General features: G+C 36.8%; 57 protein-coding genes and 1 pseudogene (1 of these 58 running past the window's edge). 6 read left to right on the top strand and 52 right to left on the bottom strand.

Annotated elements, in window-relative coordinates:
* A protein-coding gene (locus ACQKIH_RS18315; protein ID WP_057987825.1) for a Glu/Leu/Phe/Val family dehydrogenase crosses the window boundary here: on the bottom strand, positions 1-182 show its 5' portion. The gene continues 913 nt to the left of window position 1, outside the view; 182 of the gene's 1095 nt are visible here — the first part of the coding sequence; its start codon is at positions 180-182; its stop codon lies off the left edge, out of view.
* A gap of 374 nt (positions 183-556) precedes the next feature.
* On the opposite strand from ACQKIH_RS18315, the gene ACQKIH_RS18310 reads away from it, so the two are divergent.
* Positions 557-790 carry a DUF2627 domain-containing protein gene (locus tag ACQKIH_RS18310; RefSeq protein WP_057987823.1) on the top strand — a complete coding sequence of 78 codons (234 nt, stop codon included), beginning with the start codon at positions 557-559 and terminating at the stop codon, positions 788-790.
* A gap of 23 nt (positions 791-813) precedes the next feature.
* Here the strand turns inward: ACQKIH_RS18310 and ACQKIH_RS18305 are convergent, their stop codons facing one another.
* Positions 814-1545 (bottom strand): glycerophosphodiester phosphodiesterase, encoded by a 732-nt coding sequence (locus ACQKIH_RS18305; protein WP_427768159.1) that lies wholly within the window; start codon positions 1543-1545, stop codon positions 814-816.
* Positions 1545-3116, bottom strand: a complete 1572-nt coding sequence (locus ACQKIH_RS18300; protein ID WP_427768158.1) for a flagellar assembly protein A — start codon at positions 3114-3116, stop codon at positions 1545-1547. Before ACQKIH_RS18300 ends, ACQKIH_RS18305 begins: the two co-directional genes overlap by 1 nt.
* 533 nt (positions 3117-3649) lie before the next feature.
* Between ACQKIH_RS18300 and ACQKIH_RS18295 the strand changes: the two genes are divergently transcribed.
* The 4 genes from ACQKIH_RS18295 (at position 3650) to ACQKIH_RS18280 (ending at position 5107) form a co-directional block, all read left to right on the top strand.
* The gene (locus ACQKIH_RS18295) at positions 3650-3781 is read left to right on the top strand and encodes a hypothetical protein (protein WP_269084214.1); all 132 of its coding nucleotides are present in this window, start codon (positions 3650-3652) and stop codon (positions 3779-3781) included.
* A 148-nt stretch (positions 3782-3929) separates the two neighbouring features.
* Positions 3930-4100, top strand: a complete 171-nt coding sequence (locus tag ACQKIH_RS18290) for a hypothetical protein (RefSeq protein WP_169793447.1) — start codon at positions 3930-3932, stop codon at positions 4098-4100.
* Positions 4101-4247: 147 nt separating this feature from the next.
* The gene (locus tag ACQKIH_RS18285) at positions 4248-4472 is read left to right on the top strand and encodes a hypothetical protein (protein ID WP_427768157.1); all 225 of its coding nucleotides are present in this window, start codon (positions 4248-4250) and stop codon (positions 4470-4472) included.
* Between the two features lie 179 nt (positions 4473-4651).
* On the top strand, positions 4652-5107 hold the full coding sequence (locus ACQKIH_RS18280; protein ID WP_427768156.1) for a nucleotidyltransferase family protein: 456 nt from the start codon (positions 4652-4654) through the stop codon (positions 5105-5107).
* Between the two features lie 89 nt (positions 5108-5196).
* Here the strand turns inward: ACQKIH_RS18280 and ACQKIH_RS18275 are convergent, their stop codons facing one another.
* The 49 genes and pseudogenes from ACQKIH_RS18275 to ACQKIH_RS18035 form a co-directional block, all read right to left on the bottom strand.
* On the bottom strand, positions 5197-5418 hold the full coding sequence (locus tag ACQKIH_RS18275; RefSeq protein WP_427768155.1) for a hypothetical protein: 222 nt from the start codon (positions 5416-5418) through the stop codon (positions 5197-5199).
* A 3-nt stretch (positions 5419-5421) separates the two neighbouring features.
* Positions 5422-5544 (bottom strand): hypothetical protein, encoded by a 123-nt coding sequence (locus ACQKIH_RS18270; protein ID WP_269084213.1) that lies wholly within the window; start codon positions 5542-5544, stop codon positions 5422-5424.
* Between the two features lie 44 nt (positions 5545-5588).
* Positions 5589-6044, bottom strand: a complete 456-nt coding sequence (locus ACQKIH_RS18265) for a DUF2975 domain-containing protein (protein WP_427768154.1) — start codon at positions 6042-6044, stop codon at positions 5589-5591.
* Between the two features lie 428 nt (positions 6045-6472).
* Entirely contained in the window at positions 6473-7090 is a 618-nt protein-coding gene (locus ACQKIH_RS18260) for a HutD/Ves family protein (RefSeq protein WP_427768153.1), read from the bottom strand.
* 646 nt (positions 7091-7736) lie between these two features.
* On the bottom strand, positions 7737-8117 hold the full coding sequence (locus ACQKIH_RS18255; RefSeq protein WP_057987809.1) for a PH domain-containing protein: 381 nt from the start codon (positions 8115-8117) through the stop codon (positions 7737-7739).
* A gap of 383 nt (positions 8118-8500) precedes the next feature.
* Complete coding sequence (locus ACQKIH_RS18250) at positions 8501-8716, bottom strand: site-specific integrase (RefSeq protein WP_057987807.1); 216 nt, start codon at positions 8714-8716, stop codon at positions 8501-8503.
* Positions 8717-8853: 137 nt separating this feature from the next.
* On the bottom strand, positions 8854-9645 hold the full coding sequence (gene spo0A / locus ACQKIH_RS18245; RefSeq protein ID WP_057987805.1) for a sporulation transcription factor Spo0A: 792 nt from the start codon (positions 9643-9645) through the stop codon (positions 8854-8856).
* Between the two features lie 378 nt (positions 9646-10023).
* Positions 10024-10953, bottom strand: coding sequence for a SpoIVB peptidase S55 domain-containing protein (locus ACQKIH_RS18240; protein ID WP_427768152.1), 930 nt, complete (start codon positions 10951-10953; stop codon positions 10024-10026).
* Between the two features lie 379 nt (positions 10954-11332).
* Positions 11333-13030 (bottom strand): DNA repair protein RecN, encoded by a 1698-nt coding sequence (recN, locus tag ACQKIH_RS18235; protein WP_427768151.1) that lies wholly within the window; start codon positions 13028-13030, stop codon positions 11333-11335.
* A 16-nt stretch (positions 13031-13046) separates the two neighbouring features.
* Positions 13047-13496 (bottom strand): transcriptional regulator AhrC/ArgR, encoded by a 450-nt coding sequence (gene ahrC, locus ACQKIH_RS18230; protein WP_057987799.1) that lies wholly within the window; start codon positions 13494-13496, stop codon positions 13047-13049.
* 312 nt (positions 13497-13808) lie between these two features.
* Positions 13809-15887 (bottom strand): cellulose biosynthesis cyclic di-GMP-binding regulatory protein BcsB, encoded by a 2079-nt coding sequence (locus tag ACQKIH_RS18225; RefSeq protein WP_427768150.1) that lies wholly within the window; start codon positions 15885-15887, stop codon positions 13809-13811.
* Between the two features lie 2 nt (positions 15888-15889).
* On the bottom strand, positions 15890-17155 hold the full coding sequence (locus ACQKIH_RS18220) for a glycosyltransferase family 2 protein (protein ID WP_427768149.1): 1266 nt from the start codon (positions 17153-17155) through the stop codon (positions 15890-15892).
* Entirely contained in the window at positions 17155-18834 is a 1680-nt protein-coding gene (locus tag ACQKIH_RS18215) for a DUF2334 domain-containing protein (protein ID WP_427768148.1), read from the bottom strand. Before ACQKIH_RS18215 ends, ACQKIH_RS18220 begins: the two co-directional genes overlap by 1 nt.
* Positions 18824-19558, bottom strand: a complete 735-nt coding sequence (locus ACQKIH_RS18210) for a diguanylate cyclase domain-containing protein (RefSeq protein WP_427768147.1) — start codon at positions 19556-19558, stop codon at positions 18824-18826. Before ACQKIH_RS18210 ends, ACQKIH_RS18215 begins: the two co-directional genes overlap by 11 nt.
* Positions 19559-19673: 115 nt before the next feature.
* Positions 19674-20717: a transcriptional regulator gene (locus tag ACQKIH_RS18205; RefSeq protein WP_427768146.1), complete on the bottom strand. Its 1044-nt coding sequence runs from the start codon at positions 20715-20717 to the stop codon at positions 19674-19676.
* 392 nt (positions 20718-21109) lie between these two features.
* Positions 21110-22372, bottom strand: a pseudogene (gene ltrA / locus ACQKIH_RS18200) (group II intron reverse transcriptase/maturase).
* Positions 22373-22958: 586 nt separating this feature from the next.
* A complete protein-coding gene (locus ACQKIH_RS18195) occupies positions 22959-23777 on the bottom strand; it encodes a TlyA family RNA methyltransferase (RefSeq protein ID WP_427768145.1) in 819 nt (272 codons plus the stop codon).
* Entirely contained in the window at positions 23774-25678 is a 1905-nt protein-coding gene (gene dxs / locus ACQKIH_RS18190; protein ID WP_427768144.1) for a 1-deoxy-D-xylulose-5-phosphate synthase, read from the bottom strand. Before dxs ends, ACQKIH_RS18195 begins: the two co-directional genes overlap by 4 nt.
* Positions 25679-25768: 90 nt before the next feature.
* Complete coding sequence (locus ACQKIH_RS18185; RefSeq protein ID WP_057987784.1) at positions 25769-26650, bottom strand: polyprenyl synthetase family protein; 882 nt, start codon at positions 26648-26650, stop codon at positions 25769-25771.
* Positions 26651-26653: 3 nt separating this feature from the next.
* The gene (gene xseB / locus ACQKIH_RS18180) at positions 26654-26881 is read right to left on the bottom strand and encodes an exodeoxyribonuclease VII small subunit (protein WP_057987783.1); all 228 of its coding nucleotides are present in this window, start codon (positions 26879-26881) and stop codon (positions 26654-26656) included.
* A complete protein-coding gene (gene xseA, locus ACQKIH_RS18175) occupies positions 26878-28236 on the bottom strand; it encodes an exodeoxyribonuclease VII large subunit (RefSeq protein ID WP_427768143.1) in 1359 nt (452 codons plus the stop codon). The genes xseB and xseA overlap by 4 nt, the downstream gene beginning before the upstream one ends.
* A 148-nt stretch (positions 28237-28384) precedes the next feature.
* On the bottom strand, positions 28385-29248 hold the full coding sequence (gene folD / locus ACQKIH_RS18170) for a bifunctional methylenetetrahydrofolate dehydrogenase/methenyltetrahydrofolate cyclohydrolase FolD (RefSeq protein WP_427768142.1): 864 nt from the start codon (positions 29246-29248) through the stop codon (positions 28385-28387).
* A 227-nt stretch (positions 29249-29475) separates the two neighbouring features.
* A complete protein-coding gene (gene nusB, locus ACQKIH_RS18165) occupies positions 29476-29862 on the bottom strand; it encodes a transcription antitermination factor NusB (protein ID WP_057987778.1) in 387 nt (128 codons plus the stop codon).
* A gap of 111 nt (positions 29863-29973) precedes the next feature.
* Complete coding sequence (gene glpK / locus ACQKIH_RS18160; protein ID WP_427768141.1) at positions 29974-31464, bottom strand: glycerol kinase GlpK; 1491 nt, start codon at positions 31462-31464, stop codon at positions 29974-29976.
* A 27-nt stretch (positions 31465-31491) separates the two neighbouring features.
* Complete coding sequence (locus ACQKIH_RS18155; protein WP_427768140.1) at positions 31492-33135, bottom strand: glycerol-3-phosphate dehydrogenase/oxidase; 1644 nt, start codon at positions 33133-33135, stop codon at positions 31492-31494.
* 291 nt (positions 33136-33426) lie between these two features.
* The gene (locus ACQKIH_RS18150) at positions 33427-33831 is read right to left on the bottom strand and encodes an Asp23/Gls24 family envelope stress response protein (protein ID WP_057987772.1); all 405 of its coding nucleotides are present in this window, start codon (positions 33829-33831) and stop codon (positions 33427-33429) included.
* Positions 33832-33975: 144 nt separating this feature from the next.
* Positions 33976-35052, bottom strand: a complete 1077-nt coding sequence (locus tag ACQKIH_RS18145; RefSeq protein ID WP_427768139.1) for a mechanosensitive ion channel family protein — start codon at positions 35050-35052, stop codon at positions 33976-33978.
* Between the two features lie 207 nt (positions 35053-35259).
* Positions 35260-35445 carry a hypothetical protein gene (locus ACQKIH_RS18140; RefSeq protein ID WP_427768138.1) on the bottom strand — a complete coding sequence of 62 codons (186 nt, stop codon included), beginning with the start codon at positions 35443-35445 and terminating at the stop codon, positions 35260-35262.
* 130 nt (positions 35446-35575) lie between these two features.
* On the bottom strand, positions 35576-40897 hold the full coding sequence (locus ACQKIH_RS18135; RefSeq protein WP_427768137.1) for a DEAD/DEAH box helicase: 5322 nt from the start codon (positions 40895-40897) through the stop codon (positions 35576-35578).
* A gap of 2 nt (positions 40898-40899) precedes the next feature.
* A complete protein-coding gene (locus ACQKIH_RS18130) occupies positions 40900-41823 on the bottom strand; it encodes a hypothetical protein (protein ID WP_427768136.1) in 924 nt (307 codons plus the stop codon).
* Complete coding sequence (locus tag ACQKIH_RS18125; RefSeq protein ID WP_427768135.1) at positions 41816-43759, bottom strand: hypothetical protein; 1944 nt, start codon at positions 43757-43759, stop codon at positions 41816-41818. Before ACQKIH_RS18125 ends, ACQKIH_RS18130 begins: the two co-directional genes overlap by 8 nt.
* Positions 43756-45210 (bottom strand): hypothetical protein, encoded by a 1455-nt coding sequence (locus ACQKIH_RS18120; RefSeq protein WP_427768134.1) that lies wholly within the window; start codon positions 45208-45210, stop codon positions 43756-43758. Before ACQKIH_RS18120 ends, ACQKIH_RS18125 begins: the two co-directional genes overlap by 4 nt.
* Before the next feature lie 517 nt (positions 45211-45727).
* Positions 45728-46024 carry a helix-turn-helix domain-containing protein gene (locus ACQKIH_RS18115; RefSeq protein WP_427768133.1) on the bottom strand — a complete coding sequence of 99 codons (297 nt, stop codon included), beginning with the start codon at positions 46022-46024 and terminating at the stop codon, positions 45728-45730.
* 35 nt (positions 46025-46059) lie between these two features.
* Positions 46060-46242, bottom strand: coding sequence for a hypothetical protein (locus ACQKIH_RS18110; RefSeq protein WP_427768132.1), 183 nt, complete (start codon positions 46240-46242; stop codon positions 46060-46062).
* The gene (locus ACQKIH_RS18105) at positions 46229-47164 is read right to left on the bottom strand and encodes a hypothetical protein (protein WP_427768131.1); all 936 of its coding nucleotides are present in this window, start codon (positions 47162-47164) and stop codon (positions 46229-46231) included. The genes ACQKIH_RS18110 and ACQKIH_RS18105 overlap by 14 nt, the downstream gene beginning before the upstream one ends.
* Positions 47165-47471: 307 nt before the next feature.
* Positions 47472-47618 (bottom strand): hypothetical protein, encoded by a 147-nt coding sequence (locus ACQKIH_RS18100; RefSeq protein WP_427768130.1) that lies wholly within the window; start codon positions 47616-47618, stop codon positions 47472-47474.
* Between the two features lie 268 nt (positions 47619-47886).
* The gene (gene accC / locus ACQKIH_RS18095; protein ID WP_427768129.1) at positions 47887-49251 is read right to left on the bottom strand and encodes an acetyl-CoA carboxylase biotin carboxylase subunit; all 1365 of its coding nucleotides are present in this window, start codon (positions 49249-49251) and stop codon (positions 47887-47889) included.
* A gap of 15 nt (positions 49252-49266) precedes the next feature.
* Positions 49267-49749, bottom strand: coding sequence for an acetyl-CoA carboxylase biotin carboxyl carrier protein (accB, locus tag ACQKIH_RS18090; protein ID WP_427768128.1), 483 nt, complete (start codon positions 49747-49749; stop codon positions 49267-49269).
* A gap of 196 nt (positions 49750-49945) precedes the next feature.
* Complete coding sequence (locus tag ACQKIH_RS18085; protein WP_057987761.1) at positions 49946-50482, bottom strand: SpoIIIAH-like family protein; 537 nt, start codon at positions 50480-50482, stop codon at positions 49946-49948.
* Positions 50479-50859 (bottom strand): hypothetical protein, encoded by a 381-nt coding sequence (locus tag ACQKIH_RS18080; RefSeq protein WP_427768127.1) that lies wholly within the window; start codon positions 50857-50859, stop codon positions 50479-50481. The genes ACQKIH_RS18085 and ACQKIH_RS18080 overlap by 4 nt, the downstream gene beginning before the upstream one ends.
* A 63-nt stretch (positions 50860-50922) precedes the next feature.
* The gene (locus ACQKIH_RS18075; RefSeq protein ID WP_256376287.1) at positions 50923-51057 is read right to left on the bottom strand and encodes a hypothetical protein; all 135 of its coding nucleotides are present in this window, start codon (positions 51055-51057) and stop codon (positions 50923-50925) included.
* On the bottom strand, positions 51054-51947 hold the full coding sequence (locus tag ACQKIH_RS18070) for a stage III sporulation protein AE (protein ID WP_427768126.1): 894 nt from the start codon (positions 51945-51947) through the stop codon (positions 51054-51056). The genes ACQKIH_RS18075 and ACQKIH_RS18070 overlap by 4 nt, the downstream gene beginning before the upstream one ends.
* Positions 51948-51964: 17 nt before the next feature.
* A complete protein-coding gene (locus ACQKIH_RS18065) occupies positions 51965-52342 on the bottom strand; it encodes a pyruvate formate-lyase (protein ID WP_427768125.1) in 378 nt (125 codons plus the stop codon).
* A complete protein-coding gene (locus ACQKIH_RS18060) occupies positions 52343-52552 on the bottom strand; it encodes a stage III sporulation protein AC (RefSeq protein WP_057987753.1) in 210 nt (69 codons plus the stop codon). It abuts the gene before it with no gap.
* A gap of 221 nt (positions 52553-52773) precedes the next feature.
* Positions 52774-53784: an NAD(P)H-dependent flavin oxidoreductase gene (locus ACQKIH_RS18055; RefSeq protein ID WP_427768124.1), complete on the bottom strand. Its 1011-nt coding sequence runs from the start codon at positions 53782-53784 to the stop codon at positions 52774-52776.
* Positions 53785-53916: 132 nt separating this feature from the next.
* A complete protein-coding gene (gene efp, locus ACQKIH_RS18050) occupies positions 53917-54474 on the bottom strand; it encodes an elongation factor P (protein ID WP_057987749.1) in 558 nt (185 codons plus the stop codon).
* A 17-nt stretch (positions 54475-54491) separates the two neighbouring features.
* Positions 54492-55601 (bottom strand): M24 family metallopeptidase, encoded by a 1110-nt coding sequence (locus ACQKIH_RS18045; RefSeq protein WP_427768123.1) that lies wholly within the window; start codon positions 55599-55601, stop codon positions 54492-54494.
* Positions 55567-55995 (bottom strand): type II 3-dehydroquinate dehydratase, encoded by a 429-nt coding sequence (gene aroQ / locus ACQKIH_RS18040; protein WP_057987747.1) that lies wholly within the window; start codon positions 55993-55995, stop codon positions 55567-55569. Before aroQ ends, ACQKIH_RS18045 begins: the two co-directional genes overlap by 35 nt.
* 29 nt (positions 55996-56024) lie before the next feature.
* Positions 56025-56471: a DNA helicase gene (locus tag ACQKIH_RS18035; protein ID WP_427768122.1), complete on the bottom strand. Its 447-nt coding sequence runs from the start codon at positions 56469-56471 to the stop codon at positions 56025-56027.
* Between the two features lie 189 nt (positions 56472-56660).
* On the opposite strand from ACQKIH_RS18035, the gene ACQKIH_RS18030 reads away from it, so the two are divergent.
* On the top strand, positions 56661-57548 hold the full coding sequence (locus ACQKIH_RS18030; RefSeq protein ID WP_427768168.1) for a DUF1385 domain-containing protein: 888 nt from the start codon (positions 56661-56663) through the stop codon (positions 57546-57548).
* The last annotated feature ends 123 nt before the right edge of the window (positions 57549-57671 follow it).

Below are 57671 nucleotides of genomic sequence, written 5' to 3'. Positions count from 1 at the left end.
AGTCGGAGCGCATCTTCTATTGCAGATTCTTCTGATGCATATGTCCACATGCGTGAACCTCCAAGAGCTGGACCTAACGTCGTATCATGGATGGCAATAATGGCTTTTAGTCCTGATGCTTCATCTTGGCAAAACACCAATTGTTCATAATCATACTTTTGCATATACTTGAAGATTTCCATATTAACATCTCTCCTCTGATAAGTAAGCGCTTACTTCTCGCTTTTATTATTATTTTGTTGTTTATGATAAATATTTGCTTGAACACGCGCAATGTATTTATCTATAAATTTACAATACTTTCAAAATTAAAAACACGCAACCATAAACTTCGAAAATCATTTTAATTGTAATATTCAGATAATTACTTCTATTAGAAAGAGCGCTTGTTTTCGTATTCGTTTGTTTAGATTTGAGGGGGCAAAAATTATAGAAGCATAGTAAAATGTCGTGATTTGTCACATTTCTCTCATCTTTTTGAGGAATGTTTTTCATCTTCTTGACTTTCTATTTTACCATTGTAAAATTAGTTTAGTTATTAGAGGAGGGGTTCCACATGGCTCGTATGGTCGCATTTATCATCTTAGTCATTCCAGCAATCATGATGGCTGCTGGCATTAAATTTATGCGTGATACGTTATTTGGGATATTAATCTCACCATTTCCATGGCTTTGGTTACAATTTATAGTCGGCATCATCTTCTTTGTCGCAGCATTTTCATTCTTTGCGGGCTTCCTACTCCGCCGCGATCGTAAACGCGGAAAAGTTGCCCCGCGCTGGCAGAAATAAAAATACAACCAACACTTGTCAATTCAAGTATTGGTTGTATTTTTTTGTTGAACTTTTCTTATTCTATCGGGATAATCCGTAATCCAGCCAATTACAGCTGGATGTGGGGTAGATAAAAACGATTCTGTCCCGACAATCCCATAAAACCGAATTCCTTTTTTCGCCTCTTCACAAGCTGATAAATAGCGTTGTTTATAATATTTGCGGTGCGCATGCACATGGTCAATGAAATCTAAATCACATAATGTCTGCCAATTAAATTTCTTCGTTACTAAAAGAGCCGTTTCAAAATCAGGGCGTACTTCCTTCACGATTTTTAACAACTCGATATGAAAAGATGAAAAGTGACTATTTGCTGGTAGCTTCAATTCGCTTATTTCATTTTTAAGTGCCTCTGGATTGACTAATACTGATTCTTTCAATTCGATATTCAAGGCAATTTTTTCGCGATTTGCCCAGTTGACTAATTGCGAAAAAGACATGATTCTTTTCGTTGATAGGATTCGTTTAAATCTGGTGCCGATACTATACTTAGATAATTCCTGAAACGTACACTCATTAATATTTTTTCTTACACCGGCTAACCGAGTTAAATCCATATCATGAAACACGACTAAAATCGAATCCTTTGATACTTGAATATCCAGCTCAATACCATCTGCTTTTAATGCTTTCGCTTTCTCAAACGCTTCAATCGTATTTTCAAGCTCATAGGCAGATGCGCCGCGATGTGCATAAATCGGAATAGGTTTCATTAAACGTTCAACTCTCCAAATTCTAGTAAAAATCGCCCATTTGTTGCATTTGATAAAATGGATGATTTCTTGCCAATTTGGATGTATGTACCTGGATAAGCTTCTTTCGTAACGTGAATCTCTTCTCGCCCTACATTGCGTAAATCATGCATTAACTGCTTAATTTCTCGATCTAAATCCGTCGCCATTTCCTTATTGGATGCTAATTTTTGCTTCGTTTGTTCGAAAGTCGCAATTTGTGGACGCGTAAAATTACCCACGACGGGCAACACACGATTCACTTGCGATTCAAGCTGTAAAATATCTTCTTGCATCGTTTTTAATAAAGCAGCTTTACTTTGAATCATCTCTAAGCCATCTTGTTTATTGATGCTATTAATAATAAGTTCCGTGCGTCGTTCTAAACGATTGCCAGAGACAGCTGTCTTGATTACGCTTTTTGCGATGGCCGTTCCACCAATAATCTTGCCTTTGCGCTCATCAACTAAAATCGAATGGCCTTTAATATTGGAGCCCAGTGCATAAAATCCAATGTTCACATCTTGCCCTGCCACGAGGTTTGCTTCATTGACGTGCTTCACAAAAATATTGCCTCCCGCTTCTATCCGTGTTTGCCCAAGCCCAAAAATACCCCCACGAATAAAAATATCGCCATCAATTGATTTGATGAGCTTAGCACCTGACACACCTTCAGCACCCTCAATGGAAATATCACCTTGTGCAATAACCGTGAAGCCTGATTGAACCGTCCCGCGAATCGAGATTGAACCATTAAATTCGAGATTTCCTGTCTCAATACCGACGTCACCGTTGATTGGTAAATGACGATTTACGCCAACCATCCCTTTTAAATCTTCAAGTACACCACTTATTTTTGAACGGATAACGGTTTTATCCTCTTCTTCCACTTCATAAGCCGATTTGCGATCATATTTTAATGCTACATCACGACCCATTTGAGCTTGTATGATTTCACCATGCACGTTATAGCCAGGTATACCCGGCCCAGCATGAATTTTCTCCCCTAACCAAGCACCTTCTTCAATTTCATAAATAAAGTTCATATCATAATAATCTGCCTTGCCATCTTCGCGAATAACAGGTTTTCGTTCTGGAATTTGCAAATAGGTAACAATGGCATCTTCCCCCTTTATCGGTGGGGTACCTTGTGCGATTAAAATTGCTTTTCCACAAGCAACTGATTCTAATTTTATATCCATAATTCCATGTTTAATATTGTACTCTGCTAATAAACCGCTTACATCTCGCTGGAACTTTTCCTTATCTTCACGGATCGTTTCAAGTGTTTCATAAATAAATAGTGAAGCCGACATTTTATCACGCGAAACTTCCACGGTAACTGATGGAAGCCACTTACCTATTTCAGCTGGTGTTTTTGACACGTTTGCTAATACATTTTTTAACACTGCAAAGTTTGTTAATTTTATTCGAGGGTTTAGGCGTACAATGGTATCAAAATCTTTTAATAAAAAACCAGTTTGCAATGTTTCAACAAATATTTTTCCATTCTGTTCTGTCACTTCAATAAATCCATTTTCAAAAATAACCACGTATATCCTCCCTTCCACTTATCTTCTAGTATATACAATTATTAGATTTTTGTTTAGAAAAATATTACGAACATCCGTTTTTTTTAGTACATTCCCTACCTCTCTCCTAGTATTGCGATTTCACATAGGGATAATGGTCTATCCCTATTTATTCGAAGTATTCGTGATAATGAATCTATTTATGATACTTTTTTGATAAACCTTAAGAATATTCATTATTTTAGTCGCTAGTTGCTCTCTCAACACGCCCAATAAGTTGAATTATAAGTCTAATGTATGATTTTTTTGAAATATAAGATATTTCAATTCGATTAATCCATTTTACTTTTACTCCCCCTTCTGAATCCTTAATTATCGGAAAATTTTACAAATAAATTCCTTGTATTGTTAATTTTTGCAACACATTTATACTTTGTTTAGGATATTTATTCGCTTTTCCCATAAAAAAAGAGCGTCCATAATTGCCTTGGACGCTAAAGATAGTTTATACGAAAGATTCATCGTGCAAACTAAAAGAAAGGAGGTAAAAATAAATGAATTATGCTTGGGCGTTGCGTCTAGATTTGATTATTTTGCTGCCACAATTCAAATCCGTGACACCCGCCTGGAACATGACTTTCGTTCAGCGGGAGTTCAAGTATCTACCGAACGAAGAAAAAGTATAACTAAAATTATCTTACCCGCCCACGCCTACAAATAAACATATTTTTCAATATTTGTTTATTTATTTGCAGCTATCTCGAACATTGCTATGCTACAATTTCAGTATAGGAATTATCAATCAAATGAAGAAACATTAGGGGGTGTTCATGTATGAATCAAGTAGGTGTTGGTGGTGTGTTAGTTAGCTTTTTTTCGATTTTCGGATTGTTATTTACCGTCGTTCCCATTATTTTTTTCCTGTGGTTTGCTATAACAACAACGAAGCAATTGAAAATGCAGACAAAATTATTAGAAGAGATTAAGGCTCGGTTAAATTCTTAACTAAAATTTCTTAATTTGAGTTCTACATAGTTTGAACGACAGAAATTCTTCTATTTTGATAAAGAATTTTCGGAATGAATGCGCCTTAATTTTCTAAGCTTTTTCATCGAAAATTAAGGTGAATTTTATCGAGTAGGTGGCCACAAGATGACTAAAATTCAAGTAATTATTTTAATTAGCACAGGTTCTGTATTATTTTTATTTACCCTCGCAATGATGTATATGGATTTTTTTGTTCCAAAAATCGGTCCTATTGGAGATGGAAAAAGACATTGGACAACTTATTCCACCTATACTAGCTCTTTATTAGGTGCAATATGCTTTACTACATACGGAATAATCGGTTGGTATAAATTAAATAAGCAAACATAGATATTTTAGGCTAGCCATAGCCTTCTCGACTATCAACTCAATTGGATAACATATTGATAAAAGGGACGAAAGAAGGTTTGTAATTTGAACTATGAAGATGAACTGATAAAAATCATTAGGAACGATTTATTCCTTATGACCACCCTAAAAACAGTTGAGTTATTAGATTTACCAGATTGTTGGATTTGTGCGGGGTTTTAAGAAATAAATTATGGGATGTTTTACATGGTATCCACACTTCTGCAAATGATATTGACGTCATTTATTTCCAAGAAAATGATGTAACAATTGAAACAGAAAAAAGGTTCGAAGCGCAATTACATCGTTTACTTCCCGATTTACCGTGGTCGGTGAAAAACCAAGCTCGCATGCATCTGAAAAATCATTTACAGCCCTTTAGTTCTTCTTTTGATGGAATAAGTCATTTTCCTGAAACTGCTACAGCAATAGGCGCAAGATTGATAAATAATCATATTGAAATTATTGCCCCTTATGGATTAACTGATTTATTTGAGTTAAAAATTGAGCCAACTCCTAAGTATTTAAAGACTGAAAAATTACATCCCATTTATCAACAAAGAGTCGCAACGAAAAAATGGAAAACTATATGGACAAATTTAATATTGAATAATTAAGGCAAATTTTGTTGTACAATCATCTTTTCAATTGCGGTCGATAATTATTTCTTCCTGTATTTCAATCATTAGCGGTATAAGTGCTAGAACTATCTTCGGTAACGGTAGATTGGATAATTCGTCAAACTAAATTTAGCGTCATCTATTTCTATCCAGGCTAATTGGTCAGCATCTTGTATGTTCCCAACAAAACGGTAATCTACAATATATAAACGAGTGCCATCATAGTACTCAGCAGCTTTCCAAACCTCTCCGTCTTTTCTCGGGTCAATTCCAAATTGCTGAAAAAAACGTTGGATCCCTGGAGTCATACGCTAAATAGCCTCTGCATAATAACAACAATCCACACACCCACAATGTTCTTTATCAGAAATGAGAGGGAATGGTTTATACAGTTCTTTAGTTTTCTCTATATCTACGTTCACAAGATGCCCCATTCGTCCTCCCCCTTTATCAATTATTTCGCGCTATCATAACTCTCTTAGTAAACAACGGCTTTTTTTACTATCACTCGAATTAGCATAATTACCGCTGCTATTATCCATATTGTAACGGTAAGACCTATCATGATTAGAGCTAACAACGGCCCAGGTTCCCCAAAGGTTCTCGTATACTGAAATAAAATGATGATTCCGACCGATGCGACAATACACATTCCAACTAACACTTCGACCCAGCTAATAAATGGTGAACTAAATACCAACCCACGATCAAAAATAATAAGTAAATACATGATGATTCCTAATCCAATTAATAATAACACTAACAATAATTCGCAAGTGACAAGGATAGGTAGTTTAGCATAATCAAGTTCGGGATTTAAAGCGAGCATATCTTCTGCGATACTTGGCAGTACATATCCTCCGAAAAATAGCACACCGATTGCAAACACAACTATTAAGATTTTTAAAATATTTGACGTTATGTTCCCTTTCAACCTAATCCACCTCCAAAGTTTCCAACTAATTACAATATAAAGCTCAACAACATTGCATGTCAATGTATATTTATTGATAAACAATAAACTTTCCGCATTTAATATGCTCCAAAACAAAAATCTCCTATACATATTTTGTCTAAAGAACAAAAAAATTCACCTCGATATAGAGCTATCGGGGTGAATAAATAATAAAAATAGATGTACTTTAGTATGGGGTAAAACTCGCAACCAGGAATAATTCCTTCAAGGTTACAATCGGAATGGGGCCCACTCTTCTTCAATAGCGTTCACTACCCATTTGCCATTCTTTTCTGCAAGCGTATATACAAATTAATTTCACGGATTAAATCGCTATTCTCCAATCCATTTCATGGGCAAATATACGAATATTTAATAAAGTTTAACAAGCTTTTGAATATCTAATCTCAAAAAATCACGCTTGCTCTTATGACGTTGGCTTCTACTTGCGCTCTATTGAATAGTTTTATAGGGATGCTTGTTTCCAATTGCTCACTATGTAATAAGATCAAGTCACCTTCTTCTATAACAATTTCCTCCAGGTCGTCAATCGTTATATGTACTGGTCCGTTGATGCAATAAAAAGCTTCAGCCATTTGACGTACGCCTCGGTTGTTCAGATTGGCTATTTCGTGATAACTACCTCTTTCAACAGTCATCGCTTCAATATTACCGATGCATCCCTCCGACATCATAAGATTAAAATCTCTTACTTTGCCAAAACTTCGAGTAGTCCATCCCCCACTGAATCGGTCTTGTTCATAAGGCTTCAAATGTACATGATGATGCCCTTCATGTTGTAACGTTATTTCTCCATCAATGACCATAATTAATCTGTTTATATCCGGGAGTAGGGTGAAAACAGACTCTTCTATTTCAACTAAAGCTGAACTCATTCTCCACTTAAAATTTCGCTCTATATAATTTGCTTCCTGTGGATAAATGGCTAGCTCCGTCGTGAATCCACCTGACCATTCATTCGTCGTTTGGTCATTCTTTCTAATTAATTGTATTGAATACGGCATATTTTAAATTCTCCTTCTTTAGTGTGAAATATTAGTACATTAAAACATTCCAGCAATGACGTACGCTAACCAACCATTTATACAATAGAGCTTTATGTTATTCATCAAAATAAGATGTTCCGGCTATTTCAAGTGATTCTTGATTCCAAATTGTAGCAGGTGAATTGCTTATTTACAACCGTATTAATTTGAAGAATAGACAAGCCATTTCGTAAGTTTTTGTAAACTCAATAAACAAAAGTGCGTAATAATTCACGCTTATTAGTTTAGTAATTTATAGCCCTCATTAAGTAGTTTATCGCTTAATTATTTTGCGGTTTGACTACTCTACAACTGCTGTAAATCCTTGTCCCACCTAAGCTTAACTCGCACCATCTCAATGCGAATCTTGTCCGCAATCACGGCAATGAATTCACTATTGGTCGGCTTTGATTTCATATGATACGGAATTAACAGTTTAACGTAAAACTGACGCAAGGTCATTCCGTTGCTATAGATATTTAATTATTTCAAATATGTATAAATCCCCCAAACGATTTCACACGTATAAAACTACCCTACTTTGCGAATGTCACTACGTTAGAATTGCGTCTCAAAGCGCAAAAAAGAACGACCACCATAATAAAATGTTGACCGTTCAGTATAATCATTGTTCTAAAACATATTCCGCTAATACGCTTTGAACTTTATAAATATTAGTCGATTTATTAAAGTTTTTCTGTATCGGCAACGTGTTACCCGAAACCCATATTTTTAACTCTGCTTCTAAATCAAATGTCCCCGCAGTTTCAACAGAAAAATGAAGTATGCTTTTGTAAGGAATTGAATGATACTCGGTTTTCTTTCCAGTTACCCCTTGTTTATCAATTAATATGAGCCTCTTATCCGTAAAGATAAACGTATCTCTTATAACTTTGTATGCGTTTTTTATTGTTTCGTTAGGTATCAATAATTCTTTTAATTCATCCTGTAATTTATCTAAATTCACTTCGGTTGCATTTCCTATTAACCCATCGAATAGCCCCATATCAAATACCACCTTCACTTATTTTATACATTATATATAACCCTATTTTTAACATATATTCAAGTAAATAAACAATTCATTGTGTTGAATGAGTTATAAAATTATCAATAACTGTTTATAGTAAATGAGTTCATCTGTATGATCCTTCGTAAATTAGTTCCATTGAAAATCTTTAACTATTGATTTATTATACATTTTTCTCCTTTCCATTTACGTTCTTTAAATCCTTCAACAGATTTTTACGGATAGTTTGCTCGTTGTAAAGCTGCGAATAAAACGCTTTGATATTGCGTACATAGTTTGCTATCGTCGTTTTGCTAACGGGTTTACCATAATCGCCACGACGCTCCGGGTAGTTGACGGGCTTATCAGCAGCGCTTACTTCAAACTTGCCCCCTTTCTTCGATTGAACGGATATAAGCCTTTACGTGCTCCCCTGTGACGCTCTTAACGTCATTAACTTCGAATATATCTTCGAGATAACGCGCAAATAGTTTTAAAGTTTGTTCATACGAACTTAGCGTTTTCTTCGATAGACCTTTCGCTGAACAATCGAGTATGTAACGGGCAATCTCTACTAAAAACGGACTTAACGCCATAAAAAATACGCCTCACCAAACAGCGTTAAAAACTGTTTAAGAAGGCGTTATCGTATACGTAATATAATCGTTAAATATAATAAGTTTACCGGTCATTCTCCGATAGCCATTCGCTGCCAAATCACATTGTACCAGGCTTAACTCGCCACCATCTCAATGCGAATCTTGTCCGCAATCATGGCAATGAATTCTGAGTTTGTAGGTTTCGACTTCATATGATGCACTGTGTAGCCAAATAGCTCAGAAATAGACTCATAGCTACCACGGTTCCATGCGACTTCGATAGCATGACGGATAGCACGCTCTACACGTGATGGCGTTGTATTAAATTTCTTGGCGATTTCTGGATATAAAATTTTCGTTACCGAGCCAAGTAACTCGATATCATGGTAAACCATTTGGATTGCCTCACGTAAATAGGAATACCCTTTAATATGAGCAGGAACACCGATTTCTTTAATAATGGACGTAATCGTTGTATCTAGTTGACGTTGATCAAGTTTTGCTGACGAATTTGGTTGTAAAACGCTTTTTCGTTTCTCCACCTCGACTTGTTGGCCCGCGCAATGAAGTATTTTTTGTACAAGCTGTTCAAATTCAAAAGGCTTTAACATAAAATATGAAGCACCATAATTGACAGCCTGTTTCATCACATCTTCTTGTCCAAAAGCCGTTAACATAATGACCTGAGTTTCACCGCAACGTTCGTCATTGTACATGGCTTCTAACACAGCAAGTCCATCCAAATGTGGCATGATAATATCTAGCAATAAAACGTCTATCTTATGCTCTTCCAACATTTTAATACATAGTTTCCCATTTGCTGCCGTCGCAACTACTTCAATTTGAGCATGGTTTTTAAAAAACAGTTCCATCGTTTTTACGAGTTCACGATTATCATCCGCAATCGCAATTTTTACTTTCGTCAAACAAAATCCCCCTTTAATTTTAAGTTTATTCAGGTATCTACTAATCCACACGACCTATTTCATCCAAGTACCGTGAAAAATGAAAGCTTTCATCACATTGTACTGTCTGTCATCGAAATTGAAATTATTGCGAAGAAAAATAGCCTTTATTATTTTGTCTAGCAACCCGCCTTTTTTGCTTTCACATTAGTGAGTTTTCGACAATATTTAAAAAAACCCTTTAAAACATTAAAAAATGAGCATCAAGCATTATAATTTCACATTATATCGACAATAATAGCGTTAATTCTCCCCTTTTGTCGAATGCACGTATGTACAATTTTAATAAAGAAAGTAAAAAAAGACTACACTTATTTAATAAGTGTAGTCAATAGGTTCTTAATTCGGGCTTTTTTTCAGCATTTCGATTACTAAAATTCCTGCGCCTTTTGTCGGTTCTTCCACGAACATATGCGTTACAGCCCCTACAAATCGGTTATCTTGTATAATCGGGCTACCACTCATCCCTTGTATAATTCCTCCCGTTTTTCGAATTAATCGTTCGTCGGTCACAAAAAATGTAAACGTATTCCCATCTTGCTTATTAATTTCAATCTCAAATGTTTCTACATTTTCTCCATCAATGCTCGTTAATAATTGGGCTTTCCCCTCTTTTAATTCATCCGCATGTATAATTTCTAGCGCCGGATGCACACTGTGTTGTAGCGGTTGTTCCCATTTTCCAAAAATACCGTAAAGCTCATTACTTGCAACAGTGCCGAGTGGTGTTAATGATTTATTGACAATCGAAATTTTATAGCCTGGCTGACCGGGCACGCTCTTTTTTACCTGAGAAATGGATGCTGTAAAAATAGAGCCCTCATCAAATTGTGGCGGTTGCTTTAAAATGGAGTCTACAATTTGATGCCCTAATGCGCCATACTCCATTGTTTGCGGGTCGATAAATGTTAACGTACCGATTCCATCTGTTTCTGTTTTTAAAAAGGGCATTAAATTAAAAAGTTGATCTTTTGATATGCTCACTTTCTTTGTTCCCGATTTTTGCTCAACCGTTAATTCTACATCTTTCTTTTGATTTTTCAACACCGTAACGTCAGAAAGTGTTTCATTATTAACTTTCGTAATTTGATCTCCCTGTTTGAGCCATTCACCTGAATCCAGCAAAACATCATGTGAGACAAAAACATTAGGCAATTGGAGCTGCACACCGATGGATTGACCCATTGGAATTAATTCCTTTGCAAAGCCTTGTAATGGAAATGCTAAAAATAATACGACGACGAGTAATGATCGCAACCTTTGCTTCATATTTCACCTCCTCTGTTTGCTTACTATGTGACAGTTTGGATGAGTTATGAACGGAAATTTTTTGGTGTATTTGAAATTGATTTTGTATCGAACTTAACGAATAATTTTGTGAATCTTTAAAAGACATACACCATGCGTTTCCGTGTGAAATAATGTTTTTCGAAGTAATTATTTTGGATAATTTTCACTTTTTATTTACTAAAAAAATGTTTTCCCACCAAAATAAACGGATAAATTTCAGTTTCAACTTGATATTGGAAAAGAGACCAATATTATGTTAAAAAAATAATTTTTCGAAATAGATGATACTTATCCTTATTCATTTATAGCTAAAAACGCATCCCTTGATTCTGAAGGATGCGTTTTTAGTATTCCCTATTTATAAGTCATTCATCGCATTTTTACGTTCATTAGCCATTTGAATAAGCTCAGAAGCATGTTGCAATGTTAATTCGGTAATTTCTGCGCCACTCATCATACGGCTAATCTCTTCGATGCGCTCGGTTTCCTGCATTTCAGAAATCGTTGTAAATGTGCGGTCATGCTCAACTTGTTTTTTAATATAATATTGGTGATCAGCCATCGCAGCCACTTGTGGTAAATGCGAAATACAAAGCACTTGAGAATTCCCCGAAATCGCTGCAATTTTTTCAGCAATCGCCTGTGCGACACGGCCACTGACACCCGTATCCACCTCGTCAAAAATAATCGATGTAATTCCATTTGACGTCGAGAAAATCGTTTTCAGCGCCAGCATCATCCGTGAAAGTTCGCCACCTGATGCTACTTTTGGCAAGGATTTTGGCGGTTCCCCAACATTGGTCGAAATATAAAAAGCAATGCTGTCTCTTCCATTCGCATCAAACTGCTCCTGGGCTTCGAAATTCACAACAAATTTCGCTTTTTCCATATGTAACATGCGCAATTGCTCCATGATAGCATCACTTAAAACAAGTGCATTTTCTTTACGAATAAGCGTTAGCTGACTCGCCAGTTGTGCTAATTCCTGTTCCATTTCATGAAGGAGTTGCTCGTTTTTTTGCATCGTTTCATCACGATTCATGAGCTGCATTAATTCTTCTTCTATTTTTGCATAGTACGTCAAAATTTCTTCAACCGTCGTACCATATTTGCGTTTCATTGTTTGATATTGTGCAAGGCGCTGCTCGACCTCATTTAAACGTTCTGCATCGTACTCCAAATCATCCAGCGCATTTTTAATTTGATAAGCTGCATCTTGGAGTGCATAAAAGCTTGTCGTTACTGCTTCAGACGCCTCTTTAAATGTCTCATCTAAATTCACGATTTGATCCATTGACTCCATCGCATTGCCAATAAAATCAAGTCCATTTGATTCACCAGATATCGCTTCATATGCAGTATTGGCATGTTCAAAAATTTTATGGAAATTCAATAAGCGACGACGTTCATCATTGAGTGACTCTTCTTCGTCCACATTGAGGTCGGCTTGTTCGAGTTCTTGGATTTGGAATTGGTACAAATCGATTTTTTGCGCCATTCTTTGCTCGTCCATACTCAGTTCAGCCACTTCTCTTTTGAGCTCGCGATACGTGTCATAAGCCGTTTTATAGCGTACTTTCACATCTTGCAGTGCTGCGCTCGCAAAGTGATCAAGCAAGTTGATATGATATTTCTCGTCCATTAACTCTTGATTTTCATGTTGCCCATGAATGTCAATTAAACTCCCGCCAATTTCGCGTAATACCGTCAATGGCACCAGTTTTCCGTTGACACGACAAATACTTTTACCCGAATCATTCAAATCACGGCGTAAAATAATCGTCCCTTCTTCCACATCAATCCCGTGCTCTTCTAACTTGTGAAAAATCGGGTGGTTGTCATTATGAATTTGAAATAATCCACCAAGTTCAGCTTTTTTTTCACCATGTCGAATAAATTCAGTTGACCCGCGCCCACCTGCTAAAATATTGACCGCATCGATAATAATCGATTTCCCTGCACCCGTCTCACCTGTTAAAACGGTTAATCCGTCAAAAAAGCTCACGGTTAAATCATCAATGATTGCAAAGTTGCGAATGCTTAATTCTCTTAACAAACAAATCCACCTCGATTTATAGCATCTCTAATAAACGATTTTTAATGTCTTCTCGGTCCTCTTCTGTACGACACATAATTAAAATCGTATCATCTCCGCAAATTGTTCCTAAAATTTCGGACCAATCTAAATGGTCTAATAAAGAGCCGATTGCGTTAGCATTACCTGGTAACGTCTTCATCACTAAAAAGTGGGACGCCCCATCAATTGATACAAATGCATCCGCTAATGCACGATGTAATTTTTGGATTGGATTAAAGCGTTGGTCCGCAGGTAAGCTGTATTTATAACGGCCATCTTGTAACGGAACCTTCACTAAATGTAATTCTTTAATATCACGTGAAACCGTCGCTTGTGTCACGTTATAACCTGCATTTTTTAAATGATCGACTAAATCGTCTTGTGTTTCAATTTCATTATTTGTAATAATATCGCGAATGCGAATATGGCGTTGGCCCTTATTCATCGAGGTCACCTCATTAAATTTTATTCATTAATAGTTATTCAATCTATGTATATTTACACTACCATTTGCATAAAAGAAATTCAAGAAAAACCCGATGGAACCTTTCAAAATTCTCTATTAGCATTTTTTTTAGTGCCATACATTCCTTGACTAATAAAGTTATGCATTCATTTAATTACATGACACGACTTTGTTTTCTTGCAATATTATGTCGTGCTGTGATTAACCCCAAAATAGCATCTCCCTTTACCGCACTAGGAGATGCTATCTATTTTATATGCATGATTTGACTGCTAACTTATTTTAATCCCTTTATTTCTTGCGCTTAAAGATAATGATCAATAGCACTATAACAGCCATTAATCCAATGAAAGCAGCGATCCACCAATAATAGTCATTGCTACTTTGCGTTACGGTCTTCCCTTGCGCTTCATTTTCACCCATCCATTGCTCATTCGTGAAAATTTGATTAGTATTCATTTGCACAATAACGTTGGACGAGATTTCGGTGTTGCGGATGAAGCTCAGTAATTCTTTCGGTAAAAAGCTTGTTGCATCGCTCATTTTATCAAATACGAGCATCGCATACTCTTCATTCCAAATATTCGGCTGTAAAAAAGTAAACATCGCCGTCGTCGTATGGATAAAACCATGGTCCGTTAACTGCGCAACGCCATTGTTATACCCCATAACGAGATTGTCCACCCCACCCAAAATCGGATGCATCGTAGGACCGCCAACGAAAACGACATTCCCTTTCTTCAGTTGCTCCTCTTTTACATCACTCGATTTGATAACCGCCATTTTCGGTGTGGCATTATTCGTCGTGAATGCACCATATAATCTCAAAAGCTCATCCTCAGAAACTTCACCTGCATCTGGCACAACGATAGTCAATTCATCATCATGCTTAGCAAATGGGAACGGAAATTGGCTGAATGTCAGGTTACTTGACGTTTCCGTTGTCGCCATTGGTAATCGTAATTCACTATCATCATAAACGTAAATCCATTTCTTCTGATCTGTCGCGACACAAGGATTTTGCATGACAAGTCCATTCGCAGCTACTTGGATTGCTAACACTTGCGAATCCTTTAAAATAGATGGATCAAATGGCACGGTCACCTTTACATCATTATTCCCTTTAGACGAAAGTGTTTGCATATCTACCGCATGTGGAACACCATTTAAATAGACAATCAATTCTACTTTCCCCTCTAAAATACTCGCACTATCTGGACGTTTTGTCAGTTCCTCATAATTGGCAATAATATCCGAATATTTCAAGTGTAATTCAATAGAAGGATCTGTAACATTATGTTTGTTCACTGGTAAATAATAAAAATACGAATTAGTCGAATTCATCCGATTATCCAGTGTGAAATTTAGCAGTCCAAGCTGTTTAAATGTCACTTTATTTGAGTCAATTTGCGCATTCACTGCAGGCATTTCCTCAATAACGATCTTTTCTCCCGTTAATTGCGGTACAATCGACGGTGTTGTTAAAACGGCAATTTTATCAAATTCCACAGCATTTTTCGCCGTTACGAGTAACGCATGGACTGCCGCATCGTGATTCACCACTTTTATTTGTGAAATTTGCAGTCCTTTTTCTGGTGGCTCATTTTGAGTGGCGATTTTTTTTGCCCAACTAGATGAAAACTCCTGTTGCAAACCAATTAATACAAAATGATTTGATAAGGCGTCCACTTCTTGTTCATTTATAACATTCACAGAATTTCCCGCTGATTGCTGTGTTAAATAATTGGCAACTTGTAAAGCAGCATTAGTTGTTTCCATCGATGCTTGCTGTGGGATAATTACTTTTATTTTTTCAGTCGGAGTCCCTGTATATAAATCGGGGTAACTTGATAAAGATTGCCCTACAATCGGTGTTGTTCCATCTATATTTAAAAATGAATTAATTTGTACTGTTACCCAGTTACTCGTTGATTGTTGCGGAACACAAATACCTTCTTTCAAAAAGCCATTAAAGCTAAGTGTAATCGTATGAATACCCGTTTTTAACGCATTTTTTGGTAAATTCACTTTAAATTCAGTAGTTTTCTCCGCAAGTGAAATGGATTGGATTGGCTCTCCATCTACCTCCACTGTTATTGCAGAAGGCTCAATTAATAAGTTCGAATGATTTATATAAAATTGAGCGTAATAATCACCCGGTTGCACATCTGATAACAATTCATAATAAAAGTTCTTTTCTGAAACAGGTCCTTCTAAATGAATAATTTCGTTTGTTAAAGGTACCTTTTTATTTGTAATCGTCGGTTTTATTGGTAATTCAATATCCGTTGTTTGGGCATATCCTTTTTCATTACCAATCACCATAATGAATAACATCGTACAAACTAAAACAAATAGCCGTTTTCGCACGTTTATTTACCCCCTTTTGTCGCAAAACGTTCAGTTTTATACCACTTATGTTCTTCTTTAAAAATGACGCGTTTCATTTCTAAAAAGAGTGAATAAATTACGAGTAATATCCACATTTGTGAATATGTAAAATACATCGCGATTACATACATTATATTTTTAAACGTTAATTGATCCTTTTCAATACTAAGCGTAATCATAACCTCTGTTAAAAATAATAAAAATGCCAGTGCCCATAAAACGACCGCTACATTACCAATCGATAAATTCAAATCAACGAAGATGTTGATGATAAAAATACCATTGGAAATGATTACACCGAAGAAAAATAAAAAATAGGTAAAGAAGAAGTAAAAAATATCAAACATAATTCGCTTTTGTTTCATTGAAAATAGTTTTCCTAAAAACTTTAAAACGACATATTGATTACCTCGTGCCCATCGCGTTCGCTGACGCCACCACACACCTAATGTTTCTGGCTCCTGCTCCCATGTAATTGCGGCTGGGAAAAATCGAATATGATAGCCCAAATTATAAACACGAATTGTCAGTTCGGTATCCTCCGCCATTGCTGACTCATCCCAGCCACCTAGCTGCTCAATAATTTCACGACGAATCGCAAAATTTGTGCCAGGTATAGTCGCTATGCCAAACCAATGCCAACGCCCCGCCTGAGCCATCCACTGAAAGCAAATCGTTTCGATATTAATAAAATGGGTAAGCCATGTTTGGGCAGCGTTCACAACACGAAACTTCCCGACCATTGCAGCCGCTTTTGGATCATTTAGTAACCCCATAACTAAATACCAAACCGCTTTTTTCTCTGGCGTATTATCTGCGTCATACACGGCAATGATTTCACCTTTACTATGCAAAAGTGCATAATTAAGCGCCGTTGACTTCCCTCTCCCTTTATATTTCCCCTCTGTTTCAATAATCTTAATGAATGGATAATCATGCGCAAAACTCTCGCCAATTTCTTTCGTGTTATCACTGCAATTATCACAAATTATAATGACTTCTAAACGGTCTTTCGGATATGATAGGCGTACCATTGCCTTTAATGTTTGGGCAATTACAACCGCTTCATTATGAGCTGGGATAAAAATACTAACAAAAGGTAAATCTCCTTTCATCTTTTTCTCCCACTCTGGAATTACTTTTCGATATTTCTTAAAATGCAAGTAACCACCTTGCGCTAAAAACATGTGATACAACAGCATGAACCAAATTAAAAACATAGCAGTGTAAAATAATAGATTGGCCATTATGATCGCTCCTCAAATAGCCTTTTCCGATAGCGAATACGTAAAAGGAATATATTTAATATAAAAATACTAACAAAAATGGTCGTTAATAGAACGATTAGCCATAGTACGATCTCGAGTGGACGTTCCTTCGCCATTACACGCAAATCGTCTTTATATGAAAGCGATGAGTGTGTCATAACTTCTCCATTTTCAACGGTTACGCTTACTTTATTCGTTTTTACTACTAAATCTGTATCCTTTACGTCCAACCATTTTAAATTTGGGACCGCATCAAACAGAGCGACCATCTCTTTTAAATAATCAATTCCTAAATAAGGATGATATAAACCACCTAACATCGAGCCTGGCACCTTTACAACTTTCGCTATTTTCTCCTCGATAACTGCAATCGGGTCGCTTTCAGATGGATCAACGAAGCCAACCGTTTCAGGGTATAACACCATCCCATTCAAACGTGTTGGTCGGCTCATGAATAATGGGCTATTCATAGCGCCCCAATCCGTATCAGATAGCTGCAATTGACCAAAAACACTTGAAAAATAATTCGAAACAATATGATAGCCATTCTCACTCATCGTATAACGTGGTACCTTAAAAGCAATCGGACTATAACCTAACTCAACTAAACTATGAATCGATGCCGTTAATTTTTCGTTGATATACTGCGTTTCAATTGCTTGATAAGGTTCTAAATACTTAGCATACGCATCCTCACTACTAAATTGGTTCATCTTTTTAAGCGATGTTGGCTTGTCCTGTGGATTCATTGTCGTAATCGGTTGATTCAGTACAAAATCCCAAAACTCAAACCCTTCGCCTGTATGCGTATAACCATTTGCGATAATATAAGCTCCGCGCTCTACCAAATCATCTAAAACTGCTTGTAGCTCCGGTATATCACTAAGCATCGTTGTTTTTCCAGTTTCATTATCCACATATACAGGAATGACGGCCAAATACACAGGAATACCACGATTCAATAAATAATCCCCCGCTTGCTGTAATAGTTCTGGATCCGTAACTGGTGAGATATCCTCTAATCGAATGTATGCTAAATGGGATTCTGGCTTTTCGATTTGGAATAAGTCATATAAATAATAGGAGAAAATATAGCGCTCTTCTACAAAAAAATCCGTGAAATTGATATAGGATATGCGTTCATTTTTCATAATGAGCGGAAACGATTTTTCGTATTGCATTCCTTCTAAAAGAACTTCCGTTTTTCCATCTATTTGAATATGATTTACGACTATGTCATATTTCAATGGCTGATTATCAATATAACGAACGGAAATATCCCCAATAAATTCCCATTCATCAAACTGCGGTAGAACTTTGGCAAATTCACCGATTCCTAATAGTTCCTTTGAATAATTTGAAAGCAAATCAATTGCTCTACTTGAAATTTCTCCATCTGTTTTCGCATAAGCGACGACAATATTTGCCTCATCTAAGTGAACTTTCTCTAATCGATCCACATGAACACTATCAACTTGCTCAAATAAACCACTCATCGTCGCCTGAATCATTTGTACATTGGCCATCGCGATATCATCTTGATTTGTGTAAACAATGAGGACACGACGTTCATCTAAATTTTGTAGTTGTGCATCAACACTCGTCGAAATCGAAACAGCCAACAATAATGTAACAAATACAATGAATTTACATCGCATAAAAAATAATCTCACTTTCAAGCTCCTCGATAAATTGATCGTAGGAATGTTGCTTTTTGATATTGTCATATTCATTAAAGCTAATATGAAATGAAAGTGTGACCGTTTTACCATTTGTTAGCTGATGCGTTTGTAATTGTAATGCCAGTTTTTCAATTATGATTTCGACATGCGCTTGTGGCGTTTCTGTTAATAAAAAGGCAAAACGGTTATCATAATAGCGAAACTTCCTGTCAGTTAAACGCAACTGTTCATTCACCTTCTGCCCAATTACCTCCAGTAAATGTTGCATCTCTTTAGAACCATAAGCTTGATTGAGCTCATTATAATGATCTAGTTCAACTAATAGCAGCGAAAAACTTCCACCATAACGGTTGACACGACTCATTTCTCGTTTAATTTCTACTTGCATTCGTTTTTTATTATCAAACGATGTATCCGTATCAATCGAGACGTACTGTTCTACCTCGTAGCGTAGTCGTTTCTGATCATTCATCACGTCACGAATTCGCTCTTGTATCATCCCAGCAACAATAACACTTACAATTAATACGATTCCAAAAACGACAAATTGTTCGATGGATAGCATTTGCAACTGTAAACTACTGAATGTCGTATTTTTTATAGCCGCAACTAGCAATGTAGTTCCCATAAAAAAAAGAAGGAGTAAACTTGCAACTAATCCATTTAGTATTCCATTAAATAGCGCCAATCCGATAGTCATAAACAACAAAAGGGCTAGCAATATATTCATCATCGGTGTACTGTCGAAAATTAAGATAAATGAACTGAATATACATAGGAGAATCAAAATTTGAATATAAATACCATATGCTGACTTAAAAAACGCCCTCATCTTTTCCCTTCCTTTCGGCAAGCAGCGCTAATACATTATCAAAGAAATGTGTATATAGTCTGTCTACTACGATATAGCCACCATAATAATCACTTTCTGTATCACTGTTGCGTAGTGTTAAAAGTCGTTCATATAATTGTTGCGCGAGTTCTTTTTCTTCAAGTTCTAACATCATCAAAGTAGCTAAGGCATATACAGCTGCGGATTCGTAATTTACTGTTGGTGTTTTTGTTGTTGGGTTAATACGCCCATAAAGCACTCCTTGTGATGCCATCGCTTCCTTAGTTAATGCTACTAATGTTCGTACCTCATATCCCCATTGGGCACGATGATAACCAATGTAATATTGGTCGATTAAATTAATCTCATCTTCATACTCATAGCTTTTCGTCGTGACATTGTAGCGTTGCGGAAAAAAGCCATCCTTAGAAAGTGGTGCATTCGCGACTAAATCCCGATTATCCGTATACTGAGTTTTAGTTATAAAATCTTTTTCATACAACATGTCATATGCTTTTGGAATGATATACGACATCGTCACAAAATCTGCCTGACTGGAAGTAGCTACGTCATAGTAATCTACTAAAAAGCCATCCTTAACATTCAATTGAATCATCGCAGTTGCCATTTTATCCGCAAGCTTCTTATAGCGCTCCTCCCACTGTTCCGTTCCATTGTACAATGCCTGCATAATACGCAAATCATCGATTAAAGCATTGACTGTAGAAGTTTCACCATTCAAAATTCGCCATGAAACGGTGTTATCTTTTGTCAAAAAATACTTTTCCATTACTTGTACTTGCTTTTCAAATTGAATTGGATCATTTTGCTCGACTAAAAATTCCATCCATAAACCAATCGATTCAGATAAATATTCCTTGGATCGCTCGGTTAAATCTGTTTGTAACAAGTTATTAGTTAATAGATGTTTCTCGATAAATTGCTGCGTCGGCAATCGATCTCGTCCGTTTGATTTTACATATTTTTCATCCTGACACCCTAATAAGGTATATGTACAAGTAATCAAGATAACACAAACAATAAAAAACTTACTGAAGTTTTGCATAACTACCATCCCATCTATCTTACATCACGTTCCTAAAGATGCATTATTTCAGCAAACTTCATTATAGACTAAAAAAACTATAAAATAAAGTTCATTTTACCTATTTTTATTAATTTTTCATTGTTTTCCAATGAAGGTATGAAACTTTTTAATTATACCACTTCAATATACTTCCATAATTAGCCTTATATTTGAAGATAGACCAATTATACCAAGCGCTATACTATTTCCATCATATAAATTTTGAATCACTTGTTTAAATGACCTTTTCGTTCATAAATCGAGTAGGAGGGAGTGATTAACTCCCGACCTCTCACACCACCGTACGTACGGATCCGTATACGGCGGTTCAATTAAGATGAATAACGCAAAGTTTCATAACGAACTTGCAGACTTTTCAGCCCTTGGCTTTCCCAGTAGTAATTGCCGAGGGTTCTGTGTAATATGGGGCTATTTGAAATGCGCCAGTAGCCTCTACGACTATTCCCCCACTCATACGCTTTACTATAAGGTATTTTAAAGCGAGCGAGATTTCTGACTCTTGTTCGAGGGTTCTTCCAATTTTTCCAAAGGCACATTCGTAATCTTCTCTTAATCCAACTGTCTAATGCTTTAAAGATAGAATGTGTATCTGCTAATGCGAAATAACCACACCATCCGATTAGGTATTGGTTCAATTTCTTGATACGATATTCCATTGGGAATGGCATCTTACTAGAGGTAATTTCCCGGATTTTCTTCTTCATTCGTTCTAGGCTTGTTTTCGCAATACGGGTCTTTGGTACTTTATGGTTTGTAAAACTGAAACCCAAGAATTTGCGGTTCCACGGACGGTCAACCGCTGATTTTGTTTCATTTACTTTTAATCGGAGTTTACCTTCTATCAATCGCTTTACATTTGCCATTGTACGTTCCCCTGCACGTTTACTTTTTACGTAAATATTGCAGTCATCTGCGTAACGAACGAATTTGTGACCGCGAGTTTCTAATTCTTTATCAAGCTCATCTAACACGATATTAGAAAGCAGGGGGCTCAAAGGACCACCTTGTGGGGTCCCTTCTTCTGTTCTAGAGACTACGCTATTTATCATCACACCTGCTTGGAGATATTTGCGGATAAGTTTCAAAAGTGGTTTATCTTCAATCCGTTTTGCTAATGTCGCCATAAGTCTGTCATGGTTCACCTTGTCGAAGAACTTTTCTAGGTCCATGTCTACTATCCAGCGATAACCCTCTTTTATATAACCCTATGCTTTTCGAACTGCATCATGGGCACTCCGGTTTGGTCGGAATCCATAGCTGTTATCCGAAAACGTATTGTCATATTCCATTGATAATATCTGCGATATGGCTTGTTGAATCAAACGGTCTGTCACAGTGGGGATACCTAATAGACGCACACCGCCGTCTGGTTTCGGGATTTCGACTCGACGTACCGGTTGCGGTTCATAGGTTCCACTTAGAATCTGCGATTTAATGGTTTCCCAATTTTCGAGGATGTGCTGACGTAAGGTTTGTACGGGCATCATGTCTACTCCATGGCTTCCTTTATTCGCTTCTACTCGCTTTAACGCTTGTATCATGTTCTGCCGTTCAAGAATTCGATTCAACATCACCATTTCGTTCCTTTCCGTGAATAGCTTATCTTCTTATGCCCAGTTGAACTACACCCTCCGCAAATACCCTCGTGGGATTCACCACTACTTTCTGAGCGCGAGGTTTCTCTGTTTTCTATGCTTCCATGTTCCAACTGGAATGCCAAGGGCTATTCTCTCTTAATTGTTCAGTCCTTCCAAATCGTTCTAGACCGATTTGTATTATGACATCTGCTGACTTCTGACAATTCAGCTACTTGTCACCAAGTAGGTTATGAAGGATACTTCACGTTTCTGTCAGATCTCCCCGGGTAAGCGCATGCACTTTCACACCATCTATCCGTCTCATTTACTTGATATGACCTTCGACAGAAAGAGCTTTGTTTTGTTCTGCAAACTCACTCAATCATACCTAGCCTTCTATGAGATTCGTGTTCCTCGGACCGGTGATTTGCCTCCAGCTTCCTTCAGATTTCGCGTCGCCACGGACACCCTGGCTCTTGGCTAACCTCTACTTCTGTCTTCGGGGTTCGGGACTTACACCCTATAGTTCATACGCATGCCGGGCGCACAAAAAATAAACCAATTACGCCGAAGCGTAATTGGTTTATTTTAATTGTGCATGTGCCTCTTTTACAACAGCTTCAAAATTAGTAAATGCTGCTACTTCTTCACCGTCATGTGGGTTGTATAAATGGAATAAAAATTCGATATTCCCTTCGCCACCTGTAATTGGAGAAAATGAAGCGTCTTTTACTACAAATCCAGTTGCTGTTGCCATTTTCGCTGTTTCTTCTAGCACCGCTAAATGGACTTTCGGTTCGCGGACGATACCTTTTTTGCCGACATTTTCACGTCCTGCTTCAAATTGCGGTTTAACGAGCGCCATCACATTACCGCCTGGCATTAATACCGTTTTTAAAACCGGTAAAATGAGGGCAAGTGAAATAAACGACACATCAATCGTCGCAAAATGAGGTAAGCCCTCTACTAAATCTTCTGGCTTCGTATAACGGAAATTGGTTTTTTCCATCACCGTTACGCGCTCGTCGGAACGAATTTTCCAAGCGAGCTGATTGGAGCCAACGTCAAGTGCATAGCAATGACGCGCTCCGTTTTGTAAGGCACAATCTGTAAAACCGCCTGTTGATGAGCCAATATCGAGCATTAATTTGCCGTCCACTGACATATCGAATATTTCTAAAGCCTTTTCGAGCTTCAGACCACCACGCGATACATATTTTAAATCTGACCCTTTTACTTGAAGTGGCATATCAATCGCAATTTTTTCGCCTGCTTTATCGATGCGAATTTCATTTGAAAACACAAGCCCCGCCATAATCGAGCGCTTTGCTTTTTCGCGTGTTTCACATAATCCACGTTCAACAAGTAAAATGTCTACACGTTCTTTCGGTTGTTTCGTCATACTTTATTAAACCCTACCTGACTGTTTTTTGGGACTAGTTGCTCAATGCGTTTTACTGCTTCTTCCGCAGTTACATTAATTTCGGCAAGTAATTGATCCACATCACCATGCTCGATAAACTCATCTGGAATTCCAATGCGTTCAATCGTACTATTTCGGTATTTATGGTCAAATGCAAACTCAAGTACCGCGCTACCAAATCCACCTTGTAACATCGATTCTTCTATCGTTAAAATCGGTAAACCGGCTTTCATAATCTCATGCAGCATGTTCTCATCCATTGGTTTAATGAAACGAGCATTGACAACACGCACTTGAATGCCTTGCTGTGCTAACACATCGGCTGCTTCCATTGCCATTGGTATAGTCGTACCGAATGTTAGAATAACTGCCTCGTTACCTTCTCGTAACACTTCCCACGAGCCGATTGGCAATGCCTTTAGTTCCGCATCCATTTCAACACCGTAGCCATTACCACGTGGATAACGTAACGCAATTGGACCGTCATTGTATTCAAATGCTGTTTTGACCATATGTTGACCTTCATTTTCATCTTTTGGCATCATTAAAACGATGTTCGGAATATGTCGTAAAAACGAAATATCAAATACACCTTGATGGGTTTCACCGTCTGCACCAACTAAGCCAGCACGATCAATGCCGATAAATACATTTAATTTTGGACGTGCAATATCATGTAACACTTGGTCATATGCACGCTGTAAGAAAGTTGAATAAATTGATAAAAACGGTTTCATATGCTGTGTCGCAAGTCCAGCCGCCATTGTTGTCGCATGCTGTTCGGCAATTCCAACATCAAAGAAACGGTTTGGGAAATCCCTTTGAATGCCCTCAAGTTTCGAACCGACTGGCATAGCAGGTGTAATCGTGACAATACGCTTATCCTCCGCCATACATTTTCGAACGGATTCTGACACTAAACTACTCCATGCTGGACCTTTTGTAGCTGACTTCACAAATGCGCCTGTCTCAATTTTATAAGGTCCTGTACCGTGCCAAGTGCCAACTGTATCGTCCTCTGCCGGTTTATAACCCTTGCCTTTTTTCGTAAGGACATGCACTAATACAGGCCCTTTTACTTTTTTCGCGTACTCTAATGTTTTTTCAAGTGCCTCAAAATCATGGCCATCAATTGGTCCTAAATATTTAAAGCCCATTTCTTCAAAAAACACACCCGAAACGACTAAATATTTTAAGCTATCCTTCACACGTTCTGCTGTAGAGGCAAGCTTGTCCCCAACGACAGGTATTTTGAGCATTAATGATTCTAAATCTTCTTTTGCACGTGAATATTCCTTAGCTGTACGCAAACGGCCTAACACGTCATGCAGTGCTCCGACATTTGGTGCAATCGACATTTCATTGTCATTTAAGATGGTAATCATATGCGTCTTTTCATGCCCAATATGATTCAGTGCTTCCAGTGCCATACCACCAGTCAATGCACCGTCACCAATAATTGGCACGACAAAGTTTTTATCCCCTTTTATATCACGCGCAGCTGCCATACCCATTGCAGCTGATAATGATGTCGAGCTATGACCTGTTTCCCACATATCATGGTCACTTTCGACTAACTTTGGAAAACCGCAAAGCCCTTTAAATTGGCGTAAAGTATCAAATTGATCTGCACGACCTGTTAAAATTTTGTGCACATACGCTTGATGCCCTACATCCCATAAAAATTTATCCTTTGGACTGTTAAAAGCTTTATGCAACGCTATCGTTAATTCCACAACACCAAGATTTGGCCCAAGATGACCACCTGTTGCTGCGCATTTTTCGATTAAAAAAGCTCGTATATCTTTAGCGAGGGCTTCTAATTGCTTTTTATTCAAGTCTTTTAAAAAGGATGGACTAGAAATTTTTGTTAAATCCATCACATCCACACACCTTTTCTTCAGTTTATTCACCATTGTGATTTTTCTATTATAGCAATGTAAACCGTTTGACAAAAGTTTTACACTCTTTTATTTTGTACGTTTTACAATATATTGTGCTAATTGCTCTAAAAGCGCAGTATTTGTTTCAATCATTTCCAGTGCTTGTAGTGCCTGTTCATAATGATCAACAAGCTTTTTCTTTGCACCTTCTAATGTAAGTAATGCGGGATATGTACTTTTATCACTCGCAACATCCTTGCCAGCCGTTTTTCCTAATTGCTCAGAAGTGCCTTCAATATCTAGAATATCATCTTGGATTTGGAATGCTAAGCCAATATGATGTGCGTATTCTACTAATGCACGGCGCTCTTTTTCTGGCGCATTTGCTAATACTGCGCCCGATTCGATACTAAAACGTAATAAAGCCCCAGTCTTATTAACATGAACGGTTTCAAGTTCTTGTAAATTTAATAAACGCTGTTCGCCGTCCATATCTAAAATTTGACCGCCAACCATGCCTTCCGCACCTGCTGCAACACTTAATAACTCAACAAGTTCAATACGCTTGTCAGCAGCAATATCAAGTCTTGTCAATATGCCAAATGCTAATGTGTTTAATGCGTCCCCTGCTAATGTTGCTAATGCTTCGCCATAAACAACATGGTTTGTCGGCTTACCGCGGCGTAAATCATCATCGTCCATACATGGTAAATCATCGTGAATTAATGAATATGTATGAATCATTTCGACAGCCGAACCAACAACATAGCTCGGTGCTAATGGCTGTTCATACATTTCACATACCGCCGCCACAAATAATGGACGGATGCGCTTGCCACCTGCTTTTAAAGAGTATAGCATCGATTCTTTTAAATGTTCAGGCGCTTGAATCTTTTCAACTAATTGGTACATTTCCTTTTCAATTGCGGGAATATTTAATTCAATAAATTGCTTCAATGCGTTATCCATAAATTAATCTTCTCCATTTCCTTGGTCGAAAGGTTGTTTTTCACCATTTTCGCCAACGATTGAAATTAATTGCTGCTCTGCACTTTGAAGTGTATCATGACAAAGTTTTGATAGCTCCATCCCATTTTTATAAAGATCAATTGCTTCCTCTAACGGTACATCACCTTGCTCTAGCTTGCGAACAACCTCTTCTAGCTCGGCCATCGCCGTTGCGAAATTTGGCTTTGTCATCGTTTTCCCTCCTCTTTTTGTACATGCGTTTCCAATATTTTAGCTTGTGCATAGCCATCTTGGAAAGTAATGGTTACGACATCATTTTTTGCTAAGTCCACAGTTGATTTTACTACGATTTCATCCTTATACGCTATACTAAATCCTTTATTCATAATGGCTAATGGATTTAATGCTTCCAACATGCGTATATGGTTCGCAAATTCGACTTTACTTTGCGCCAATTTTTGTTGCATAGCACGATTGAGCTGATCCGTCCGATGCGCTAATTGCTGCTTTGACACGGTTAATTGATGCTGTGGTGAAAATTGTTTTAATTGGCTACTCATTTGTTGCAATGCTGTTTTTTGTTTGAATACATATAAATTTAGCGCATTTTCTAATTTGCTATCCATTTGTGCAAGTTGTTCTGTAAAAGGACGATATAATCGCTCCGGGGTTGCGAGTGGATACGAATTTTGTAATTTCGTTAAACGATTGCGTTCGAACGTTAAGCGTGATGTCATCATTTGATGGAGCATCGATTTTTTCGTCAATAAATTTTGGTAAAGCTCTTGCTGATTCGGCACCGCTAACTCTGCTGCTGCTGTTGGTGTTGGTGCGCGTAAATCCGCGACAAAATCGGCAATCGTCGTATCGGTTTCATGTCCGACTGCACTAATGATGGGAATGCGGCTTTCAAAAATCGCACGTGCTACAACCTCTTCATTGAATGCCCATAAATCTTCAATCGAGCCACCACCACGCCCGACAATAAGGACGTCACAAAGTGCTTGACGATTGGCCAAATAAATATTTTCGGTAATATTCGGCGCCGCGCCTGCCCCTTGTACGAGCGTCGGATAAATGATTATTTCCACTTGAGGGAAACGGCGATTAATGGTCGTACAAATATCGCGAATGGCCGCCCCTGTAGTTGCAGTTAGTATTCCGATTGTTTTTGGAAACTGCGGAATCGGTTGTTTAAAATTGGCGTTGAATAGTCCTTCTTTTTGTAACTGTTCTTTTAATTGATTAAAAGCAACAAATAGGCCACCAATGCCATCTGGTTCCATCGTTTGGGCATACAATTGGTAGACCCCGCTCGATTCGTATACATTAACGTCCCCTCGTATGAATACTTTCATGCCTTCTTCAGGCTTAAAGGAAAGTTTCGATGCTTGCGAGCGGAACATTGTCGCGTTAATGCGTGATCCATCATCTTTTAATGTAAAATAAATATGTCCCGAACTATGAATTTTCACGTTCGAAAGCTCCCCCATAACATAAACATCCCGTAAATGTGGATCGGCATCAAATTTGCGCTTAATATATTTGGTTAATGCTTTCACGGTTAAATAAGAAGACGATGTCATATACGTTGTGCTCCTTTTTGGTGGATTCTTTTTGGATTTTTATTACTATGTATTATTGATGTTAAAGCTTAGGTTCGTAATTTCCCCAAAAAGAAAAGCTGTTTCTCCTCAGAAAAACAGCTTCTGTATTACTATATATTATCTTTTTTTACGTTGTTTGTCGTGCAAGTACATTTTCAGCTGATTGTACGGTATTTGAAAGAAGCATTGTAATCGTCATCGGACCTACTCCACCTGGTACTGGTGTAATGTGAGAGGCAATACCGTCTACATCTGCAAAGTTGACGTCACCGCATAATTTATTATTTTCATCACGGTTAATCCCAACATCAATAACAACTGCGCCTTCTTTCACATGCTCCTTCGTTATAAAGTTCGCACGTCCAACAGCTGCGATAATAATATCCGCTTGTTTTGTGAATGAAGGTAAGTCTGGTGTTTTTGAGTGTGTGTATGTAACCGTTGCATCTTTTTGTAGTAAAAGTTGTCCCATTGGTTTACCGACAATATGGCTACGACCAACGATGACTGCATGTTTCCCAGCCACTTCAATGCCTGAGTACTCAAGTAATTTCATCACGCCATAAGGAGTACATGGTAAATATGTATCTTGACCTAACATCATTTTACCGACACTTACTGGTGAAAAACCATCCACATCTTTTTCAGGTGAAATCGTTGCAATCACTTCATCTTCATTAATATGTTTTGGTAATGGAAGTTGTACAAGAATCCCATGAATATCTTCACGTTCATTTAATGTACGAATTTGATCTAGTAAATTCTCTTCAGTTGTTTCTGCCGGAAGTTTGATTAATTCCGAATACATACCGATTTGTTCGCACGATTTTTGTTTGTTGGCCACATACGTTTTTGAAGCAGGATTTTCCCCTACTAAAATAACCGCTAAACCAGGTGTTAACCCTTGTTTTTTTAGCGCTTCTACGCGTATAGCTACTTCACCGCGAATTTCTTGACCGATTTCTTTCCCATTAATTATTGCACTTGACATGTTGTGACTCCTTCCAGTGATACCTAAAGTTTATGTAAGATCTAGTTTATCTTCAATTCTTTTCGCCACGGCAAAATCTGTAACATCCACCAGGGTAGATGCTGAACAAAAATAAACTAGCTTTTCTAACTAAAATTCAACTAAAAATTCATCTTTAACTTCTTTATCAAAATGGCTACATCCCGCAAAATGAAGTGCGGACATGTCCCCCTAAATAAAGCTTTACTTTATTCGGCTGAGAATTTCGAAAGTACACCGTTAACAAACTTGCTCGATTTTTCATCACCAAATGTTTTACTAAGCTCAATCGCCTCGTTCATCACAACTTTACTTGGTGTTTCAGTCGCAAACAATAATTCGTATACGGCTAAACGTAGCACGGTTCTTTCAATTTTTGGTAGACGGCTTAACGTCCAATTTTCTAGGTTTTTTTCTAGCGCAGCATCAATGTCTGTCTTATTTTCAGTTGTTCCACGTACTAATTGTTCTAAAAAGGCATTCGATCTTTGTTCTTCTTCAAGTACATGTCCAATTGCCTCTTCAAATGTAAGTTCTGTGCTGTCCAACTGAAACAATACTTGTAACGCTTTTTGGCGCGCTTCTGTTCGTTTCATTATTAAAGGTCTCCTTCATAAGTAGCATTAAGTCCTATGATATCACATTTTTATTATCATATCACCGTTTCGATTATTTTTTTAAAAATCAAATTTGTCGTGATGATCTACTCACTTAAAAACTTGTGCTGCCTTAACTGCTTTTTGCCATCCATTATATAATTCATTACGCTGCTGGTCGGGCATTTCCACTTCAAATTGACGGTCTAATTGCCAATGCTTTTCAAGCGCTGCCGTACTGTCCCAAAAGCCTACTGCTAGCCCTGCCAAATAAGCTGCACCAAGCGCGGTTGTTTCGTTTATTGCCGAACGTTCTACTGGCAAATTTAAAATATCCGATTGAAATTGCATTAAAAAGTTATTTTTCACTGCCCCACCATCGACACGCAACGTTTTAATATCCAATTGAGAATCAGAGCTCATTGCCGTTAAAACATCGCGCGTTTGATAAGCTAAGGACTCCAGTGTTGCCCGAATAAAGTGTTCTTTCGACGTACCGCGTGTCAATCCGAATACCGACCCACGAACATCCGAGTCCCAATACGGGGTGCCGAGGCCGACAAAAGCAGGCACAACATACACGCCATCCGAATCCTGTACTTTTTTCGCATAGTTTTCACTTTCTGCTGTATTTCGAATGAGTCGCAAGCCATCTCGCAACCACTGAATCGCTGAACCTGCTACAAAAACACTGCCTTCTAGCGCATAGTGCACCTTGCCGTCGATTCCCCAAGCAATTGTCGTCAGCAGCCCGTGTTCTGAACGCACCGCTTCCTCCCCTGTATTCATCAGCATAAAGCAGCCCGTACCATACGTATTTTTCACCATACCTTTTTCAAAGCATGCCTGACCAAAAAGTGCAGCCTGCTGATCCCCTGCAATTCCTGCAATCGGAACCGAGTGACCAAAGAAATGATTCGCTGGAATTTCACCATATATTTCAGATGAAGGGCGAACTTCTGGGAGCATAGAAGCTGGCACACCTAAAATATCGAGTAGCTCCTCATCCCATTTCAAATCAAAAATATTGTACATAAGTGTGCGCGAAGCATTCGAATAATCGGTAACATGAACTGCACCATCCGTTAGTTTCCAAATAATCCACGTATCAATTGTGCCAAATAGCAAATCGCCTTTTTCCGCTTTTTCACGTGCACCTTCTACATTATCAAGAATCCATTTCACCTTAGTCCCGGAAAAATAAGCATCCAGTAAAAGACCCGTTTTTTCTCGGAAAAGCTGCTCATGTCCCGCTTCTTTTAATGCTTCACAAATCTCCGCCGTTTGACGAGATTGCCAAACGATTGCATTATAAATAGGCTCCCCCGTATGTTTATCCCAAACAACCGTTGTTTCACGTTGGTTTGTAATGCCCACGCCCGCAATTTGTTCCGCTTTAATATTATTTTTCGATAATACTCTTACAATGACTGCTAAAATGGAGCTCCATATTTCATTTGGATTATGTTCAACCCAACCAGACTTCGGGAAAATTTGCTTAAATTCCTGTTGCGCAACAAATTCCACTTGGCCCTCTTTATTAAATAATATGGCACGCGAGCTTGTCGTTCCTTGATCCAATGACATAATATATTTTTCCATCGCATAATTTCCCCCAAACAATTTCATTCAATGATTGCTTACCACTGCATCAATGGCTTGCTGTAATTCTTTATGATATTCGGATTTTTGTGCCATTGTCCAGTGTAAAGTTTTAGCCATTTCATCTATGACCACTTTTTTTACTTCATTTACTTGAAAAATATTAAAAAGCAGTGTACCTGTACGACGAATAAAGAAATCAACAGGCTTGGCAACAGCTTCATAATGCATCGCATAGTGCAGTTCACCATATAAGTCAGCATCCAATGACGTATCATTTTGCTCGGCGATATGAAAAACTTGCACGCTATTCGTCCCGTACCTACGTACAATTCTTTCACTTTGTTCTGCTGTTAAACCGAGTTGAACACCGCTTGTAGTTTGCCGTTCCACAAATTGTTCAAAAAATACCGAGCCGCTTAAATCGCCACCTGCAACGGGCAACTTTTTTGTGATGCACTTTGAATACGTTTGATAATATTCATTTGAAAGCTGCTTGCTCACTAAATCAACAATTTTTTCAGCCATTTTTCGGTAGCCAGTTAATTTTCCACCTGCTATTGTAATAAGCCCTTGCTCCGACTGCCAAATCTCATCTTTTCTTGAAATTTCCGATGGGTTTTTCCCATTTTCGTGAATTAATGGACGTACACCCGCCCAGCACGATTCAATTTGCTGTTCAGTTAATTGTAAATGCGGAAACATAAAATGTACCGCTTGCAGTAAATATTTTTTATCTTCCGCTGTAATGGTCGGTTCCTCTATTACACCTTCATAAAATGTATCGGTCGTACCTACATACGTTTTTCCATCCCGTGGAATGGCAAAAATCATGCGCCCATCATTTTGCGTATCAAAATAAATCGCTTGTTGCAACGGGAAATCCTGCTGATCAAACACGACGTGCGCTCCTTTTGACAAAATTAAATGCTTTTCAGTAATCCCTGCATCTAATTTTCGGACTTCATCTACCCAAGGTCCCGCCGCGTTAATCACTTTTTTCGCCTTGATAACGTATTGTTCTTGTGTTAATTGATCTTCCACCGTCACCTTTGTAAAAGCTGAATTCCCGGCATCTATTTTGATTACTTTCATATAATTGACCGCATATGCCCCTCGTTCTACCGCTGCTTTTAGCACTTCGATTGTCAGCCGTGCATCATCTGTTCGATATTCGACATACATGCCCGCGCCTAGTAATCCCTCGTTATTTAATAACGGTTCCTGCTGAAGTGCCTCTTCCTTTGACAGCATAAATCGGCGCTCGCTCTTTTTGACACCTGCCAAAACATCATACACTTTGAGCCCAAATGCTGTGGCAAGTGGACCAAATGTGCCGCCCTTATAAAACGGCATTAACATCCAAATCGGCGTCGTCACATGTGGACCATTTTCATAAACGATGGCTCGTTCACGACCGAGTTCCGCGACTTCTTTTATTTGCATTTGCTTTAAATAGCGCAATCCCCCGTGAACTAATTTCGTCGAGCGGCTAGACGTTCCCGCTGCAAAATCCTGCATATCTACTAAACCAACACGCATTCCACGCGTTATAGCATCTAATGCAATTCCTGCCCCAGTTATGCCACCTCCAATGATAAAAACATCGAGCGTCTCTTGTTGTAATGTCGCCATCGTTTGTGGACGTTGTAAGAACGAAAATTTCTTCATGATGCACCCCTCCATTATTTTGAATTCCGTTTTCCCCTTTGGAATTTTGTTAATAGACAATTCCCCTTTGATAATAGCCATTTTCTTAGCATTAATAGACATATCACATCTTAATAGACAACTTCACTCATTCAATAGACATTTTCCCCAGCTCACAAAAATTAACCATTGTTTTCATAATAGGATCATATTGCAAGCTCAAATTCTGATGCTGAACAAAAAAACCTAGCAAAAGAATTCTCTGCTAGGTTTACATGATGGTATTATTTTAATCAATTTAAACGGAAGGGTTTATTCCGCTTCCTTTGCCGTTTCAAATTGAATGCCTGTCACATGAATATTTACTTCACTTGTTTCAATTGCTGTCATGTTTAAAATGGCTTGGCGAATAGATGTTTGTACTTCTTTTGCCACTTTTGGAATAGCAAAGCCGTACTTCACTGTACAAAATACATCAATTACAATATGACCGTCTTCTGACATGGCCGATTTAATTCCTTTTGAGTGTACTTTTTTACCAAAACGTTCAACGACACCCGATGCAAAGTTACCACGTGTTGACGCAATTCCTTCAACCTCCGTCACAGCAATACCTGCGATGACTTCAATCACTTCCGGTGCAAGTTCAATTTTCCCTATTTCATCTTTTCCAACTGGTGTTGGTTGTACGAATGATAATGGTTGTTTTTCAGCCATATGTGAAACATCCTCTCTTTATGTAAAGTCGCCAGTTAAGGCATATATAGACGATTGCTAAGCTTATTATACTACAATTAACGCGGCGATGTGTGCTTGTAATCACGTTTCCCTAAAATAATTGCTGTGCTGTCATGCAACGTTTCAAATCGTGTCATTCCATACAAATTGTTCTTGCTGCGTTTCGATTAATTGTATTTCATATTGTGCCATAAGATGCTTCGCCGCAAATAAAACGTCCTGCTTTGCTTGAAGCATTTCTAACGTATCGTTTGTATTCACAAAATAGCGAACTATGATACGGCAAGAGCTTGGGCGTAGTTCATCCATTGCGACATGGATAATATTTTTCAATGTTTTTGGATGCAAGGCAATTTGTTCATGCAAGGCGTTAATAAATTTCACGACGTTTTCTTCATTATTTTCGCTTGATACGAATAAATAATGTTCGATTTTACGCTGCTCACGCTTTGTTAAATTATAAATGGGACGATTCACTAAATAGGAATTCGGGATATATACAAGCCCTTTGTCACCCGTTTGGATAATCGTACTCCGTAAATTAATATCCTCTACTGTCCCATCAATTTTCCCGTCACCGGTCATGATCCAATCGCCAATTTGGAATGGCTTATCCAGTGCGACACTCATCCCACCAAAAATATGCGCCAGCGTTTCACGAATCCCAAATGCGAGGGCAACCCCTGTCAATCCAATGGCAGTTAAAAAACCTTCTAAATTAAAGCTCCATACTGATGCAATGGAAAACATCGCTATGACCATTATAATGACTTTACTAATACGTAGGAAAAACGGTGTTAAAATATCTTGATTTTCACCCGTTTCAAAGCGAGCTGGATTTCTTAAATAGAAACTTAAAATGTCGTACAATGCCTTGAATATAAAGTAAATATAAACCGATTCAATGAAATTTTGTAGTTTAACTACATCAAATAACCAAACTTCCAAAAGCATGGATAACGCTGTTAAAATAAGCGTAAAGATAAATGCATTGCGGAATGCTGGAAATGTATATTTCGTTATATCACTTAATACAGGATGCTGCTTTTTTTCCAGAAATTTCGCCGACTTCATCACAATTGGCCGGATGACAAGAAAAAGTATAACCAAACCGACGACAGCGATCAAAATTGCCGCTAATCCATCCGTCCATGTTGGTGCCTTCACTGATGGTATTAACCATTTAATTGAATCCCACAAAAAAATTCCACCTTCTTCATCCCGTAGTAACGGGCAATAAATCATATGTAGACTCACATAACTCGTATGAAGCCTCATTTTACTATTTGCGCTTGCATCATAACATGGGCGCGCTTATTTTAGCTAACGAAAAATAGAGGGTTTAGGTTTCAAACAACATAAAAACCCCTTAACTATAAAAGTTAGAGGGTTTTTCAATTTATTCTGTTAAAACAAATTCCACCTTATTGTTTTTGCAACCGGTGCAAGTTTTTTATTGGTACGTTCTTCAACTAATTGATCAGGTGTATACATGTAAAATCTGCGCTCAATCGTTGTAAAGGGAAGCACATATTTACGTACGACATCCGCAGATGGCAACGGCATAATCAATTGGATAAACTTAGTGTACAAGGTGAAAACTCCTATCGTGATTAGTCTCAACAACAATTACGATACTTGAGTTTTCACTTTTTTCTATACTTTAAAGTGAATTTATTAAATTTTCACAAAGTTAATACCACGTTCTGGTGATGTTCCCATTTTAATACATTTGCAATATATTTGTATGTTTTTTTATTTGCTCATGTATATTTGGTAGATCATTAAAAATTTCATACGGTGAGAAATAAAGGATTCCGCTCTCTTCACGAACTTGAATATTATTTCTTATTCGTACAGAATAGCCGGATTCCAATTCAATTTGATTTTTATCTTCATTCAGAGTGCTTTTTACTTCTAGCAAGTCATTAACATGTTTAATTTTCTTCAATAATTCCAATATATAACTCTCTTCATAATCTCTTATTTTATCTTCAAATAAAAACGTCAATAAATCTAATCCTAAATAACGATCAAGTTTTGAATGCTTAAATTGATTATCATAATATCTTAGACACTTGTAACATGACTGATCACAGTTACCCGGACAATATGAAAGCACCTTAAGTACTTCCTGGAAAATCAAATCAATTTTTTCACCAGCAACATACGAATAACCGGCCCCCCCTGAAAGCTTGTCAAAGATATATAAATCCGCATACACATCTTCCTGTCCTTTACGAATCATGCGGTATCCTATTCCTAGTTCATTGATATCTATCTCTAAAACACGACTTGCAGCTATTACAAACGCTTCTCCAATGGTTTCAAGTGCATCATGCAAAGCACTTGCGCTTGGATCATAAATTACTCTCTCATCTGTTAATCTCATTCGAACTAGTAAAAGATCTGTTTTAAACCTATTCCCTAAATACACATTTTTTAATTGACCATCACACCTATTATTACCAGGAGCCAGGTACGGTTTATAATGTGCGCCTATTGACGCTTGTTCCCTATCTGCTGTTATAAATCCACATACATCGCACATTCCAAATCCATCATCTTTACGTGAACCGCGGTTTAACACTATTAACTCTTGACTAGTCGCATGAACATATTTAATAGAGTTTTCCCCTTTTAACTTTTTAAACTTAAATTTTTCTTCCTCATTTGGAATAGGCAATTGTGGACTACTAGCATAACTAAAATCTTGCCTAACTTCATTTCTTCTAAGACTTTCGCCTTTTTCTGGTGAAAACCCGAAAGGCTTAATATATTGCTTGCTATCTAGCCTATTTCCACAATTCGGACATTTATCATTTTCACTTTGTAATTGAGTAAAATGACATGAAGTGCATATAGATACAAATTCTTGTGCATTAAATAAATCAACAACTGAATTCTCACCATTTGTTGAGTAGGGATTATAAATGCCACCAACCCTGTATGTCTCTTTATCTATAACTACTTGTTTACCAGGAGCATACTCACTTAACGCTCGATTTAATTCTAATTGTGGTCTTTGTGCAATTTGCAATTGTCCTGTAGGTGTCCTTTTTTGAATATACAAACTTGATAAATCCCTTGGAAATGCATAGGTCGGTAAAAATTCATGATTAAATAGAAAAGTGAGAAAGTCTTGGTTTTGATAATAAGGTATATCTTCAATTTCGTCGTCTTCAACCATATTTAAATAAGCTTGTAATTCTTCTCTTATTTCAGAATAATTTTTCTCCAAGTCTTTTACTAAACAATCAGTAACCTCTTTCATTAATTCCCATTTATTCTTGCTTTCTTTTTGTACAACCTCATCTGGAATAATCTCAAACATAGAAGGATATTTTGCAAATTGATTTCCGATTCTCTCTGTTAACCAATAATCAAATTCATCAATCGTAAATAAAGAATCTCCATCGAAAAAGTCACTGGTCTTTCCTAATGATGCAAACAAATCACTTTCCTCTGATTGTAAAGCCTCATGGAAATAAGTTTGAATAAGCAATGCGTGAATATGTCTTTTCAAGATTTTTTTGTTATCAATATATATATCAACATCCCTCACATCTCCACTAATCATCTTTTCCGCATTCGCAAAATAATAGTGATCATGAGGAGAATCTTGGGCATAAGTTATGACAGTTGATAAATTTGTGCTTCTTCTTCCAGCACGCCCCGCCCTCTGCTGATAGTTTTCTCTGAAAGGAGGAATGTTTCTCATTGCAACTGCTGTTAGCGAGCCAATATCAATTCCAACTTCCATTGTTGTTGTGCAACTTAAAATATCGACAATTTCCTGCCCGGCCACTTTAATATCCTGAAACCCTAGCTCATATTTTTCTGTTGTCGCCAACGCTTCTTTAACGTCCTTTTGGGACAGTTGGGCAGAGTGCTCTTCTACATTGAAACTAAAAATATCATTTCCTTTAAATAAATCTTGAATCGATCGTCTCCAATATCCTTTTTCTGAACGAAGTACCTCACTATCTGGATTATGCAAAGTGATATCCTCAGAAAAACAAATAGGACAAAGATTTCTCACAATAACTGGGTGCCACGATCTACACTGATTGCATTTATACCACTTCTTATTAATTCCATTTACAACTATTAACTTTTCAGCTTTCACAAAATACTTTCCTTCTTTTGTATCACAAAGCTTAAATAAAGATTCACTAATCTTTGCTCTTTCATCTTCTTCATACAATTCTAAAATCTTTTTCATAGTTGGGTAAAGCTTATTTTTTTCCACTCCCCAACTTTGACGATATTGCGACATAATATCGTGTCTTTGAATACTATCTAATTGTTCATTAAATGCTAAGTTTTCCTGCATAGATTTAATAAATAATACACATAAGTTATTAAACTCTTCCCTAGTAATTATATCTTTTAAATTTCTATGATAGGAGCGCAAATTCCTTGAATGCGGCACTAAATATCCAACTGTCAAATCATACAAAGAATAACCCGGAGAAATTAGAGACTGGTAAAAAATCGTTTCAAATCCTTTTTCGATTTGCCGCATGTCACCAGAATTTTTTAGTTCATCTACTATCTCTTTTAAATCTTCCTTATCCATTTCATCAAATGTGCACAAGTCATTATCGAGTTCATATTTGATGATTTCATAAATATCTTCTTTGTCGAGTTCGATATCAAATTTATCTTTCCCTTCTAATAAAGAGACATTTTTATCTTTCATCAAGAATAGTAAATAAGTATAGTAGTCTGACACTCTCAAATCCTCAATTGAATCCGCTAGACTCATTACCATCTGTCTTAATACATCTTTCTCTCCTTCACGAGGAATGTCCCTCGCAAGACGTGCTGCTTTTTGACGTCCATCTGAAAATATAAGAACCTTCCTTCCATTATTCTCTTGTTCTTCTTTACCTTGTACAGGTGGTTGCGCAACAAATTGCTCTCGAACTAAATTTGCAAAAGGAGGCTCGCCTTTCGTTCTCAAATCACGAATATTTCCTTCTGCTACTTTTGTGCAACTAGGACAATTATTGAATGTCAATAAATTCCCTGTATTAAATTTCTTTTTTCTTTTTGAGGGTAATTTATTCGTTATATACACCTTAACTAAGCTATCATCGCTAGATTCATTAAATAAATAACCTGTCTTCAAATCAATCCACATTGCTTTAACTTCTTCTTTTTCTCGAGCGATTCTATTTACCTGCTCTTCTATATATAAATGAACTTCTGTTAATTCCTCATCTATAATACCTTTTCCTTTTTCATTCCAAGTGTACTTTGGAAAAGCTGATTCTTTATTTAAGTAAAGTCTAATAAAGGCACTTCCACATTGCATATGTGTCAATATTTCGAATACCCTGGAACCACACTCACATTGAATTCTAGGTATATCATACATTTTTCCGTAATTTGATTTTTCTCCTTGATTTCCTGAACAATTGGGATTTAGACATAAATAAATTCCACTAATTCCTCTAAAAAACATATGAACCCTAGCTGGTAGTAGTACTCTTCCATTTTTCTTAGCTGCGTTTGCTAAAATAATTAAATTGCTTATCCCTTGATGTGATTCATTTCGATTTCGATTTGGGTAGACAGCTTCCACAATTTTTTCAAGTGTACAAGCATTTCCACTAACAAGTGAAATAATCTTTTCTAAAGGTGGATATCCATTTAATTGTTCGTAGAGATATCCCTCTAATTTATCTAGCTCGTTTGGTAATGGTGCCCAATTAAATTGCTCGAAAATACTTTTATTGTTTTTGTAGTAATCCTGATAGTCCCCAGCTCTTTGATGAAAACTATCAATATCCAATTTGGCAAATAACTCAAGTTCATTGTCAGACAAGACACCTTCTTTACCTCGAACTTCTTTAACACCTTCAATAAGTTCAAATGAACGATTCACTAAAGTTCCAGTTAGCTTTTGAGCAAATCGAATAGCTGTTTCTGTATCCCCCTCTTTACCTAAACTTGCAGAAGTTAAAATACAGCGCATTCTATCTCTTTTAATACCAAGCCTTTGTTGTAAACGTCTAATTAGCAGGGCCACTTCAGCACCGCTAGTCCCTCGATACATATGCGCTTCATCCAAGACTAAAATGAATTCATTTTCTTGGTCTTGGGCAAGCCAATCTTTGGTTTCATCCCACATATTTCGTTCTATTGGCCGCATAAGCATATACTCTAACATCGAATAGTTTGTCACTAAAATATCAGGTGAATGTTGATGCATTTCATGTCTAGTAAATAGTTCAGCATCATCACTTGACGTTAGATACTTATCCTTTGTTTTTTTTATCTTAGAATTTCTAAAGCGCTTTATATCTTTCGCAATCCATCTACCTCTTTCTTTCATTTCCGATGCTAACTTTGGATCATCTTCATCAATCTTTAAATAGTAATCCAATAAAGGATCTAAATGTGTTCTATCTTTACCATAACTTTGGGTGCCAGCATAAGGCGTTCTTGATGTATACATTCCAAATGTAAGAGGTCGTCCACCTTTATCTTTAAACATTTTCTTGACACGTTCATCTCCATATAACAAACGAAGGCGACTCATCTGATCATTTACTAAAGCATTCATTGGATATAATATTAGAGCCCTAACCGCCCTTTTATGTTTAAAAGCTTCAGGTTTAAGACTTGCTTCTGTATATAATTTACTTAACATTGGGTGTAAAAAAGATTCTGTCTTACCAGAACCAGTTCCAGTAGATACAATAATGTCTTTTTCGTCACTCAAAAAATATTTCATTGCTTTCTCTTGATGCTCATAAGGCCCGCGAAATACACCAACTGAGGGTTCAAGTTTTGACAATTCAACCATGATTTCCTTGCTTTCTTCAGGTATATTCATTTCACTATAAATTTCTCCGCTCTTATATACAGGTGTTGATTCTATAAAAGGTTCTGTTGATAATAAATTAGTACTATCTAAAAGTTCTCTTCTTTTCTTTTGGATTTCCGGGTTCGTAATTGGATATTGTGTTTCTAAGTATTCCTTCAATTTACTTGTTAATCTGTTAGAAATTCCGTCAATTGAATAAGTCATTATTAAACATTCCCTTCTACAAAACTTAATGTTTTTAAAACAGCTATAAAATCAGCTATAAAATCTTGCTGAACATAATAGATTTTGCAATACTTTAACTTTTCTGGAATAGAAAATAAATATACTTGCTCCATTTCTACAGTTGGTAAAAAATCTGACAGCATAATTTGAAATAAAGAACATTTATTATTATTGTCTAGTTGGATAATGGCATAAGTAGGATTGTACCCATTAGCTGTAAGAACTGCCAGCCTAGATTTATAAAGATAAGAATTTACTCTTTGGCCTTGCCAGTCACTCCCTACTCTTCTAGCAACATAATATTCTTTCATATCACCTAACGGTGGATATGAAAGAATATAATACAATTCTCCTTCTTTCAAATTTCCATTATTCTTAACCTTTATAAAACCGTTTTTTGTTGGTTCAAAGTATTCTTCTTTGAATAACTCAATCTTTTTTTTAGATTCTTTAAAAAGCAGCAACCATTCTGCCATGTCAAGATCAAATCTATAATCTTTCAGTTCTATTGGATTTTCTATGGTTCTTTCAACATTCAAAGCTAGGCCAAGATTATTTACTTCTCCAGTTTTAACTCTAAGCTCACCTACTCTAAGTATCGAGCGGGAAGCAGGCAACTGTATATGTCGAACAGATAATACTGAATAATATCCTGAACCCAAATTCGATATTTCCCCACATTTTTCAAGGTATCGCAGCACTTGCAGTACCTTAGATTTATCTTGTTCAAAAAAGGACTCATATACTGGGTTATTATTTATCTTTCTTTCTAGGATTGTTCGAAATGATTTAATATGTGCTCGTTCTCGTCCCCTTTCTTCGGATTTAAACAAAATAAGGCTCTTCGTAAAGTTAGAGAGAGCATTCAATTCTGATGAATAATGCCAAACTTCTGCATTATTCATTTAAGTCTTCCCTTAATCCAGTTAATAGAAATGGGAAATACCTCATCGACTTTTCTGTTTTCCCTTGAACCTGATTTACATAGACTAGTTTTTTTAATGAATTTTTCAACTCTTTTTCTATATTCTCATTCTCTATCTCTAGCTCCTCAGAATTCCCAATCGCTTCTATTAGATTTTCCAAGGATTCTTCAAAACCTGAGATTGGTTGAATATATTCTTCTAGAATTTCGCTATCAATTTGACCATGCTTCAGTGGATTATTACTTTCAAAAGGACTTGGTGAAAAAGCTTTATGAGATATATCTAAAATTAAATAACTTTTCATTTGCTCTAATATAAACCTACTCTCTTCAAATGAATCAAAAGTGAAAATAACCTTATTGTTATTATTCTGTAGTTCATACGCCTTTATAAACCCTGTTAAATTTAAAGATGCGGAAGATACATGTACATTATGTATATTTGTAAAGTTTAAGTAAGACATTTGTTTATTATTAATTTCATCCAACACATTTAAGTTGAAATTTTCCGTGTCTGGAATAACCGTCTCACTGTACTGAGCTGAAAATGTCTTCTGAATAATATTTGCTAATATAAATGAAGATTCTCCTACTAAAAAAAGCGGTTGGTTGAATTTTATTGCCATTAAACAATAATCGAAAATTATATTTTCGACATCTCGTTCTCCAAATTGCTTCAGATTATGTTTAAAATCTTTTTTAAGAATTTCTACATCTTTATGCACTTTAAGTTCTTCGCTAGAATCTTTCTTTGTAATAAAAGTAGTAACTTGTTTATTTTTATGGTTAGAGACATTCAGATTTACAAGTTGTTGGAAGTATTGCTTTAAAACTTCCTCTTCCATTGATTCTTTTTTAGAAATCATAAATTGGCTATAGGTTTCTAGCTCATTTTTCAGTTGTTCTAGTTTCTTACGCTGAGTGCTAATACTATTTTTTATTTCACTGCTTTCCGACTTCAAATTTTCATTTTCACTAAACAGCAATTTATTTTCATTCTGGAATTTTTCATATTCTTGCTGAAATTGCTCTTCTTTACTCTTTCTAATTTCACTTTTAAATGAAGGTAATGATAACAGTTCTGTGGAATAATCTTTGTAACTATCTGCATCTATTTCCGGTGAAATTTCTCGTAAAAGCTCTACTGCCTCTTCTAATCTCGAAATGTTATAGCTTTCTGAATATGCTATGTTTTTTAACCAATCATTTATTCCTCTTGATACTCGTCTAGTAATATCACCGAATTCTTCATATCCTCTTATAAAACGAATTGCTTCACGTATAATATATTCATCTGGCGCTATATCCAGATTGCCAACATTTTCATTTTGATTGGGGTAATTTAGAGAAAACTTTCTTTCTATACCATCAAACTCATCAAAATAAGTAGTAATTCCCATTTGCCCATTAATATTTGAGTATACAGGAAGAAAATATCTATCAATCTCGAAGTCATTTACCAAATGAACATATTGCTTATCGTGATCATATTCACTTCTAAATGGGCCGAGTAAGTAATTATCAGATGTTCGAAGTAGAATCTCGGGTAACATTTCTACCTTATTAGAAAAACCAAAACGAATTATTTTTATAATCTCATGGGTTTCACTTTCATAACTCTCTTCCAAGTCATAAATTTCAAGTAAAGAGCTATTACTCTTAGCTCGCTTCACAGTATAGTAGTTGCTACTTTCAAGCTCTTTATAATATTTAATACTTGGTTCTAGTTCATATAGCATAAAGTTTCCAACAGTAACTTTTTGAAAAATATTCGGCGTGAAAATTTTCCCGTTATTAGGGAACAACTCTGTTTTACTTTCTTCAGTAATCATTACCAACCTATTCTCTTTAAGCTCAGCCACCGGTGTAACAACAACATAGTCAAAAGCATTAAAGTTTTTACATAATACAATCATTGTAGACCCCCTCCTCTTAAAATTTTTATCATTTCTTTCGGTAATTTATTGTAGTGTTTTAAAAGATGTGCAATGTAAATTGGTTTTTGAGGTAAATCAGAACTTTTTAGCCACTTTAACAGACTAGTATACTCACTGTTTTTCACTACAAGATATTGATTGGAAGAAAGTATTAATTCCCAGTCTAATTGTCCATTTATATTCGATTTCTTTGTACGATATATTGTCCCAATAAACGGAAAATGCAAAGCTTCCGGAACCTTTCCTTCAAAGTTTTTTACCCAAAATGGATATTCATTTTTTAAAAACACTTGGAAATCACTTTTTGATTCAATAGATAACCTCTTACTAAGTTGAAGAGCAGCAATATTTTTCGCTTCCCCTTTGTTAAGAATATTCATTGCATATTTTGAGGTTAGTAGTATTTCTTTGACTCGCATTACCCTGAGTTCATTACAAATAACATGATTCAAGTGAAAATCATAAGCTCTATTCACTTCTAACTCGACTTCCGCATGTCCATTCTCATCAACTAGCAAAAATTCCTTTTCGCCTGTTGCATTTAAATATACTATTCGATCTTTTATTGAGGAGGGGGTTACTTTTAATATGACTTTTTCCGTCTCCACTAACGTTGAATATTCGCTGTACTGAAAACAGTTAGGATAAATTAAATCAATCCATTTCCTATTCGGCACAATGGTATAATTTGTATCCTTCTCAAACCAATTAATGAGTTGATCAGTTAGATTTTCTAGAAATAAATGATACATATAAATCCCGTTTTTTATTGCATCATTCTTTAAAATCAAATCACTATGTATATTTAATGGACCTAATGAGAGTAAAAAGAACTCGTCTGATAAATTGGTTTTCAAATATGAAATATTAATAAATTCACCACTACTTTTTTTGAATAGTAAGGTCTTATTTGAAAAAAGCTGTATTTTATCTACAATTTCATATTCTAATAGTCGTGCTTTTCTTTCATTAATAAACTCAATATTATATTCCTTTTCAGGGGTTACATCTAAATACCGTTTTAGGTTTCTACTACCTAAATCTGTACTATATATACTATTATTTTGTACTTGTATAGAGAAATATAGATTATCAATATCCATTCTGACAAAAGCGCTTCTATCCAGAGATGGTAATTTAATTTTGATATTTAAAGATTCATCAATTACAAATCGAATTTTATTCTCATAACTTTGTTCATCCATTAGGACTCCATAGTCTGACTCATTAGACAAATATAATTCACATTCAATTAATTCTGCTTCTCCTTTTTTAGTGAAATGTCTATAGTAATGAATATTCTTTTCCCCTTTATTTGGAATTAAGGCTTCTGCACAATTCAAACAAAAATATTTTTGGCGTTTAACGGCATCTTGTACTTTCACATATTTCCCTTCATCGTCTAACGCGATATTAATTTTCGCCGTCAATTTCATACCTCCTTTATTTTTAGAAATATATTAAATCAAAGACTTTCGTGAACTCACCGCTTTAGATATATATATTTAATTCCCTCGAAAATGGGCAGCCCGCTAAAACCATCCCTAATCCAGACTAAAAAGTAGTGAAATTATCATAATAGTGTACTCTCTAGATTTTTTTATATTTAAACATGAATGAAAAGAACAACAACTTTCATTTGCTCAATTTGGTGAAAATTTTCTCAAACAATACCCGTTAGCAAACGATATCAAGACGGTCACAATTTCGTTTTGATTTTCAACTTTGCTCCTCCCCGAATAAAACATCCGGTAAATGTTGGGATATTTATATCAATATTGTACCATTATTACAATAAAGTTAAAAAGGAATTTCCAGGAAAACATTCGGTATGTTGAAGCACTCAAAATGTTTCTACACCCGGTGCAATTCATAAAGTCATTAGCACACCTATGCAGTCTGATCCATTTGCGCAAATAAAAAGAACCAGATTTAATTTCAGCCCTCTCAAACTGATACTTGAGCTAATTCAGTATTAGATGATTCGTCTGTGATTAAGTAATGTACGGTCGTATCTAATGCTTTCGCGAGTTCTCCAAGCATTCTTAACGTTACTTTTGAATTTCCAGCGTTAATACGTGAAATCGTACTTTGTGCAGTACGTGTACGTTTTGCTAGCTTACTTTGTGTTTTCCCTAAGTTTTTCCTTCTTTTAAGAATATTTCGTACTAACAAATACTCAAGCTTTGTTTCTTCCCATGCTTCCGAGAATTCAGAATCTTCTAATCGTTTTTTTAAAATCACTCGTAGCGACGCGTCTCCTTTTATATTTTATTTTTTTATTCCTCTTTTTCTTTTCTTAGTTTTTCTCTTTGTAAATAGTCATCTTTATATTTCCTCGCCTTTATTATTTCTTTAAGAGGTGTCTTTTGTGTTTTTTCGTAAATCCATGCGTTAAATTGAACTTCCCATGCTGTTGTAGATGCACCTGGTGCAAGTTTTTTTAAGTTACATATCTTCAACAAACTCTTTCAGCATCGCCCTCTCATCAAGAAACCATTTTTTCTTTAATTGCGGAGAATGATATGGATTATCGCTATGAAGATATGGTTGTGAAATGATGCTTTTAGCAACTTTAGCCTTATAAATTTGATTAAGGGTTTCTAGTGGCGCCGGATATTCGAAGTATAAATTTAATACAGGGTGTGGATTTTCATTTCTCCAATTTGCAAATTCTTGAGAAAAGTTCTTGTGTTCTGGCATTTTTATCTGTTGAAATATCTCTGCAGGCAATAAGTTTTTTGCCAAGCAATAAAGACCATGTGCAGGTACACATAGCTGTTTCAATGGCTTACTGAAATCTGCCCGCATGTATCCTGCACACATATTTTGTAAATTCTCCCCCATTCCCTCAATATCTTCATTGTGTAATGAAAGAATAAATGCAACGCCCGAACGCTCCCATTGCGGTTTCTTTGTGCCAACAAACTTTTCGGCAGCAGAGAGTGCTTTTGGCAGCAACTTTTCATCTTTATACCATATTGCCATTAAGAGATTGCTCATCACAACATAAAACGGGTAGCCATTTTTAGTAAAACCGAGTTCATGTGGAAGAATGCGCTCCATCGTTTCGTTATCCCCACAAGCGAACGCATCTAAAATATGTAACAGATTTGCACAATGATCATACCCTCCTTCACATCCCGGAAGTAAGTTATAACGCATTTTTTGGAAAATTAAATCATTCCACTTTTGCCAATCTTGATGAGAAATGCACTCATTTAACCATCTATCGTAGTCGGTTTTTAATAGTCCATACGATATCGATCTTACCATTACCTCTAACACTCCATAGCCTTGAGCCGCTCTTTCTTTTGCCTTATTTACTATTTCCTCATAATTTACCCTACACTGCTCGATGTAGTGGTTGTTATCCATCTCCATTAAACTTCACGATCCCCAATCATTTTTATTATTTCGTTTCAAAGCAAGTTTTTATAAATTTTCTTCTACTTGAATGATTTCACTCAAAGTTAATTTACCATATTCTCTCTTTTCCTACTATATACACAAAAGCCCTATGTTCAATTTTCTCACATAGGACTTCCCTAACCTGACAACACTCAATGGATTTTTATAAATTGTAGTATATTTTCAGAATTATTTGTGCACCCGGTGTAGTTTAATAATTATTTGCAGAAGAGCGTTAATTGCCAAAATACATCGGTTATTAGCCAAAAAGACGCTGTTATTAGCCAATCCACATGTTACTAGCCGCTTTACTAGCCATTACCTCATCGATACTAGCCACATTCCAAGCATTACTAGCCAATATACGTCGGTTACTAGCCAAAATGATGCTGTTACTAGCCAATCCGCGTTTTACTAGCCAAATCACCTCATTTATTAGCCAATTTCGCCGCCATTCAAAAAGTTTCCGATGTATATTATTCCAAACTAACGCAAAACATCAATTTATTAATCCCTCCATAACGACCGCACATACTGCAAAACCGCGTAAATTTATTACAAAAACAGATTTTGGTGTTGACCCTTTTCTAATCAAAAAAACCTCCCAACAAATTTAATTGTCAGAAGGTAAAAAATTTATATTTTTTAGATCATTCTATTCCCTGTTCTATTCCACCAACACCTGTTAAAACAAATTAAGCCTTAACAGATGTACCTAAAATATCATTCTCTTCAAGGAATTTCGTGTTGAATTTCGCTGATTTGAACACGTCATTGTTCATTAAAGCTTGGTGGAAAGGAATTGTTGTGTGAATTCCTGGTCCAGCTACTTCAAATTCTGATAATGCGCGGTTCATTTTAGCGATTGCTTCTGCACGTGTATCTGCATGAACAATTAGTTTCGCAACCATTGAATCATAGTAAGGTGGGATTGTATAACCCGCATAAACAGCAGAATCAACACGTACACCGTAACCACCTGGTACTACGTAAGTATCTACTGTACCAGCTGAAGGCATAAAGTTTTTATATGCATTTTCAGCATTGATACGGCATTCAATAGCCCATCCATTAATTCTGATATCTTCTTGTTGGAATGGTAGCTTAGCGCCTCCAGCAATTTTTAATTGTTGTTGTACTAAGTCAACACCCGTAATCATTTCAGTAATCGTATGTTCAACTTGGATACGTGTGTTCATTTCCATGAAGTAGAATTTATCTGCTTGGTAATCATAGATAAATTCGATTGTACCCGCGCCTTCATAGTTACAAGCTTGTGCCGCTTTAACCGCAGCTTCACCCATCTCTGCACGACGCTCTTCAGATAAAGCTGGTGATGGCGCTTCTTCAACAAGTTTTTGCATACGGCGTTGAACCGTACAGTCACGCTCACCAAGGTGAACAACATTGCCGTGACCATCTGCAAGCACTTGGATTTCACAGTGACGGAAATACTCGATAAATTTTTCTAAGTATACGCCTGGGTTACCGAATGCCGCAGCCGCTTCTTTTTGTGTAATGTCGATGCCTTTAATAAGCTCTTCTTCAGAACGCGCTACACGAATCCCTTTACCGCCACCACCAGCAGTTGCTTTAATGATGACTGGGTAACCGATTTTAGCAGCCCATTCTTTACCCGTTTCGATATCAGGTACAATCCCTGTGCCTGGTACTAAAGGAACGTTTGCCGCTTCCATTGTGTCACGTGCAACGTCTTTAATCCCCATGATCTTAATCGCATCAGAAGAAGGACCGATAAATTTGATGCCTGCATTTTCACATGCTTCTGCAAATGCAGCATTCTCAGCTAAGAAACCATAGCCTGGGTGGATCCCGTCAACGCCTGTTTTTTGCGCAACGCCTAAAACAGCTGGGAAACTTAAGTAAGAATCTTTTGATAGTTTAGGACCAATGCAATAAGCCTCGTCCGCTAATTTTACGTGTAATGCATCTGCATCTGCTTCAGAATAGACAGCTACAGTTTGAATACCTAGTTCCTTACAAGCGCGAATAATACGCACTGCAATTTCACCACGGTTTGCAATTAATACTTTTTTCATCGGTGTCAGCACTCCTTATTCAGCTTTTACTAGGAATAGAGGTTGACCATATTCTACTAATTGGCCATCTTTAACTAAAACTTCTACAATTTCACCTTTAATCTCAGCTTCAATCTCATTGAATAATTTCATCGCTTCAACGATACATACAATTGACTCGTCGCCTACTTTATCGCCCACTTTAACAAATGCAGGTGATTCTGGGTTTGGAGATTGATAGAATGTCCCAACCATTGGTGAAGTGATTTTGTGTAAATCCGTTGTTTCAGCTACTGGTGCTGCTACCTCAACTGGTGCTTCCACTTTTGGCGCTGCTACTGGTACTGCTGCTACTGCTACTGGAGCCGGTGCTGCTGCTTGTTTAGGTGCTACTACTTCTGTAACGCCGCTATTTTTTTTAAGTTTAACTTTTGCCCCATCTGCTTCATAAACAAATTCATCAATAGATGATGCATCTACTAATTTAATAATTTCTCTAATTTCTTGAACTTTGAACATTCTGAACTCTCCCTTTAAACAAAAATAATAATAACACAATTTCTATTTTATAATTTTTTGAATACTTTTGAAATACATTCTTGAAAAATTATTAAAAAATCACATAAAATAGAGGATAACTGTGTTAAAACAAACAACTTAATATTATCTGCTCTATAACACAGTCACCTTTTCATGCATTACTATTTATATTTTCTCAATAAAACGGTTTAATGTCCACCGTTACTATTACATTTTCGTCTACTTCAGTTTTAATTAGGTGCACAATTTCATTCGCCTGTGCTTTTGAATTTTCATCTGACATTACAGTAACCGCTACTTTTTCATCTTCAATGCGCACTAATGCGTCGTCATAGCCGAATGATTTGACAAGCATTTCTAGCGTCGCCTCTGTTGACTCTCGATTAATGAGTTGCTCCATTTCATCAAATGCCGCGCTTTTTTCTTCTGCAGTATATTCTGAAGAAGCCGTTTTTAATGTTAACTGTTCGCGTAATTGGCTTCTTTTATTGCTTACTTCCAAGCGCATCTCTTGGAATAGATCACTTTCTGAGTTTACTGTTTTTGTAATGTCTGGAGTAACCCCTAAAATATCCGTTTCATCTAACGCACTATCTGTAAAAATAGTCAGCATATTTCCTGTTTTATTACCATCTACGGCATAATACACACCAATTACCGCCACTAAACTAAATAATGTTAAAAACCACACTGTACGTTTTTTTACCTTCATTTTTCTTCCTCCTTAATTTGCATAGGGACAATTTGAATGCGATGCGCTGGTATTTGCAAGGTTGTACTGACTGTCGTTTTCAATAAACTTTTCACAGTTGATTGATGCGCACCTTCCGCAACAATTATGACCCCTGTCATTTTTTGCCCTTTGGAGAGCGTTAAGAAATTGCCGCTTTCTGTTTCTTGCTCATAATGAAAATACACTTGAACTTGTCCTACAGCATCCATTTCACTCAAAATTTGTGCCAACTGCTGTTCATCCGTCAATCGCTGTTGTCCTTTATTTGTTGAATTCAATGTGAACATAAATATTACTACGATTACGACGACGCTCCCAATTAGTAAAAGAGGACGATTCGCTTGTTTTTTATCCACATGTGTGCGTAATGCGCCCCCCTTTTCATTTTTTCATCTCAATGTATGAGAACTTTTGATACTTTATGCAAAGAGGGACAAGAATAAATGAGAGACTGAAATATAAAGTGCTAGTTTTACATACACTTGCCACTCCTTTTCCTCTACAAAAAATAATAGGCTACTCCCGAGCAAAACAATCAAAAGTATATCAATCATGTGTTCCCTCCAAACGAAAGCTGCATTAAAACGATACATAGCATCACAATAAAAATAATCGAAAAACCGAGTAACAATGCGACCGCACAGAGCACCATCAACGTTTTACCTACATCATCAAACAGACTGCTAATCCGCGTATTCGAAAAAGGTTCCACGAGCGCCCCAATGAATTTAAACATAAGCGCATGAAGTAAAAGCGTCATCGCCGGGTAAAACGCCGCGCTCCACACAACGGCCAAAAAGCCAATCCCGAAAACGGTCGATATGGTCGATTGCGTTTTTTGAAATAATGACAACCCTTCTACAATTAAATTGCCAATGAGTGGTATATTTTGTTCTACTAATTTTTTTATAGGAGATTTCACCGCATCATTTAGTTGAAAAAAGGCCACTCCTGAAAAAGATAATATTGACGTGAGTGCTAAAACGGAAGCGACAATAATGCTTAAAGCAGAAGACCGGATGAGATCAGCCGCTTTTGCAAAGGAAATTGCTGGATAAATTTTTGTACAAACATCCAAAACTAATGCAATCAACAGTGATGGAATTAACAGTTTTGTACAAATAAATAGTAAAAAATGAATCACCATAATGATGACAGGATTCCAAGCAATAAAAGTAAAAATGGTTGAAACCGCGACAAGCATGGTCGAAATAATCGGAATCATTAGGATAAAAAAGCTTTGAAGTACCGTGATCAGTTCACTTAGGACGAGAAATGCATCCATTATTTTTTGTGCGAACATCGCGATAAAGAGGAGTATAAATAATTGTTCGATAATCGCCGTATGCTGTGGTAGGACGGCAATTAGTAGTAAATAGAGTAGAATATAGAGGACTGTGAACGAGATTGCTGTAAGAATCGACTGAATCGGTTGCGAAAACATTGATAGGAAATAATCCATTATTGTAACCTTTCTAGCAATTCCAGTACGGATTTAAACGCTGGCTGCAATTCATTAAACCAATACCCAACTAAAGTTAATCGAATAGACAATTTCACAACGAAAGTAAATGCATCATATTCCATTTGCTCTAATAGTTCACAAATCAAATCACTTAAAATTAATAAAAATGCGGTAAATAAAAGTCCTTTTGTATACGGGGCTTGCCTAAACGTTTCCTCTAGCAGTTGCCAAAATGGAATTAACTGTCGCCGAATAATAAATTGAACAAATATAAAAAAAAAGACGATGAGAATAATCGCATGAAGCCTGTCCATAGATTGTTTAATCAGCTGAAGGAGCAATATAATGATGACACTTGCAAATAATATACTCATTTAACCTAAGACGGATAACCATTGAAAGAATACGACGATTTCATTAAAAAACAACCGTAAAAATCGTATTAATTCTACTGTTATATAAAGATACGCCACAAAGAATAAAAAAAACGAAAACTCTTTTTTCCCTAGCTGTTCAAAGAATATATGAAGAAGTGCTATAACTAAACCTACTCCTGCTACTCGAAGCACATCTTGCAATTCCAAAAAAGCCCTCCCCCCTTACCGAAACTATATGCAGGACGAATGAATTTAAGCACTTGAGATAGTTGCTTGATGCCATCAAATTCTCTTATACATATTTTTTTGGACGAGCTAGCTTTCGTATATGCGGCGCAATTTGATTAGTTGAGGATTGATTCATTGAAAATAATTACAAGAAAAGACGCAGAAAGGATATCTCCACTTCTGCGCCCTATATAATCAATTTAACTTGTTGGTGTTAACTCTTCAATAATCTCTTGAACAGAAGCAGCTTTCGCTAAATAACTATTTTCACCCATCCATAACGATAAATATTGTGGCTTATTTTGCTTAGCACTTTCCTTGCGAATAGCTAGCGTTAAATAATGCTGGACTGGATAAGGTGCGACAACCGAGTCCTTTAGCTTTTCTGTAAATTCATTTTTTAAGCCGCGTGCATATTTACCAGTAAAAGCTTTTGTCAAAGTAGTTGCCTTTTGTTCCGACTCCAACACCGCTTTTTTATGCGCATCGCTTATTTCACACTCATGTGCCGTTAATAAAGCTGTGCCAATTTGAACCGCTGTTGCGCCTAATTCCAGCATCTCTTTTACTTGCGCAGCCGTCATAATTCCACCTGCTGCGATGCAATTAATAGATATATTCCCCCGCACATCTTGCAGCAATTGTTTTGTCGGAATCAATTCAATCGGATCTGTAAACGAGCCACGATGTCCACCCGCTTCACTTCCTTGAACAACGACTGCATCAAAGCCTGCATTTTCAACTGCCACGGCTTCTTCCACCGTCGTCGCTGTCCCAATCAAATAAACGCCATGTGCTTTCAATTTAGAAATCGTTTTTTCATTTGGTAGACCGAATGTAAACGAACAAATTTTTACATCTTCATCGATAATAGCTTGTACTTGTCCATCAAATACTTCCGCGGAAACAACGCGCTGTGTATTGGATACACCGAGCTCCTCATAAAATGGTTGCAATGCGACACGTGCATCTTGCAATACCCCAATATCAATTCTTGGTTCTTCTTGGACAAATAAATTTACACAGAACGGCTTATCTGTAATTGCTTTCACTTGCTGAATGAATTCTTTCGTTTCAGCACCATTTAAATAGCCTGCTCCAATCGCCCCTAATATGCCCGCTTCACAACATGCTGCTACAAATTTTGGGGACGTCACACCTGCCATCGGTGCTTGAATCATTGGTTTTCTTAAGGCGAAATTTTGCATCATCAAACTCACTCCTTTGCTTGATTATACTTTATTTCCAGTCTACTTTCACCATAAAATGTAATATTCTCCTCGAAACTTGAGAAGTCAAAAAAAGACAGACAATCGAAAATAATTGTCTGCCTTAATTATGAATTAAGCTCGTGAAACGTATGAGCCTTCAGTTGTGTTGATGATTAATTTGTCGCCTTGGTTTACGAAGAATGGTACGTTTACCATTACACCCGTTTGCATTTTTGCTGGTTTTGAACCGCCAGAAGCTGTATCGCCTTTAATACCTGGCTCTGTTTCTGCTACTTCAAGGACAACCGTGTTTGGTAATTCAAGACCTAACATTTCACCTTGGAAAGTTTGGATGTGAATTTCCATGTTTTCTAATAAGTATAATAACTCATCTTTAATTTGTGCTTCCGCTAAAGTCGTTTGATCATAAGACTCCATGTCCATGAACACATGCTCGTCACCTTGTGCATATAAATATTGCATTTTGCGGTTTTCGATCATTGCTTTTTCTACTTTTTCACCCGCGCGGAACGTTTTTTCTTGTACGTTTCCGTTACGTAGGTTACGTAATTTTGAACGTACGAAAGCAGCACCTTTACCTGGTTTTACGTGTTGGAATTCTAGTACGCGGTATAAGTTGCCGTCAACGACAATCGTTAAACCCGTACGGAAATCGTTTACTGAGATCATGAGTTTTTTCCTCCAAATTATAAAATGATTAATTGCTTTGTCGAATGCGTTAGTACTTCATTACCCGTTTTAGTGATTAAAATATCGTCCTCAATTCGAACGCCACCAATTCCAGGTAAATAGACACCAGGCTCAATTGTTACCGTCATATTCGGCTCTAAAACCGTTTCTGAGCGGAATGATAATCCAGGTCCTTCATGCACTTCTAAGCCGATTCCGTGACCAGTTGAGTGGCCAAATGCTTCGCCGTAACCATTTGCTGTTAAATAATCACGAGCTATCGCGTCTGCCGCAATACCTGTCATGCCTGGACCTACTTTTTCAAGTGCTAATAACTGTGAAGCTAATACAACATTGTACATCTCCACTAATTTATCTGAAGGTTGCCCTACTGCAATTGTGCGCGTAATATCTGAAATGTATCCGTTATAGTATGCACCAAAATCAAGCGTTACAAAATCACCTTGTTCGATAATTTTATCTGTTGCGACACCATGTGGTAACGCTGATCGTAAACCACTTGCTACGATAATATCAAAAGATGAGCTTGTCGCACCTTGTTTACGCATGAAAAATTCTAATTCATTCGATACATCAAGCTCTGTTTGACCAGGCTTAATAAAGTTTAATATATGTGTAAATGCATTATCTGCAATTTCACATGCAACCTTAATAATATTAATCTCTTCAGGTGTCTTAATCAAGCGAATTTTTTCAATTAACCCTGAAAGTGGAACAAAATCTACTTTTACTGTCTTTTTATACACTTCATACAACCCATAAAGAAGTGCATCCTTCTCAAATCCAAGCGTTTTGATGCCCATTAATGCCACTTGTTTACCCACTTCTTCAAAAATCGTTCCTTTATGTTGAACGATACGGAAATCTGTAATTTGTGCCTCCGCTTGTTCGGTATAACGGAAGTCTGTAATAAATACCGCGTCATTTTGCGAAACAATCGCAACACCAGCCGTACCTGTAAAACCCGTCATGTAACGGCGGTTATAGTCATTCGTAATTAATAATGCATCTACACCATTATCTAGTAATGCTTGGCGTAATTTTGCTAGTTTCAAGTTATTTCCCCCCCACTTATCTTTGTAAAAACTTACGCATTGCGAGCTCATAACCAAATGTGCCAAGACCACAAATTTGACCGATACATTCTGCGGCTAATTTGGATTCATGACGAAATGCTTCGCGTGCATGAATATTAGAAATATGTACTTCAATTACAGGAACATCTATTGCGGCAATGGCATCTCGCAGCGCAATAGATGTATGTGTATATGCTCCAGGGTTAAAAATAATACCATCACAACCACGATCCGCAGCATCGTGAAGCCAATCAATTAACACACCTTCATGATTGGATTGGTGAAATTCAATTGTTGTATCAAAATTAGCTGCTAATGCCTCACATTTTGCTTGGACATCTGCTAATGTTTCAGAGCCATAAATTTCTGGTTCACGCTTGCCTAATCGATTTAAGTTTGGACCATTCAATATTACCAATTTCATCATGAATTCCCCTTTTTTCGTTACTCCCCCTATTTTATCACAGACTTTTCAGACATCAATACTTTCGACTGCTCCGACAATTGGAAGCGGTAATATTGGGCGGTTTCTGTTAAGACGCGTAGCCCGATAATGACGATGACGATAAAAGGAATTGATAATTTTTTAATGGACTCCAATTCCATCGGCAAATGTAAAATTCGGAACTCCAATAAAATCGCGAAAATCAAACCGGCAATGAGTGAAAAAGCAAATGGAGATTTTCCGATGATTGTGCGCGCTAAAAAATAAACGAGACAAACAAGGACAAACACACCAATAAAGAAGATGAGCCACCTTTCAAACACATTCGGTTGAAAAGCCTCCCATTTTTTCATAAAGCTAACCGGGCTCCATTTAATCATATGAAACAAATGGAGCAACTTTAAACTACCTACAAAATAAATGGTTACAGCTAGTGCTGTATAAATAATCGACATTGCGCATGCACCTCTTTCTCGTTTAAGTTTCACCAAACGAAAAATTTCCTATACCTTTACGTAGTGCTTTTTCATAAAATCTAGTACAATAATAAAATCAATAGTTAGAATCTATTTACAGAGAGTGGTGTACTGCAAGTGAGTAATAATGCGCTGGTATACGGGGGGCAAGCACTTCTTGAAGGTGTCATGTTCGCTGGGCAAGATCATATGGTAACAGCGGTTCGTCGAAATGACGATACCATTGATTATTTCCATATTAAAAAAGAGAAAAAACCGATTTATCAAAAGCTAAAAAAAATACCTTTTGTACGTGGTGTCGTTGCCTTAATCGAATCGGCTAGCTTCGGTTCACGTCACCTCCAATTTGCATCAGATCGCTACGATGTCGATCCAGGCGAAGAAAACTTAGAAGAAGGTGAAGAGCCTTCTAAGTTAATGATGATTTTAGGCGTTGCACTCATTGGGGTTTTAACATTTTTATTTAGTAAATTTGTTTTTACTTTAGTACCAATGTTTATGGCAGAATTATTTAAGCCATGGTTCCCAGGTAAAACGATCCAAATTTTAATCGAATCTGCCTTTAAGCTCATCTTATTACTTGCCTATTTACAAATTATTGCGATGACGCCTTTAATTAAGCGCGTATTCCAATATCACGGTGCCGAGCATAAAGTGATTAATTGTCACGAGTCCGGCATGGAATTAACAGTAGAAAACGTTCAAAAACAGTCTCGCTTACATTACCGATGTGGTTCTAGTTTTATTTTATTTACTGTTTTTGTCGGCATGTTTACATACTTCTTAGTGCCCGTTGATCCTTTATGGGTGCGTCTAGTAAGCCGTATTTTATTAATTCCAGTTGTCCTTGGTATTTCTTTTGAAGTATTACAAGCAACGAATGCAGTACGTAATGTGCCCGTGCTACGTTATTTAGGCTACCCTGGCTTATGGCTACAATTATTAACAACAAAAGAGCCAAAAGACGATATGGTTGAAGTAGCGATTGCTTCATTTAAAAAGCTACACGAAATCGAAAAAAATCCAGAAGTTGCTGCTACGTTAGCGCATGACTAATTGAATGATGAAAAAAGCGATGCATATTTTTGGGACTGACCCCAAAAATATAGACAAATAAAAAAAGCATCTTCGATTGAATTCGGGTTTAGATACCTAAAATTCAACTAGGGGGTGTTTTTT

It is taken from the genome of Solibacillus cecembensis (assembly GCF_050272495.1).
GTDB classification, from domain to species: domain Bacteria; phylum Bacillota; class Bacilli; order Bacillales_A; family Planococcaceae; genus Solibacillus; species Solibacillus cecembensis.
The sequence above is the reverse complement of the archived record's forward strand: the minus strand, read 5'-3'. Positions and strand labels throughout refer to the sequence as shown.

Excerpts from the sequence above, each read along its gene's own strand:
- ACQKIH_RS18030 (WP_427768168.1), top strand. The coding sequence starts at position 56,661 with ATGTTCGCTGGGCAAGATCATATGGTAACAGCGGTTCGTCGAAATGAC.
- ACQKIH_RS18070 (WP_427768126.1), bottom strand. The coding sequence starts at position 51,947 with ATGTTTTCGCAACCGATTCAGTCGATTCTTACAGCAATCTCGTTCACA.
- ACQKIH_RS18125 (WP_427768135.1), bottom strand. The coding sequence starts at position 43,759 with ATGATTGTATTATGTAAAAACTTTAATGCTTTTGACTATGTTGTTGTT.
- ACQKIH_RS18130 (WP_427768136.1), bottom strand. The coding sequence starts at position 41,823 with ATGAATAATGCAGAAGTTTGGCATTATTCATCAGAATTGAATGCTCTC.
- nusB (WP_057987778.1), bottom strand. The coding sequence starts at position 29,862 with ATGAAACGAACAGAAGCGCGCCAAAAAGCGTTACAAGTATTGTTTCAG.
- ACQKIH_RS18270 (WP_269084213.1), bottom strand. The coding sequence starts at position 5,544 with ATGGGGCATCTTGTGAACGTAGATATAGAGAAAACTAAAGAACTGTAT.
- xseA (WP_427768143.1), bottom strand. The coding sequence starts at position 28,236 with ATGACATCGTCTTCTTATTTAACCGTGAAAGCATTAACCAAATATATT.
- ACQKIH_RS18290 (WP_169793447.1), top strand. The coding sequence starts at position 3,930 with ATGAATCAAGTAGGTGTTGGTGGTGTGTTAGTTAGCTTTTTTTCGATT.
- ACQKIH_RS18240 (WP_427768152.1), bottom strand. The coding sequence starts at position 10,953 with ATGAAGCAAAGGTTGCGATCATTACTCGTCGTCGTATTATTTTTAGCA.
- ACQKIH_RS18310 (WP_057987823.1), top strand. The coding sequence starts at position 557 with ATGGCTCGTATGGTCGCATTTATCATCTTAGTCATTCCAGCAATCATG.
- ACQKIH_RS18275 (WP_427768155.1), bottom strand. The coding sequence starts at position 5,418 with ATGACTCCAGGGATCCAACGTTTTTTTCAGCAATTTGGAATTGACCCG.
- ACQKIH_RS18285 (WP_427768157.1), top strand. The coding sequence starts at position 4,248 with ATGACTAAAATTCAAGTAATTATTTTAATTAGCACAGGTTCTGTATTA.
- efp (WP_057987749.1), bottom strand. The coding sequence starts at position 54,474 with ATGATCTCAGTAAACGATTTCCGTACGGGTTTAACGATTGTCGTTGAC.
- xseB (WP_057987783.1), bottom strand. The coding sequence starts at position 26,881 with ATGACAAAGCCAAATTTCGCAACGGCGATGGCCGAGCTAGAAGAGGTT.
- ACQKIH_RS18195 (WP_427768145.1), bottom strand. The coding sequence starts at position 23,777 with ATGACGAAACAACCGAAAGAACGTGTAGACATTTTACTTGTTGAACGT.
- ACQKIH_RS18255 (WP_057987809.1), bottom strand. The coding sequence starts at position 8,117 with ATGGGGCTATTCGATGGGTTAATAGGAAATGCAACCGAAGTGAATTTA.
- ACQKIH_RS18220 (WP_427768149.1), bottom strand. The coding sequence starts at position 17,155 with ATGGCCAATCTATTATTTTACACTGCTATGTTTTTAATTTGGTTCATG.
- folD (WP_427768142.1), bottom strand. The coding sequence starts at position 29,248 with ATGTCAAGTGCAATAATTAATGGGAAAGAAATCGGTCAAGAAATTCGC.
- ACQKIH_RS18055 (WP_427768124.1), bottom strand. The coding sequence starts at position 53,784 with ATGATGCAAAATTTCGCCTTAAGAAAACCAATGATTCAAGCACCGATG.
- ACQKIH_RS18045 (WP_427768123.1), bottom strand. The coding sequence starts at position 55,601 with ATGAGCTCGCAATGCGTAAGTTTTTACAAAGATAAGTGGGGGGGAAAT.
- ACQKIH_RS18155 (WP_427768140.1), bottom strand. The coding sequence starts at position 33,135 with ATGAAGAAATTTTCGTTCTTACAACGTCCACAAACGATGGCGACATTA.
- ACQKIH_RS18250 (WP_057987807.1), bottom strand. The coding sequence starts at position 8,716 with ATGGCGTTAAGTCCGTTTTTAGTAGAGATTGCCCGTTACATACTCGAT.
- ACQKIH_RS18105 (WP_427768131.1), bottom strand. The coding sequence starts at position 47,164 with ATGGAGATGGATAACAACCACTACATCGAGCAGTGTAGGGTAAATTAT.
- ahrC (WP_057987799.1), bottom strand. The coding sequence starts at position 13,496 with ATGAATAAGGGCCAACGCCATATTCGCATTCGCGATATTATTACAAAT.
- ACQKIH_RS18295 (WP_269084214.1), top strand. The coding sequence starts at position 3,650 with ATGAATTATGCTTGGGCGTTGCGTCTAGATTTGATTATTTTGCTGCCA.
- ACQKIH_RS18085 (WP_057987761.1), bottom strand. The coding sequence starts at position 50,482 with ATGAAGGTAAAAAAACGTACAGTGTGGTTTTTAACATTATTTAGTTTA.
- ACQKIH_RS18305 (WP_427768159.1), bottom strand. The coding sequence starts at position 1,545 with ATGAAACCTATTCCGATTTATGCACATCGCGGCGCATCTGCCTATGAG.
- ACQKIH_RS18035 (WP_427768122.1), bottom strand. The coding sequence starts at position 56,471 with ATGTCGATTATTTATACAGCACTAGCTGTAACCATTTATTTTGTAGGT.
- accB (WP_427768128.1), bottom strand. The coding sequence starts at position 49,749 with ATGTTCAAAGTTCAAGAAATTAGAGAAATTATTAAATTAGTAGATGCA.
- glpK (WP_427768141.1), bottom strand. The coding sequence starts at position 31,464 with ATGGAAAAATATATTATGTCATTGGATCAAGGAACGACAAGCTCGCGT.
- ACQKIH_RS18185 (WP_057987784.1), bottom strand. The coding sequence starts at position 26,650 with ATGGATAACGCATTGAAGCAATTTATTGAATTAAATATTCCCGCAATT.
- ACQKIH_RS18210 (WP_427768147.1), bottom strand. The coding sequence starts at position 19,558 with ATGACTATCGGATTGGCGCTATTTAATGGAATACTAAATGGATTAGTT.
- ACQKIH_RS18075 (WP_256376287.1), bottom strand. The coding sequence starts at position 51,057 with ATGATTGATATACTTTTGATTGTTTTGCTCGGGAGTAGCCTATTATTT.
- ACQKIH_RS18135 (WP_427768137.1), bottom strand. The coding sequence starts at position 40,897 with ATGACTTATTCAATTGACGGAATTTCTAACAGATTAACAAGTAAATTG.
- ACQKIH_RS18065 (WP_427768125.1), bottom strand. The coding sequence starts at position 52,342 with ATGAGTATATTATTTGCAAGTGTCATCATTATATTGCTCCTTCAGCTG.
- ACQKIH_RS18150 (WP_057987772.1), bottom strand. The coding sequence starts at position 33,831 with ATGGCTGAAAAACAACCATTATCATTCGTACAACCAACACCAGTTGGA.
- dxs (WP_427768144.1), bottom strand. The coding sequence starts at position 25,678 with ATGGATTTAACAAAAATTTCTAGTCCATCCTTTTTAAAAGACTTGAAT.
- ACQKIH_RS18215 (WP_427768148.1), bottom strand. The coding sequence starts at position 18,834 with ATGCGATGTAAATTCATTGTATTTGTTACATTATTGTTGGCTGTTTCG.
- accC (WP_427768129.1), bottom strand. The coding sequence starts at position 49,251 with ATGAAAAAAGTATTAATTGCAAACCGTGGTGAAATTGCAGTGCGTATT.
- aroQ (WP_057987747.1), bottom strand. The coding sequence starts at position 55,995 with ATGAAATTGGTAATATTGAATGGTCCAAACTTAAATCGATTAGGCAAG.
- ACQKIH_RS18260 (WP_427768153.1), bottom strand. The coding sequence starts at position 7,090 with ATGCCGTATTCAATACAATTAATTAGAAAGAATGACCAAACGACGAAT.